Annotated in this window: 43 protein-coding genes, 1 tRNA gene and 1 pseudogene (2 of these 45 running past the window's edge); 20 read left to right on the forward strand and 25 right to left on the reverse strand. The window is 48.1% G+C overall.

The window, feature by feature from the left end; genetic code table 11:
• The 6 genes from G451_RS0109220 to deoC all read left to right on the forward strand — a co-directional run.
• Positions 1–572 carry the 3' portion of a galactitol-1-phosphate 5-dehydrogenase gene (locus tag G451_RS0109220; RefSeq protein ID WP_027184036.1) on the forward strand. It extends 484 nt beyond the left edge of the window, so 572 of the gene's 1,056 nt are visible here — the last part of the coding sequence; its start codon lies off the left edge, out of view; it ends in the stop codon at positions 570–572.
• 15 nt (positions 573–587) lie between these two features.
• On the forward strand, positions 588–2,096 hold the full coding sequence (locus G451_RS0109225) for an FGGY-family carbohydrate kinase (RefSeq protein WP_051261318.1): 1,509 nt from the start codon (positions 588–590) through the stop codon (positions 2,094–2,096).
• 67 nt (positions 2,097–2,163) lie between these two features.
• On the forward strand, positions 2,164–3,606 hold the full coding sequence (locus tag G451_RS0109230; protein WP_169727851.1) for a sugar ABC transporter ATP-binding protein: 1,443 nt from the start codon (positions 2,164–2,166) through the stop codon (positions 3,604–3,606).
• Positions 3,593–4,552, forward strand: coding sequence for an ABC transporter permease (locus G451_RS0109235; RefSeq protein WP_027184039.1), 960 nt, complete (start codon positions 3,593–3,595; stop codon positions 4,550–4,552). The genes G451_RS0109230 and G451_RS0109235 overlap by 14 nt, the downstream gene beginning before the upstream one ends.
• A 49-nt stretch (positions 4,553–4,601) precedes the next feature.
• Complete coding sequence (locus G451_RS0109240) at positions 4,602–5,552, forward strand: substrate-binding domain-containing protein (protein ID WP_027184040.1); 951 nt, start codon at positions 4,602–4,604, stop codon at positions 5,550–5,552.
• Positions 5,553–5,627: 75 nt separating this feature from the next.
• Positions 5,628–6,293 carry a deoxyribose-phosphate aldolase gene (gene deoC, locus G451_RS0109245; RefSeq protein WP_027184041.1) on the forward strand — a complete coding sequence of 222 codons (666 nt, stop codon included), beginning with the start codon at positions 5,628–5,630 and terminating at the stop codon, positions 6,291–6,293.
• A gap of 60 nt (positions 6,294–6,353) precedes the next feature.
• Here the strand turns inward: deoC and G451_RS28490 are convergent, their stop codons facing one another.
• Both G451_RS28490 and G451_RS0109255 read right to left on the reverse strand, forming a co-directional pair.
• The gene (locus G451_RS28490) at positions 6,354–7,046 is read right to left on the reverse strand and encodes a class I SAM-dependent methyltransferase (protein WP_051261319.1); all 693 of its coding nucleotides are present in this window, start codon (positions 7,044–7,046) and stop codon (positions 6,354–6,356) included.
• Positions 7,047–7,288: 242 nt separating this feature from the next.
• A complete protein-coding gene (locus G451_RS0109255) occupies positions 7,289–8,413 on the reverse strand; it encodes a lytic murein transglycosylase (RefSeq protein WP_027184042.1) in 1,125 nt (374 codons plus the stop codon).
• Between the two features lie 242 nt (positions 8,414–8,655).
• Between G451_RS0109255 and G451_RS0109260 the strand changes: the two genes are divergently transcribed.
• Positions 8,656–10,248, forward strand: a complete 1,593-nt coding sequence (locus tag G451_RS0109260; protein ID WP_027184043.1) for a HEAT repeat domain-containing protein — start codon at positions 8,656–8,658, stop codon at positions 10,246–10,248.
• Positions 10,249–10,399: 151 nt separating this feature from the next.
• Entirely contained in the window at positions 10,400–11,158 is a 759-nt protein-coding gene (locus G451_RS0109265; protein WP_034641486.1) for a substrate-binding periplasmic protein, read from the forward strand.
• A 118-nt stretch (positions 11,159–11,276) separates the two neighbouring features.
• Here the strand turns inward: G451_RS0109265 and G451_RS0109270 are convergent, their stop codons facing one another.
• The 3 genes from G451_RS0109270 to recA all read right to left on the reverse strand — a co-directional run bounded on the left by G451_RS0109270 (position 11,277) and on the right by recA (position 15,940).
• On the reverse strand, positions 11,277–11,744 hold the full coding sequence (locus tag G451_RS0109270; RefSeq protein ID WP_027184045.1) for a chemotaxis protein CheX: 468 nt from the start codon (positions 11,742–11,744) through the stop codon (positions 11,277–11,279).
• 243 nt (positions 11,745–11,987) lie between these two features.
• A complete protein-coding gene (alaS, locus tag G451_RS0109280) occupies positions 11,988–14,633 on the reverse strand; it encodes an alanine--tRNA ligase (protein WP_027184046.1) in 2,646 nt (881 codons plus the stop codon).
• A gap of 227 nt (positions 14,634–14,860) precedes the next feature.
• Positions 14,861–15,940 carry a recombinase RecA gene (gene recA, locus G451_RS0109285; RefSeq protein ID WP_027184047.1) on the reverse strand — a complete coding sequence of 360 codons (1,080 nt, stop codon included), beginning with the start codon at positions 15,938–15,940 and terminating at the stop codon, positions 14,861–14,863.
• A gap of 125 nt (positions 15,941–16,065) precedes the next feature.
• Between recA and G451_RS0109290 the strand changes: the two genes are divergently transcribed.
• The gene (locus G451_RS0109290; RefSeq protein ID WP_027184048.1) at positions 16,066–17,127 is read left to right on the forward strand and encodes a DUF814 domain-containing protein; all 1,062 of its coding nucleotides are present in this window, start codon (positions 16,066–16,068) and stop codon (positions 17,125–17,127) included.
• 222 nt (positions 17,128–17,349) lie between these two features.
• Here the strand turns inward: G451_RS0109290 and G451_RS28495 are convergent.
• Positions 17,350–18,749: pseudogene (locus G451_RS28495) on the reverse strand (IS1380 family transposase).
• 140 nt (positions 18,750–18,889) lie between these two features.
• Between G451_RS28495 and G451_RS0109300 the strand changes: the two are divergent.
• Positions 18,890–19,930 (forward strand): agmatine deiminase family protein, encoded by a 1,041-nt coding sequence (locus G451_RS0109300; RefSeq protein ID WP_027184049.1) that lies wholly within the window; start codon positions 18,890–18,892, stop codon positions 19,928–19,930.
• Positions 19,931–19,983: 53 nt separating this feature from the next.
• Here the strand turns inward: G451_RS0109300 and G451_RS0109305 are convergent, their stop codons facing one another.
• From G451_RS0109305 to G451_RS0109345, 8 genes are all read right to left on the reverse strand, one after another.
• Positions 19,984–21,243, reverse strand: coding sequence for a hybrid sensor histidine kinase/response regulator (locus G451_RS0109305; protein WP_027184050.1), 1,260 nt, complete (start codon positions 21,241–21,243; stop codon positions 19,984–19,986).
• Between the two features lie 32 nt (positions 21,244–21,275).
• Entirely contained in the window at positions 21,276–21,680 is a 405-nt protein-coding gene (locus G451_RS0109310) for a response regulator (RefSeq protein ID WP_027184051.1), read from the reverse strand.
• Positions 21,681–21,691: 11 nt separating this feature from the next.
• The gene (locus G451_RS0109315; RefSeq protein ID WP_051261322.1) at positions 21,692–27,217 is read right to left on the reverse strand and encodes a trifunctional serine/threonine-protein kinase/ATP-binding protein/sensor histidine kinase; all 5,526 of its coding nucleotides are present in this window, start codon (positions 27,215–27,217) and stop codon (positions 21,692–21,694) included.
• Between the two features lie 11 nt (positions 27,218–27,228).
• Entirely contained in the window at positions 27,229–28,287 is a 1,059-nt protein-coding gene (locus G451_RS28500; RefSeq protein WP_051261323.1) for a diguanylate cyclase, read from the reverse strand.
• 69 nt (positions 28,288–28,356) lie between these two features.
• Positions 28,357–29,721, reverse strand: a complete 1,365-nt coding sequence (locus G451_RS0109325) for an FAD-dependent monooxygenase family protein (RefSeq protein WP_156921568.1) — start codon at positions 29,719–29,721, stop codon at positions 28,357–28,359.
• Positions 29,722–30,591: 870 nt separating this feature from the next.
• The gene (locus G451_RS0109335; RefSeq protein WP_027184054.1) at positions 30,592–32,229 is read right to left on the reverse strand and encodes a glycosyltransferase family protein; all 1,638 of its coding nucleotides are present in this window, start codon (positions 32,227–32,229) and stop codon (positions 30,592–30,594) included.
• A 30-nt stretch (positions 32,230–32,259) separates the two neighbouring features.
• Positions 32,260–33,135 carry a DUF2156 domain-containing protein gene (locus G451_RS0109340; RefSeq protein WP_027184055.1) on the reverse strand — a complete coding sequence of 292 codons (876 nt, stop codon included), beginning with the start codon at positions 33,133–33,135 and terminating at the stop codon, positions 32,260–32,262.
• On the reverse strand, positions 33,119–34,525 hold the full coding sequence (locus G451_RS0109345) for an MATE family efflux transporter (RefSeq protein ID WP_027184056.1): 1,407 nt from the start codon (positions 34,523–34,525) through the stop codon (positions 33,119–33,121). Before G451_RS0109345 ends, G451_RS0109340 begins: the two co-directional genes overlap by 17 nt.
• A 388-nt stretch (positions 34,526–34,913) precedes the next feature.
• On the opposite strand from G451_RS0109345, the gene G451_RS0109350 reads away from it, so the two are divergent.
• The 3 genes from G451_RS0109350 (at position 34,914) to G451_RS0109360 (ending at position 38,774) form a co-directional block, all read left to right on the forward strand.
• Positions 34,914–35,297 carry a winged helix-turn-helix domain-containing protein gene (locus G451_RS0109350; RefSeq protein ID WP_027184057.1) on the forward strand — a complete coding sequence of 128 codons (384 nt, stop codon included), beginning with the start codon at positions 34,914–34,916 and terminating at the stop codon, positions 35,295–35,297.
• Positions 35,278–36,924 carry an FmdE family protein gene (locus G451_RS0109355; protein ID WP_027184058.1) on the forward strand — a complete coding sequence of 549 codons (1,647 nt, stop codon included), beginning with the start codon at positions 35,278–35,280 and terminating at the stop codon, positions 36,922–36,924. Before G451_RS0109350 ends, G451_RS0109355 begins: the two co-directional genes overlap by 20 nt.
• A gap of 242 nt (positions 36,925–37,166) precedes the next feature.
• Positions 37,167–38,774, forward strand: a complete 1,608-nt coding sequence (locus G451_RS0109360; RefSeq protein ID WP_027184059.1) for a DNA repair protein RecN — start codon at positions 37,167–37,169, stop codon at positions 38,772–38,774.
• A 167-nt stretch (positions 38,775–38,941) separates the two neighbouring features.
• Here G451_RS0109360 and G451_RS0109365 read toward each other — a convergent pair whose 3' ends face one another.
• Together G451_RS0109365 and G451_RS0109370 are read right to left on the reverse strand one after the other, a co-directional pair.
• Positions 38,942–40,363: an SLC13 family permease gene (locus G451_RS0109365; RefSeq protein WP_027184060.1), complete on the reverse strand. Its 1,422-nt coding sequence runs from the start codon at positions 40,361–40,363 to the stop codon at positions 38,942–38,944.
• A gap of 4 nt (positions 40,364–40,367) precedes the next feature.
• Positions 40,368–40,724 carry a helix-turn-helix transcriptional regulator gene (locus G451_RS0109370; RefSeq protein WP_027184061.1) on the reverse strand — a complete coding sequence of 119 codons (357 nt, stop codon included), beginning with the start codon at positions 40,722–40,724 and terminating at the stop codon, positions 40,368–40,370.
• Positions 40,725–41,159: 435 nt separating this feature from the next.
• On the opposite strand from G451_RS0109370, the gene G451_RS0109375 reads away from it, so the two are divergent.
• Complete coding sequence (locus G451_RS0109375; protein ID WP_156921569.1) at positions 41,160–42,833, forward strand: right-handed parallel beta-helix repeat-containing protein; 1,674 nt, start codon at positions 41,160–41,162, stop codon at positions 42,831–42,833.
• Position 42,834: 1 nt separating this feature from the next.
• Here G451_RS0109375 and G451_RS28505 read toward each other — a convergent pair whose 3' ends face one another.
• Positions 42,835–44,121 (reverse strand): bifunctional folylpolyglutamate synthase/dihydrofolate synthase, encoded by a 1,287-nt coding sequence (locus G451_RS28505; RefSeq protein WP_051261324.1) that lies wholly within the window; start codon positions 44,119–44,121, stop codon positions 42,835–42,837.
• 145 nt (positions 44,122–44,266) lie between these two features.
• Between G451_RS28505 and G451_RS0109390 the strand changes: the two genes are divergently transcribed.
• Positions 44,267–44,343: transfer RNA gene (locus G451_RS0109390), tRNA-Arg, on the forward strand.
• A 203-nt stretch (positions 44,344–44,546) separates the two neighbouring features.
• Here G451_RS0109390 and G451_RS0109395 read toward each other — a convergent pair.
• The 5 genes from G451_RS0109395 to G451_RS0109420 form a co-directional block, all read right to left on the reverse strand.
• Complete coding sequence (locus tag G451_RS0109395) at positions 44,547–45,176, reverse strand: hypothetical protein (protein WP_027184063.1); 630 nt, start codon at positions 45,174–45,176, stop codon at positions 44,547–44,549.
• Between the two features lie 82 nt (positions 45,177–45,258).
• The gene (locus G451_RS28510; RefSeq protein ID WP_034641490.1) at positions 45,259–45,477 is read right to left on the reverse strand and encodes a BrnA antitoxin family protein; all 219 of its coding nucleotides are present in this window, start codon (positions 45,475–45,477) and stop codon (positions 45,259–45,261) included.
• A gap of 427 nt (positions 45,478–45,904) precedes the next feature.
• Positions 45,905–46,897 carry an ATP-binding cassette domain-containing protein gene (locus G451_RS0109410; RefSeq protein WP_027184065.1) on the reverse strand — a complete coding sequence of 331 codons (993 nt, stop codon included), beginning with the start codon at positions 46,895–46,897 and terminating at the stop codon, positions 45,905–45,907.
• Positions 46,898–46,899: 2 nt separating this feature from the next.
• Complete coding sequence (locus G451_RS0109415) at positions 46,900–47,589, reverse strand: GTP-binding protein (protein ID WP_027184066.1); 690 nt, start codon at positions 47,587–47,589, stop codon at positions 46,900–46,902.
• A complete protein-coding gene (locus tag G451_RS0109420; protein WP_027184067.1) occupies positions 47,586–48,833 on the reverse strand; it encodes an ABC transporter substrate-binding protein in 1,248 nt (415 codons plus the stop codon). Before G451_RS0109420 ends, G451_RS0109415 begins: the two co-directional genes overlap by 4 nt.
• 1,475 nt (positions 48,834–50,308) lie before the next feature.
• On the opposite strand from G451_RS0109420, the gene G451_RS28515 reads away from it, so the two are divergent.
• From G451_RS28515 to G451_RS28520, 5 genes are all read left to right on the forward strand, one after another.
• Complete coding sequence (locus G451_RS28515; protein WP_034641537.1) at positions 50,309–51,712, forward strand: coproporphyrinogen-III oxidase family protein; 1,404 nt, start codon at positions 50,309–50,311, stop codon at positions 51,710–51,712.
• Between the two features lie 122 nt (positions 51,713–51,834).
• On the forward strand, positions 51,835–52,563 hold the full coding sequence (locus G451_RS0109435; protein ID WP_027184069.1) for an HAD family hydrolase: 729 nt from the start codon (positions 51,835–51,837) through the stop codon (positions 52,561–52,563).
• Entirely contained in the window at positions 52,556–53,479 is a 924-nt protein-coding gene (rihC, locus tag G451_RS0109440) for a ribonucleoside hydrolase RihC (RefSeq protein ID WP_027184070.1), read from the forward strand. The genes G451_RS0109435 and rihC overlap by 8 nt, the downstream gene beginning before the upstream one ends.
• Positions 53,480–53,564: 85 nt before the next feature.
• A complete protein-coding gene (locus G451_RS0109445; RefSeq protein ID WP_034641494.1) occupies positions 53,565–54,494 on the forward strand; it encodes a cyclase family protein in 930 nt (309 codons plus the stop codon).
• 258 nt (positions 54,495–54,752) lie between these two features.
• Positions 54,753–55,736: a BMP family lipoprotein gene (locus G451_RS28520; RefSeq protein ID WP_051261325.1), complete on the forward strand. Its 984-nt coding sequence runs from the start codon at positions 54,753–54,755 to the stop codon at positions 55,734–55,736.
• Positions 55,737–55,872: 136 nt separating this feature from the next.
• Here G451_RS28520 and G451_RS0109455 read toward each other — a convergent pair whose 3' ends face one another.
• The 3 genes from G451_RS0109455 to G451_RS28525 all read right to left on the reverse strand — a co-directional run.
• A complete protein-coding gene (locus G451_RS0109455) occupies positions 55,873–56,064 on the reverse strand; it encodes a Flp family type IVb pilin (protein ID WP_027184072.1) in 192 nt (63 codons plus the stop codon).
• Between the two features lie 1,203 nt (positions 56,065–57,267).
• Complete coding sequence (locus tag G451_RS0109465; protein ID WP_027184073.1) at positions 57,268–57,474, reverse strand: hypothetical protein; 207 nt, start codon at positions 57,472–57,474, stop codon at positions 57,268–57,270.
• A 21-nt stretch (positions 57,475–57,495) separates the two neighbouring features.
• Positions 57,496–57,671 carry the final stretch of an acid phosphatase gene (locus tag G451_RS28525; protein ID WP_051261326.1) on the reverse strand. Its footprint extends 658 nt past the window's final position, so only the last 176 of its 834 coding nucleotides appear in the window; its start codon lies off the right edge, out of view; its stop codon occupies positions 57,496–57,498.

Below are 57,671 nucleotides of genomic sequence, written 5' to 3' on the forward strand. Positions count from 1 at the left end.
ACATTACGGAAGACTCCACCGTTGTCATTATGGGCTGCGGTCCCATTGGATTGTTCGCGGTGCAATTGGCACGTCATCTTGGCGCTAAGATTGTCATCGGCGTGGATGTCGATGACAAGAAATTGGATATTGCGAAAGTTGCCGGATGTTCTCACGTCATCAACAGCCGTAATGAAGACCCCATCGAGGCTATCAAAACAATCACCAATGGTGGTGCCGATGTATTGCTTGATGCCTCGGGGGTTGCCATTGCGCAACATCAAGCCATTCTCGCTGCAGCCAACCACGGCACCATCATCTTTCTCGGTATATCCCACGATAGTCTGGAACTGAGTGAAAAGGCGGTTGACCGTATCCTTCGTGGTGAATTGCTCATCAAGGGGAGCTGGAATTCGTTTTCCAACCCCTTCCCAGGACACGAATGGACCCAAAGTGTTGATTTGATGCAAAAGGGTGTTTTTTTTGATCCTTCGTTCATCAGCCACCGTTTACGCCTTGAAGAAGGACCGGAATTTTTTGCCAATTTGGCGAAAGAGCGGTTCTATTTCAATAAAATCATGTTTCTGCCTTGACCTGTGGAGAGCGCAATGCCTCAACGTATCTTTTTGAGCATCGACCTTGGTACGCAAAGTGCCCGTGTGGCCTGTTTCGATGAAGCAGGTCACCGCCTGGGTATGGCCGAGACCGGATATGAAACGCGTTTTCCTCGTTCGGGATGGGCAGAACAACATCCTGACGACTGGTGGCGGGCGATTTGCGCCTGTTCGCGTCAGGTTGTCGCTCAAATTCCGGCAGGTTCCGAAGTGGTGGCCGTCTGTGTCGGGGCAACGTCTTCGACGGTGTTGCCGATCGACGCCAATGGCGAACCGTTGGACGACGCGATTTTATGGATGGATACACGAGCGCGCAAAGAATGCGCGGTTGTCAATGAAACAGAACATTCGATTCTTCGTTATAGCGGCGGTGGCACCTCGGTGGAGTGGATGCTGCCGAAAACATTGTGGATGAAACGGAACACTCCCACGCTGTACGAGAGTGCCGATAAAATCGTCGAAGCATTGGATTGGATCAATTGGCGGTTATGCGGCCGGTTGGTTGCGTCCAAGTGCAACGCGACATGTAAATGGAGCTATGCCGACTCGGAAGGTGGATTCGCCGATGATTTGTTCCGTGACATCGGGTTTGCCGAGTATGAAGACAAATGGCCGAAAACGGTTTTGGCAATGGGAGAACCCATTGCACCGTTGACTGCGCAGGCATGTCTTGCCCTTGGTATCGAGGGACATCCAATGCTTGTACAGGGAGGCATCGACGCACATGTCGGCATGTTGGGACTTGGTGTTGTCATTCCAGGGTTGCTTGCTGTTATTATGGGTACGTCGTTTGTCCATCTTGGTTTGAGCGCCCAACCGCTTTTCATTCCCGGAATTTGGGGACCGTACCCCAATGCTGTTGTTCCCGGATATAGCCTGCTGGAAGGTGGGCAGACCTCGGCCGCTGCTATCACACGCTGGTTCCGCGATTGCTTTGCCAAAGATTTGGGCGACAACGCGTATACAATTCTGGCCAAAGAAGCGGCTGAAATTCCACCCGGAGCTGATGGGCTTGTTGCGCTTGATTTCTGGCAAGGGAGCCGTACCCCGTTTTGTGATCCGGATTTGACCGGCGCCATGTGGGGAATGGATCTGCATCATACCAGAGGTCACATGTATAGGGCTGTGCTTGAGTCAGTTGCCCACGGAACGCGTCAAATTCTGACTGCTTTCGCGAAGGGTGGACATACCGTGACGAGTATGACCGTGTGCGGTGGTGCAACGAAGAATCCTCTGTGGCTCCAAATTATCGCCGATGTCTGTCAGACGCCCATTGTACTGACTCAAGATCCGGACGCTGTCTTGCTCGGGGGAGCGGTGGCCGCGTCGGTTGGTCTTGAAGTACATGCGGATTTCCACGCTGCAGCGCAAGCTATGGTCCGCAAACGCAGTGTTATCAATCCGGACGCAGGCGCAGCCCGCATCTATGATGTGGCGCATGAACGCTATCTGGCCACGCATGAGGCGCTTGCGCCTCTTATGCACGCCATGAAGAAGGGGTGAGGGGATGTCGGGGGAATCATTTCTCGAGATGCGCGGCATTAGGAAGTCATTTCCAGGGGTTTTAGCCTTGGATGATGTTGATTTCGTGGTTGGTCGTGCAGAGGTGCATTGTTTGATCGGTGCCAATGGTGCCGGAAAATCAACCCTGATGAAAGTCCTTTCCGGAGTATATTCAGCCGACGCCGGAACGATTTCGCTCGATGGCACACCGCTCCGTATGACAAGCCCCAGAGATGGGCTCAATGCCGGAATTGCCGTGATTTATCAGGAACTGTCCTTGGTCGAGCACCTGACCGTCGCCGAAAACATTTTTATGGGGCAATACCCTTGCCGCATACCAGGTGTTGTGGATTGGGGGGCCATGTTTGAAAGAGCCCAGGCTTTGCTAGACGGGCTTGGTGTTCCCATTTCACCGCACCGCACTGTTGCCGGTCTCAGCATGGGGCACAAGCAAATTGTCGAACTTTGTAAAGCTATGGCTGCCAATGCTCGTGTGGTTGTGATGGACGAACCGTCGGCCACATTGTCTGAAGAAGAATTCAAGGCACTGGTTCGGGTCGTTTTTGACCTGAAAGCCCAAGGAGTGACCATCATTTATATCTCGCACCGACTCGAAGAGCTGTTTCTTGTTGGTGATAGCGTGACGGTATTGCGTGACGGGAAAAAAGCGCATGATGGCCCGATTCAGGATTTAGATGTGAAGGGGTTGGTTCGTCTCATGATCGGCCATGATGTGCGCTCAGGCCAAGCTTGCGCGTTGCCGCAGCCCGAAAAGACCGACAAGGTCACGGCTCGCTGTCTCTCCAATGCCGTGTTGAAAGGCGTCGATTTTTCCGTGAAACATGGAGAGATTCTTGGTCTGTATGGTTTGGTTGGCTCTGGGCGCTCGGAAATTCTGCACTCACTCTTTGGCTCAATGCGTCATGCAGGGAAGATTGAAATTGATGGGAGACCCGCTGATTTGGCTTCCCCTGTCGACGGCATGCGACTTGGTGTCGGGCTTATTCCGGAGCAGCGCAAAACACAGGGACTTATTGTCGGGTTGCCCGTATGGGAAAATGCCTCTATGGCGGCGAATCCCGATCTTTCCGTTCACGGAATTTTATTTTTTCGAAAAATATTTGCTCTTGTTCGGGATTACGCCAAGCGTCTTCGCATTAAAACACCCGATATTACAACCGAAGTTCGGAATTTATCCGGCGGCAACCAGCAAAAGGTGGTTATCGCCAAGTGGTTAATGAAGCAATCGAAAATTCTATTGTTTGATGAACCGACCCAGGGCATCGATGTCGGTGCCAAGGAAGAAGTGTACGACATCATACGCGGTTTTGCCGGTGTACATGGTACAGCCACCATTGTTGCCTCTTCGGAACTCGAAGAGTTGGAGTGCATGTGCCATAGGATTCTCGTTTTGTACGAAGGCCGTATTGTCGCCGAATTCGCGCCGCCCTTTCCGACCAAACACATTTTGCACACCGCCATAACCGGAGAAGGTCATGAAAGCCGTTAATGCCCATCACGCCGTCTCATGGAAAGAACTTTTTCGGAAATACAACCTGCTACTGTTCATCGGTTTTTTTGCGTGTATTGCTGCGACAATTTCACCGAAGTTCTTTACCTTTCAGAATTTTTCCAACCTGTTACAGCAATCTTCCGTCACCGGTATCGTCAGTGTGGGGATGACGTTGGTCATTCTCGTCGGCGGGATCGATCTTGGCGTGGGGTCGGTTCTGGCCTTATCCGGCATGATCGTCTCCGTTTTGCTGGCTTCGGGATACGGCCTGGTCGTGTCCATTGGTGCAAGTTTGCTCGCCGGCGCGCTGATGGGATGCTTCAATGGGCTTGTCAGTGCAAAAGGAGGCGTTCCTTCATTTATCACTACCCTGGCGACGATGGTTGCCGCACGAGGCTTGGCCTTGCTGACGACTGACGGAAAACCCGTCTTTAACTTGCCTGAATCGTTTCAGTGGCTTGGATCGGGTTTTGTTGGTCCGTTACCGGCCAGTGGATTGTTGTGGATCCTTATTACAGTCATCAGTGCCCTTGTTCTTAAATACACGACGTTTGGACGGGGGCTGTATGCCGTAGGCGGCAACGATGAAGCGGCCCGCCTTTCCGGGATTCGTGTCACTCGGAGTACCGTCTATGTTTTCATGTTGTCTGGAGTGCTGTCTGCGCTTGGAGGCATTGTCTTGGCCTCTTGGCTGACCGTTGGGCAACCGACGGCCGGCAAAGGAATGGAACTCGACGCGATTGCTGCCGTCGTTTTAGGTGGTGCATCCCTGTCTGGGGGCAGTGGAGGTGTCATCGGTGCGTTCGGTGGGGTCTGGTTGTTGGCCATTATTACCAACATCTTCAACCTGGCTGGTTTGTCATCGTATTATCAGATGATTCTGCAAGGCGGCATTATCGTTGCGGCGTTGATGCTGAACCAGTTCTTTCGGTCGCGTGATTAGGCGTTAACCCACGAACATTGTTCTACAACACTTTGAGGGAGGATGTACCATGAAGAAGGTTTTGGGGACCCTTTTGACAACAGTTCTCGTGCTTGGAATGTTGACCACCGCATTTGCCGACGAAAAGATCATCGGATTTTCGCAAGTGACGTTGGACTCGCCCTTTTATGTCGCGTTGATGGAGGCGGCTCAGAAAGAGGCTGAAGCCAAAGGCGCCAAGCTGATTTATGTCGATGCCCAAGGCGATATCGCCAAGCAAAACAAGGATGTTCAGGATTTGCTGACCAAAGGGATCGATGTGCTGCTGCTGAATGCCGTCAACCCTGGCGGAGTCGCTCCTGCTATGCGTGCTGCGGCGAATGCTGATGTACCCGTTATTGCCATCGACCGTCCTGCCAATGGTAAACTGGCGACATTCGTCGGTCGTGACAATAAAAAAATGGGTTATGAAGCAGGCAAGCTCGCCGTCGAACTGCTTGGTGGCAAGGGAAAAGCCAAAGGCAAAATTATTGAAATCCAGGGTGCTGCTGGTGGCAAAGTCATGATGGATCGTCGCGACGGTTTCCATCAGGCTGTGGATCAGGAACCCGGCATCGTGGTGGTGCAAAGCCCATATTGTGAATATGTCCGCGCCAAGGCAGTCAAAGCCTTTCAGGACATGTATGAAGCCAATCAGGACGTCGTGCTTGTATATGCACACAACGATGACATGGCGCTTGGTGCTGCACAGGTGCTCAAACAGAACGGTAAGCTTCAAGACGTCAAAATCATCGGTATTGACGGGCTGATGCAGGCAGTCAAAGCCATTCAAAACGGCACCTACTCCGGTACCGTGCTCAACGATCCGGCACTGCTCGGAACGTTGGCCGTCGACGTGGCCCTCGGTGTGCTGGACGGTAAAGAATATCCTGAATTTGTCGATGCCGGTACAGCGTTGATCGTTCCCGATAATGCGGCCAAATACATTGATGATTCTAAGGTTTTTGCTGAAACAAAATAATTCGTAACCATAAGCCCCGGCCTCGTCTCACGATTTTGTGTCACGAGGCCGGGTTTTTTCTTCGGGAGAAAAAGGATGAACAAACAGGAACTCGCCAAATACATTGATCACACGGTGTTGAAACCCGATGCACGCATCGAAGCCGTGCGTCGGATTTGCGCCGAAGCCAAACAATTCGGTTTCGCATCGGTTTGCGTTAACCCGACGCATGTACCGTTTTGTGTGAAAGAGCTTGAAGGCACGGGAGTGGACGTGTGCACGGTTATCGGTTTTCCCTTAGGGGCGAATCAGTCAGCGACCAAAGCCTACGAAGCGGCATTGGCCGTTGCCGAAGGCGCAACCGAAGTGGATATGGTTATTAATGTCGGCGCATTGAAAGATGGTCAGGTTGACGTCGTACGTGACGACATTAATGCTGTCGTTGATGCGGCAATAAAAGCCAATGCCAAAGCCATTGTCAAAGTCATCATTGAAACGAGTCTCTTAACGGATGAAGAAAAGAAAGTGGCATGCCAGGCGGCTAAAGAGGCTGGTGCGCACTTTGTGAAAACAAGTACCGGGTTCGGCGGCGGTGGTGCCACGGTTGAAGATATAGCGCTCATGCGTGCGGTTGTCGGGCCGGATATGGGCGTGAAGGCGTCGGGAGGCATTAAAAATTACGATCAGACGATAGCTCTTATTGAAGCCGGTGCCTCGCGTATCGGTGCCAGCGCTGGCGTGGCCATTGTGGAACAGGCATAGTCCTGGATGGAGCAGGGCATAGGGACGTCGGCGCGCTGAATCCGGCGTCCCTGGTCTCAATTATTTGTGGGTAACGAGCCGAACGGCAATTTGTTGGTGATATTTGCAATATCCCAGGTATTCTACAGAAAATTGGCTGGTTTCGATAAATTCGCAAAATGCTTTGTGCTCGCCATCTTTCCAACCAGGATAATTGAAGTATTCATCGAAAACAATGACGCTGCCGTCAACGAGACGATCCCGAAAAACCTCGAAGATTGTTCGCGTTGATGAATACAGATCGCAGTCCACATGGAGGAACGCGGCGGGGCCGGGATTTTTTTGCAAAAAGTCGTATAACGTATCGTCAAAATATCCTTTGATTAAAACGGCATTTTTCGCCACAGCTGGCAACGCATCGCGTTTGAAGGCGCCTTTGGGAAAGCCGTCTCGCCAGTGTTCCGGAAGGCCTTCAAATGAGTCGAATCCATACACCGTATGGTGTGGGATACGTTTGGCTATATGGTTGATGGTTGCTCCTGACGCAACGCCGAATTCACAAAAATTTGATGTTGGGTGAAGATGAAGAACTGGCAATGCGGCATCAATTCCAATATCAAGCAGTGTCCATTTATCAGACACAGCTTTTGATGCGTTCATATTTTTTACGACAAACTTTGCCGTTTCTTCGAGCGACTGACGACGTAAAAAACGTTCAATATTCTTGCTGTCTCGTGTGAGTGCATCTTCAATAGCGTTATCGAGAAGGGACATCACGAATCGTCGTATTGTATTTAGCCGCATAAATCGCATCTCTTTCGATGTTTGTTGTTTATATTGTGGTGTATATGTCATAAATATTCTGTTTTGTAAAGTGTTTGTTTGTTATGCTGTGTTGTTATAGGTCGATTTATATATGGTGTATGTATAAAAACGGAAGCCGACAGCAAGTCTTCAGCTTCCGTTTTCTTCTTATGGTCAAAAAAGACCATATCAGATAATAGTGTTTGATATGTTTACGGCGTTTTCTTTACGTGTTCAGCTACAGCGAGTATCGTGTTTACATACGTATTACTGTGGTTATAGCGGTAAAGTGTTTTGCGTTGTTGTGCATCGGTCATGTTGTCTTTCCAACCATGCTTTTTCAGGTAGTTGCCAATACTGAACACTGCATCTTCGAGCGTGAACAGGTTGGTGCATCCGTCTCCATCCGCATCGATGCCGAATTTCGGCACATTGGACGGCATGAATTGGCAAATGCCGATGGCACCGTATACAGATCCAGGAATGCTCAAAGGATCGACTTTATTATGCTCGGCGTAGTGTAAAAGCGCCTTCAGCTCTTTGTAGGCCCATTTGGCTTTTTGTTGAGAGACTTTTCGCGCCCAGGCTGTCTGGCTGGCATTGGGACGTTCTTCGGCAAGCAGCGGAGCAACCAATGCGTAATTTTCAGCGAGTGCCATGCTGGCGAGGTTTTGAAGAGCAAGTTGGTCCCCCAAAAACTTGCCCACCCGTGTTTCGACTGTCATGAGGCCAACGGTGACATGCTCGGGAACTCCATACACAGAGCGCATACGCGACAACAGCGGGAGATTGGCTTTGTAGAATGCGCGAGCTTCGGCAAGGCGTGTAGGAGTGAGGATGATTTCATAAACATTGGCTGCTTTAGGAAGGATCGGTAAGGGCATGCCGGCCGGTCGTTTGATTGGGTGGGTTTGTAAAGCGGAAAGGAGTGCTTTGTCGGCTTTTCCGGATTGCGGAAGACCCGCAGCCTTTTGGTAGCCCATGATCGCGCTTTTCGTGTTGCGTCCGTAGAACCCATCAACTGTTTTCGTATAGTACCCTAATGCTTTGAGTTTTACTTGAATTGTCCGGACAAGGCGTGATCCGTATTTTCGGATATACAATGTGCGCATTTTTGAACCCATTGCATCGGGATCATACGTCAGATGAGAATCATAAAAGATGGATTTGAGTTCTGTCTGCGGAAATCCATCAGCCGCAAGTCGTTGAACCAAAGGAGTCCACGATGGAGCCGTGGTGTTGGCGGTTATCCCGATATTGGGGACGAGAACGAAAAGAGTACACAAGGATACAATACCGAAAAGGGTCCGGGGGATAGCTTTGGCTTTCAGTGCCATGAATTCTCTCCTAAGTTATCATGGGGGTAGGAGGAGGATAAATCTCTCGTTGTCGTTGTCAATGCTTGGCTGAATTCTCCTGTTTTGACAGCATGAGCGTCTTGGGAGAATGCGTCAACGTCGTATTTCTCGTCTCGTACTGGGAGTACACACTTTGCCATTCACTTCATGTTCATGTAGGAAGAGCACATGTCATCAAAGGGACCTCATTGTGCTTTCATATACTGATGGAAGGAGCGGGCATGGATACCTTGAAAGGCTTCCGTGATAAAGATTTTCTCGAACAAGTCACGGTACTGAGCGTTATTGAAAAAGAAAAAACGTTTGATGCGGTACCGGAGCTCTTTGCGCTTCATGCCAATCCGCTTGGCGACGCTTCGGTCGATTTGATGGTGACCAATGCGCTCAAAGCGTTGCTCTTAGCGAATAGCGACATGACAATGGAAGGGCTCGTTCACGAACATCCAGCAGTTCGCGAACTGAGCTTGCATGTGCTGATGCAGAATCCGTCATCTCAAGCTACTGAAATACTTATGGATGCTGCAAAGGCGGAGAAGAACCTTGAGATGCGGTTCGAAATTCTTTCCGCGCTCTCCAAATTGGAAGACCCGGCAACATTACCGGTCTTTCGGGAATGCCTGACCATGGACGATCCATGGTTTCTGGGACTTGGTCTTGGTGTTGTGGCGGATATGGCTGATGTTGAATCGCTGCCGGTTGTGACGGAGATGGTCATACGCGCTGAAGACGATGATCGCTATGAAGTGTGTGAATTGTCGACCTATGAAGCCATACGAGTGATACAGGCTATTGCTACCCCGGAAGCAGTGACATTTCTTGCCAGTAAAATTCACCATAGAAACCCGACTGCACGACGCCTCATTCATGAGGCCCTTATTGCAATCGGATCTGCCGCCACCGAGACGATCTCTGCATTGTTCGAACATGATGATGTGGATGAGCGGATTCTTGCGGCCAATATTTTGGGAGAAATTCGCGATAAACATGGTGCAGATGTTATGATCGAAGCCCTTGACGACAATCGGGCAGAGCACCCCAATATCCGTTTCGCTATTTATGAAGCCTTGGGAAAAATTCCCTACATCAAGGGTCTGGTCCATCTTGTTGATGGTCTGGGCGAAGAAGATGAGATGATCCTCATCGCCGTTGTGACGAGCCTCGATGGGAGCCTCAATCCCGGTATCGTCAATCGGATTCGAGAGTTTGCGACGAAGCCTGGTCATGGGGAGCGCGTGTGCTCTGCTATTGCATCGGCTGGTAGTTTAAATATCTTTGGAGCCTTGTATAAGGCTGGAGGCTTGGAAAAACAGCTTTTTGCCAAAGTGCAAGCCTTGGGCGACCCTGAGCTGAAGAAAGCATTTCGCGAACGACTTCTGACTCTTGATGCACCACATGCACAAGAACATGCAGCCCAATTAATGGACAGCGATACCGAAAAAGCCACGGGACGCATTCTTACCGTGGACGACTCCAAGGCGATGTTGCTGTTCTATCGTGGTGCGATTCCTGCGCTCGGTTTTGAAGTCATGACAGCGGATAACGGACTGAGAGCACACGAGGTGCTCAAAAGCGATACCGACTTCCGACTTCTCGTTGTCGATATGAATATGCCGGAAATGGATGGTATTGAACTGACACGCAAAGTCCGTGAAATTGATGAGATGAAACAGGTGCCAATCATTATGGCAACAACCGAATCTGAAGGCTCTCAGATTGATCTCGCAAAGAAAGCCGGAGTGAGCGCATTTATCAGTAAGCCATTCAAGCCTGAGACATTGCATGGAAAAATACGGGAACTCTTAGGAACTGTCTAAAAGAAACGACAACAAAATACTCGCAACGCCGTGTTGCAGAAGACGTTTTGTTTGTGAAATCGACAGAGAAATGTCGACAGACCGTCATGACCGTTCTATTACAAAGGGACCATTTTAGGTTCCTTTGTTCTTTTAAGAAGGAGTTGTCATTATGGTACTGCGTATTGTCATTTCTGTTGTCCTGTCTGTTTTTTGTATTTTTTCCGAGAAAGGGAACGCAGAAACCATTGCTTTGACTTCACTTGATTGGCCTCCCTATAGCAGCGCTCATTTAGTTGGGCATGGAGCCACGGTCGAGATTGTTCGTCAAGCCTTCAACGCCGTGGGGCTGGATGTGGAGGTTCATTTTTTCCCGTGGAAGCGCGCGATAAGTACAGCCCAGCATGACGCTCATTTTGTTGGCTATTTTCCGGAATACTATGCTGCCCACCTGTCTTCCTGCCTTTTTTCCGCAAGTATAGGAGAAAGCCCTCTGGGATTTGCGGAGCGCATTGACCATCCCGTATCATGGAAATCCCTTGAAGGACTCAAGCCGTATTCGATTGGAGTTGTTAAAGGATATGTTAATACGGCTGCATTTGATTCCCTCGTCATGAATGAGCAACTACAAGTTGATCTTGCTGGAAATGACGAAATCAATATTGCAAAGTTAGCTGCCGGACGCATTGACCTTGCGGTCATCGACAAAAATGTTTTTCAGTATTTAATGGCAACGTCGCCGAAATTGGCTGAATACAGAGGACGACTTCGTTTCAACAATACCCTTCTTGAGAACAAACATTTATATATTTGTTTTCGACCAGGGAAATCGAGTCAACGACTTGTTGATAAATTCAATACAGGACTCGCCACTGTAAATGTTCACGAAGTACAAAATAGTTATGTCGAGAAGGCGTTAGGCAAAGAATAACACTCTAGATATGTTGGCTCTTCATAAAAAAATGTACGCTGAAACAGTCACTGTTTCAGCGTACATTTTTTATTGAAAGATTTTGGATGCTGTCACAGGAGGGAGCGTCGTTCCTCGCTTATTCGAAACAAAATTCAAGGGTAAAACTTCCATGAGGGCTTTCAAAAGGGATAGCAATAATAGCACCACTGGTAACATGAGAAATGGAGTGGTTATCCCCAAAAATAATTGTAGGAGTCGATCCTTGAAGTGTGAGCCCTTTTTCACTAAGCCCAGCTCGAGCTTGGCCACTGATCATGTTTGTAATTTCGCCAACAGCATCTTTTGCATCGCTGATAATGTCGGTCACATCATCCCCGAGCATATTCTTGACGATAGCTACAGCACATTTTTTGGGAAAGCTAATAGAAATGCTGCCATTCTTTTGTCCGGTAAGGCCAACAACAGCGGAAACGTCACCGTGCGCTGTTTTATCACTCTTAATGAAAGGCTTGCCCGGCTTGGGATCAATGCCTGCCATCATGGACAGAACGGTCTGGGTGGCTTTGATAAACGGTTTGGCGACTTCAACATCACTAGCGTTCATGGCGAGATCCTTTCAGGTTGCTCGGGAAAGTAGGGATGCACAAACGATACTGCTCTATCGTGTGCGCTTTATAATTTTGCAAAACGCTTCGCCTTTGTAAAGATTTCTTTGCGAATTGACAAAAAAGAGGAAGAACTCATCTTTGCCGTTGTATATATAAGCGACAAAAGGAACTTCTTTCAAGACCCTACTGAAAGAAATATGGAGAGGATACACACATTGTCTCCTCTCCACCATTTAATATTATGTGTTTGAGACGAGCTCGCGCAATGTGGCAAATGCTTCGTCAATGCCTTCCGGAAAAGAGCCACCAGCCTGTGCCAGATCAGGACGTCCGCCTCCACCGCCTTTGACTTTTGCTGCAACAGGTTTGATGAGCTTCGGAGCGGTGAAGCGATCATGCAAGTCTTTGCTGACATAGAGCAATAGCATAATTTTGCCATCTTCCTGTGGAGCAGCCAGGCAGGCGATGCCTGACGGCAGCTTGGAGCGGATATCATCCATGGTTTCGCGCAGCACTTTGGCTCCGGCTGACGCATCCAGACTTGCGGCAAGAACTTTGATTCCGGCAATGTCTTCTACCGAGTCCATCAGGCTACGGCCGGCACCTGAAGCGAGTTTCGCCGAGAGTGCTTCTTTTTCTCGAGTGAGCGACTTGATTTGACCAAGCAGCCCGGAGACGCGTTCAACAAGTTCACCTGGGCGTGCTTTCAGCACACCAAGCGTACCGTTCATTTCTTCTCGCAACGATTGTGCCTGAGAGAGCGCATTGAAACCGGTTGCCGCTTCAATACGGCGTACACCCGCAGCAACACCTGTCTCGGACAGCACGAGGAAGAGGCCGGTCTGTCCGGTCGAGGTGAGATGGGTTCCACCGCACAACTCAACTGAGACGCCGGGAACTTCGACGACCGTGACTTCATTTCCGTATTTCTCTCCGAAAAGAGCCATGGCGCCGAGGGTTTTGGCCTCGTCAAAGCTCATAATGTCGCGTTTGACGACGTTATCGGCGAAAATAGCCTGGTTCACGAGGTATTCAATGTTGCGCAATTCGTCGTCAGTCAACGGGGCAATATGGGTGAAGTCAAAACGCAGGCGGTCTGGACCAACCAGGGAGCCGGCCTGTTTGACGTGATCGCCAAGCGTCTCCCGTAAGGCAGCGTGAAGCAGGTGGGTTGCCGTATGGTTGCGTGCTGTAGCCAGACGAATTTTTTCATCGGCGGTCAGCGTCGCTTCCTGATCCAAGCTGATTGTGCCCTTCGAGACGGTGACCTTGTGCGCGGTCAGGCTCGTTCCGGGTTTGATTGTATCGAGAACTTCGGCCTCACCGGTTGGCGTCGTGGCTGTTCCCTTGTCTCCGAGCTGGCCACCGGATTCTCCGTAGAACGGCGTGACGGCAAACACGGCAAATCCGGATTCACCTTCTTGCAGTGTGTCGACAGAGAGCCCTTGCTCATTGATCAGAGCAGTTACACGGCTTTGTGCTTGCAAACAGTCATATCCAACGAATTGCGAAACAAGGCCGGATTCAAGCAGAGGAGCAAACAGTGCAGCCGGGTCGTTTTCGCCGGAGCCTTTCCAGGCTTTTTTAGCACGTGCTTTCTGTTCATTCATGCATTCGGTATACCGTGCTTCGTCAACAGTAATTCCTCGTTTGCCTGCGACATCATTGACGATGTCGAGTGGAAATCCATATGTGTCATACAGTTTAAAGGCAGCATCACCAGAAATTACCGTTTCGTTGCGTTCTTCGAGAGCGGCGATTTCTTCGGATAAAATATCAAGGCCCTTATCCAGGGTCACGGAGAAGCGTTCTTCTTCTTCACGCACCACGCGTGTTAGAAAATCCTGCCCCTTGACTATTTCGGGGTAGGCGTCGCCCATCTCCGCAATGACATCCAGCACAGTCTTACACAAGAAGGGTTCTTTGAAGCCGATAAGGCGGCCAAACCGGTAGGCCCGGCGAATGAGACGGCGTAAGACATAGCCACGGCCTTCGTTGGACGGCAAAATAGCGTCGGCAATCATGAAGGTAATAGCCCGGCTGTGGTCGGCGATAACACGCAATGCCGTATCGGTTTCGTCTTCATCCCCGTACTGCACTCCGGCCAATTGCGCGGTATTTTTGATTAGGACTTGGAAAAGATCGGTATCGAAGTTGGAATGTACCCCTTGGCATACCGCGGCAATACGTTCCAGCCCCATACCGGTGTCAATGGAGGGACGAGGCAAGTCAATACGGGTCTCGGCGTCGACCTGATCGTATTGCATGAACACGAGGTTCCATACTTCGAGGTATCGATCGCAATCACACTTACCAATACCGCATTCCGGTCCACAACCAACTTCTTCGCCCTGGTCGAAATGGATTTCCGAGCAGGGGCCGCACGGACCGGTATCACCCATCGACCAGAAGTTATCTTTCTCACCAAGCCAGTAGATGCGGTCTTTGGGGACGCCTGCAACGCGTTCCCATAACTCGGCAGCTTCGGTGTCGTCTTTGTACACCGTGATGTAGAGACGATCTTTAGGTAATCCGACTTCTTTGGTCAAGAAATCCCAGGCCAAGCGAATGGCATCCTCTTTGAAGTAATCGCCAAAGGAAAAGTTGCCCAGCATTTCAAAAAAAGTATGGTGACGAGCCGTTCTCCCCACGTTTTCCAGGTCGTTATGTTTGCCACCGACACGAAGGCATTTTTGCGCTGTGGTCGCACGGCTGTACGGGCGCTTCTCCTGGCCCAGGAAGACTTTTTTGAATTGGACCATGCCAGCATTTGTAAAAAGCAGGCTGGGGTCGTCTTTGGGCACAAGAGAGGAACTTGAGACCACTTCATGGTCGTTTTGGGCAAAAAATTTCAGAAAACGTTGCCGTATTTCACTCGCTTTCACATGGTTCTCCTTGAAACTGCGGACCGGGTCTAAGGTGTAAAACTCCTCACGTCCACGGACGTGATAAAAAAATGAAGATGTCGCGTCTTGATGTCATGAGAAAATCGTTTTTGTACCATTTGCGGAACGTAAGTCTTTTTCGTTCGTGAGCATGGCCCCGTATTTTCTAAGGGGAATGGGTCGGTACATAACGTGATGACACACGCGGATATGGGTGGAGATGGAAATTATTCGGACGCGTTTTCTCCGGATTCGGCTTTATCTTGGGCTGGAGCTTCACTTTCGGCTTCGGGCTCACGCAGGCCGAGGTGCTCCAATAATTTTTGTTCGATCTGGTCTCTGATATCGGTATTATCCTGGAGAAAGAGCCGGACATTGTCGCGGCCTTGTCCGAGGCGTTCGGAGCCGAATGCGTACCAGGCGCCGGATTTTTCCACCACACCGGCTTCAGCTCCCATATCGAGCAATTCACCTTCTTTTGAAATGCCTGTACCGTAAAGAATGTCGACAATGGCTTCACGAAATGGCGGAGCAACTTTGTTTTTTACTACTTTGATCCGACATTTGCTGCCGTAGGTTTCATCCTTGTCTTTGAGCGTCTGAATGCGACGGATATCCATTCGGACCGAGGCATAGAATTTCAACGCATTGCCGCCGGAGGTCGTCTCCGGGCTGCCATATCCGGCCATGCCGATCTTCATACGAATTTGGTTGATGAACAGCACGGCCGTATTGGATTTGTGGATGGTTCCCGTCAGTTTTCGCAAGGCATGCGACATGAGTCGCGCTTGTCCTCCTACCTGGGTTTCCCCCATTTCGCCTTCGAGTTCGGCCTGGGGAATAAGCGCGGCAACCGAGTCGATAACAACGACGTCGACAGCTCCAGATCGAACAAGCAAATCAGCAATATCCAGAGCTTGTTCCCCATAGTCCGGTTGCGAAATTAAGAGTTCGTCGGTGCGGACACCGAGCCGACGGGCATAACCAACATCTAACGCATGTTCCGCGTCGATGAAGGCGGCAGTGCCACCGTTACGTTGCGCCTCGGCGATGATATGCAGGGCGAGGGTTGTCTTCCCGGATGATTCCGGTCCATAGACTTCACACACACGTCCTTTGGGAATGCCGCCGATGCCTAACGCAAGGTTCAGGCCGATGGATCCTGTTGAAATGGCAGGGATTGTTACTTGGGTGTCGTCGCTCAGTCGCATGACTGATCCCTGGCCATATTTGCGTTCAATGGTCGTCAGGGCGGTACTCAACGCATCGTGCCGCAGATCTGCGGGATTCGGGGCTCGTTTGGCCATGAAGGGCTCCTGCAATTCATATTCTCGAGGAAAAAAGCCAGTTGTGCATACCAGATGCCGGGAGGAGGGGCAATACGTGTGTATGATGCTTGCCTAACCGGCTTTGAGCGCTTATGGGTCCACCCATGAAACACTATGATGCACTCGCCCTGTTTTCCGGGGGACTTGACAGTATTCTGGCAGCAAAGACCGTGGTTGATCAAGGCCTGAAGGTGCTATGTCTGCATTTTGTCAGCCCGTTTTTCGGGCATCCCGACCTTCTTGCGCACTGGAAGGATGTTTATGATTTGGACATCATTCCGGTCGATGTCAGCGAAGAGTTTACGGCCATGTTGGCTTCGGGACCGGATCACGGTGTTGGTAAAGTTCTCAATCCCTGTATTGACTGTAAAATTCTCATGCTTGGCAAAGCCAAAACACTGTTGTCCGAGTATGGAGCCGAATTTCTTATTACCGGCGAAGTCAAAGGGCAGCGCCCCATGTCGCAACGCATGGACGCGCTCAATATCATCAGTCGCGATGCTGGTGTACGCGGAGTTTTGCTTCGTCCCCTCAGCGCCAAGAAATTTGATCCTACACCGATGGAATTGGCCGGTGTTGTCGACCGGGAACGGCTGCATAATATCGGAGGGCGTGGACGCAAAGATCAACTTGCCTTGGCAAATGCGTATGACCTCAAAGAAATACCTACTCCGGCGGGGGGCTGTCTGCTGACGGAAGCCGAGTCGGCAAAACGTTATTTTCCGATTTTGAAATATTTCCCTCAACGTGACCCCAATGATTTTCGTTTGGCCAACATTGGCCGGCAATATTGGGCAGGTCGTCACTGGTTGGCGATCGGTCGAAATCAAGCTGATAATACCGCTTTAGAGCAAGTTCTTGAATCAAGGGATCTTGTCTTCAAAACGAAGGGGTTTCCCGGTCCTTTGGCCGTAGGGAGACAACCTGCGGATGGTCCTTGGAGTGAAACGACCGTTCGGGATGCCGCGGCGTTTGTAGCGTCATTTTCGCCCAAGGCTGTGCGGAGCGGACAGCCTATTGAGGTCTATGTGCGGGTGGGGCACGCCAATCACGTGGTAACGATTACCCCGAGTCGAGAAACCCCCCTTGGCTGGGCTGACCCGGATTGGGAAACGGCAAAAGCAGAAAAGTCGGCCTTTTTTGCAGAAGCTGAAGGCGACGATTGATCGTTTTCGGTTCGATTTTTTCTCTTTCCTAAATCGAGCGAAGAGGGCCCATTGAAGGCTTCCTTGGCATAAGTCGGGAAAAAGTTGACTTCAAAGATGGCGCGAATGGGAACAATTTGATTGCTGAACGTGAAAATGCTGCTCGTTTCGGTCGCAAAACCGGATTTTTCAGAAAGTTGGACGCACCTCTCCCGTCGCTGGACATGGAGCGGGACGTTCAGATCAGGTCCAGACGAATTTTGGAGCGCTCAGGCAACGCCCCCACAGTTCTTTGAAACGCAATGAAGCCATGGCTATCGCCGTGACCTTGAGTACGGTTTTGCCAGCATGGGACACCACTTTGGCGGCTACGTCCACCAGGCGGCGGCGCAGCGTCGTTGGGAAAGCCTTGACCGGAACCACTGGCTCACTCACACCTTCCTTGAACGCTTCAAACAGGAAGAAGCCGAGGAGCATGGTGTAGTAGAAGGCGGCGTTGGGCACGAAGCGTTGGAACGGTAACTCCTCGAAGCCGAAATCCTTGAATGCCCTGTGCACCAATTCGTCCGCGCCGCGCTGGTGGTAGGAGTGGATGATGGCATCGGTTTCGGTCATGAATTCACAGCCAGTCTCCCGCAGCTGCTGATCGACGACACCGCCATGCCGAGGTTGGTATAAACGATGGTGCTGGGTCGCGATCCGGGGAGCAAGAACTGCTTCTCCTCCAGCAGAGGCCTCCAAAAGATGGCCCTGTAGGATTTTTTCCAGGACTTACGGCGGTCGCTGAGCTCGAAGCACTGCCAGACATCCTCGTCGGTTTTGCCGAAGTGATGCTGAAAGACGGTCTCTGGGAGTGCCCCGATCCTGTCCTTGATGTCGCCGTAGAATTTGCCCGCGCAAATGAAGCCAATATTCAGGCGCTCCATTTCGGCGAAGAGGTCCTGATCGAAGAATCCTGAGTCCATGCGAATGACGATAGGGACGGTCTCGCTGTAACGGGTACGGATCATGCGCACCACGTGGCGGATTATGTTCGGGGCCGAGTCGCCGTTAAGCGAATGCTTGTCGCCGCCGCGGAATACGGCGTCTATGATGTACCGCCCCCAGGTCATTTGGAGCGGCTGGAAGCCTAGGACTTTCTTGTATGTGGGTTTGACACCGTCTCGTTTCGGGGCTTGGTCGTTGTCCATGACCATGATGTCGATATTCAGTTCGATCACTTCAGGGTTGGCAATATTGAGTCGCCAGAGAAACAGATGCTGCAACAGACGACGGAAAACGTAGGTCCTTTGTGCAGAAAAGGCTTGGTAGAGCCGCTTGACGGTATGCGACGAGGCCATGCCATTGATGTCTGTTTCGATGGCGGCTGCGTAGCCGGGGTCTTTGGCCAGGACACCGAAGTGAGCCAGGTGTTGACTGGTGCCGTCGAAGAGGAAGCAGAGCACCTGCTTGAAAAGCTCATCGATGGGCGTGCCCTTGGGGTTTCTACGCATGGAGCCGAAAAGGCGGTTGATGTGGGGGAAAAGGCCAATGCCACGAAGGTAGCGAGCAAAGAGGTTGAGTCCGGCCCGACTTGTCAGACAGTCGTTCGTGGCTTGGACATCGTCGATGAATTTTGCTTTGGTTCTCTTTGAGTTGGACATCCAGCCCTCCACCTGATGGGTGAAATGATTATGACGTAGCGGATGAATGTGATCGTAAAAAAAACAATGGGATATGCCAGCTTTGATGTTGTGTCAGGTTGGAGAATCGCTCAGGTTAAGTCTTTGTAAGGATGCATGGTATGACTGCTGGAGTACGTCTTCCCGCAGAATGGGAGCGCCATGAAGCAACGTGGCTTGCGTGGCCTCACCATTCTGACGATTGGCCCGGAAAATTTCGAGCCATTGGGTTTGTTATGGCTGAAATCGTGCGGAATCTTGCCCGCTCGGAAAGGGTTCGGTTGCTTGTACGCGATGAGAAGCAACAGGTCACGGTTCGTCGGGCTTTAGCAGACGTTGAAGCCGATCTCAGTCAGGTGGAATACATGACAACTCCGACTGACCGGGCTTGGACAAGAGACTACATGCCGTTCTTCGTGAAAACGGCTGACGGGGGCACATTGGCCTTAAAATTCGGATTTACCGGGTGGGCCAAATACGACAATTTTGCACAGGATGAGGTGGCCGGCTTTCACGCTCCATCTGCTATTGGTGTCCCTGTGGAGCAGGTTACATGGCGAGGGCGCTCTGTTGTTCTTGAAGGCGGTGGAGTGGATTGTAATGGATGTGGTGATGCTCTTGTTACCGAAGAATTTTTACTGCATCCCACAATCCAGGTGCGAAATCCCGGCATGAATCGCGGCGACTACGAAGCCATGTTTGCCGATATTTTGGGGGTATCCAACGTCATCTGGTTGGGGCGTGGCATTGTCGGTGACGACACGCACGGCCATATTGATGATCTTTGTCGATTTGTTTCTCGTGATACGGTCGTCTTGTGTAGCGAGTCGCGAGAGGATGACGCCAACTACACGGCCTTGCAGGAAAACCGGGAGCGCCTTGAGGGCGCTCGATTGGCTGACGGGACGCGTGTAAGTGTTATTGCACTGCCTATGCCGCGGCCGGTCGTTTTCCGCAAAACACGCTTACCTGCAAGCTATGCCAATTTTCTTATCGGTAATTCTGTTGTGCTTGTCCCGACATTCAATGATCCGGCCGATCGTCAGGCATTGGGAATACTCGCTGAATTGTTTCCTTCCCGTGATATTATTGGCATTCATGCCACCGACCTTGTCTGGGGATTCGGGACCATCCATTGCTTGTCACATGAACAGGTGGCGTAAAGCCGCCACCCCTTGTTTCGGCTTTGGTTAAGCTACTCTGCAACCGTGCGGGATTACATCTGAATATTTGACGGGACAGTGATAAGAAAATGTGCCCCCTGCGGCGGCCTATCCTTGCAGACAACCGAACCTTTAAGGCGGTGGGTGACGATATTGTATACGATATGCATCCCGAGACCGCTTCGGCCGGATTGGCGGTTGGTCGTAAAAAACGGATCAAATATCTGGGGGATAATATCTGGCGGAATACCTTTCCCCGTGTCGGCATAATCGATGGTTATTGTCCCATTGTCTTGCGGCATGACTGAAATTGTTATTGTTCCTGGATCTCTGCCATTGTTGAACCCATGCAGGATGGAGTTCATGATCAGGTTGGTAAAAATTTGCGAGAAATCGCCCGGATAGCTATTAATCATGAGAGATTCTGGGCAATCCACGGTGATTTTGATGCGGGTTTGTTTAATTTCAGGCTGTAAACTGAGGAGGATGGCTTTGAGATACTCATTAAATTTGAACTCGCGGAGCGCTTCACTGGACTGATCGACGGCAACCAGCTTGAAACTACTCACAAGATTGGCTGCGGCCTCCAAGTTGCGTAAGATGATTTGGATCCCTTCGACCGCGTTGTCCAGAAATTGTTCATACTCTTCTCGCGAGAGTTGCGCATTGCGGTACTGGCGGACAATGTCCTGCAATTGGTTTTCCAAATGGGAAGCTGCTGTGACTCCGACTCCAACCGGGGTATTGATTTCATGGGCAATGCCAGCAACTAATCCCCCCAGCACAGCCATCTTTTCTGCAGCGACAAGTTGCTCCTGACTGCTTTTGAGGTCCATGAGCGTCTGTTCAAGTTCTCGTGTCCGTCTGCGTACCGTCTCCTCAAGGACAACATGATGCTCCTTGATTTGCATTTCCTGTTCATAGCTTTTGACCGCTTCTGTAATGGTGAGGAGCAGGTCGCTTTTCTCCCAGGGTTTTGAGATATATCTATACAGTTTGGCGTTGTTTATTGCGTTGGTGATGCCTTCCAGGTTGGCTTGCCCGGTGAGCATAATTTGTTTCGACTCGGGATGTTGTTGGAAAATTGTTGCCAGAATTTCATCGCCTTTGAGGCCTGGCATGAGATAGTCTGTAATAATAAGAGCCAATTGATCCTGGGTTGCGACAAGGTCTGCAATGACTTCCAGGGCCTCTCCGCCACTTTCAGCAAATTCCAGGTCGTAATCATCACTAAAATGTTCTTCCAATTCACTGCGTAAGCTTTCAAGAACGATTTTTTCATCATCGACACATAAAATAACTTTTCGATTCATGGTCGTGTATCCATAAGGGAAGAGGGTCAAGCTCAGAGGTTGCCAAGTTCACGCAATCCCGTTTTAATGGATTCTATGAGTTCGGAAGCATCCCAGGGTTTGTTTATGAGTTTATAGAGGTTTGCATAGCTTTTCGTTTTTTCGATGGCTTCATTGTCGGCTTGGCCGGTTAGCATGAGCGTAAGAACGTGAGGGAATCTTTTGTATGCTTTAATTAAAAAGTCGTCACCTTTCATTTCAGGCATAAGCCAGTCGGATATGATGACAAGCGTTTTATAGCCTTCGTCACTCAACTCGTCCAAAAGTTCCAACGCTTCCGGTCCGCCTTCGGACAATTCTATGTGGAACTGGGAACCAAATTCATGAACAAGTTGGCTTTCCAGAGATTTGAGTACCACCTGTTCATCATCAACGCACAAAATGACATGATTACTCATGGGATACTCCTTTACTGGGTAGCTATTTGAGTAGTGGTGGGAATGAAGACGGAAAATGATGCACCTTCGCCAGGGAGGCTTGACACTTCAATCTTGCCTTTATGTTTATCAATAATCTTTTTGACAATATCAAGACCAAGGCCACTGCCTTCACCAGATTTTTTGGTCGTGAAAAATGGTGTAAAAATCTTGTCACGAATTTCTTCCGGAATTCCCGGTCCGTTGTCTTTGATGACAACTTTTTGATAACCGTTCTCCTGTGCTAATTGTATGGTTAAAGTCCCGTTGTACTCCATTGCCTGCAATGCATTGTGGATCAAGTTTGTCCAGACCTGATTCAATTCATCGGGGTAGCAATAGATGTCTTCTGCCTCGCTGTATTCCGTCACCAGAGTAATGTTTCGTTTAATCTGGTTGTGATAAATCGTCAAAATGGTTTCCAAACCGTCCTTCAACGCGGATTTCACCATCGTATCGCTTTGGTCGAAACGTGCGAAGTTCTTCAATGCAAAAATGACCTTGCTCGCTTTTTCAACAGCTAAAGCGATATTGGATGCATTGGAATTCAAGTCACACAATCTGTAAGCTGCTTCGAAAATCAGGTCGGAATGCTCGTTGTGAAGTAACGAGGCAAAGGGAGATGGATCATCGAGAATATTCAGCTTAATAAAAATATTGGCTAATTTTCTCGTGTTGGTCATATCAAGGGCGCGGAGCTGCTCTTCGAGTTTTTTGCGAATTTGTCGTTCTTCTCGTGTCGTGAGAACGACCTGGCTACTGAAAGCCTGCGTCAGCAAGCCCATGAATTCTTCCTGCTGGTCGTGATCAAGTAATTGAAATAATCGTGGCAGCTGCACCAGCGTATCACGGAGTGACGTTTCGATATTACCCACGGAAGATTTTATGGCGCCAAGCGGCGTATTCACTTCATGACCTATGCCAGCGATGAGTTGTCCGAGAGCAGCCATTTTCGCCGACTCAATGATTTGCTGCTGACTGCGCTTGAGATCGGCCAGTGCCCCCTGTAATTCTGCGGTCCGTTCATCGACCTTCTTTTCCATCATGTTGTAAAACAAAGCATTTTCGATGGATATTGCCACCTGTGACGCTAAAACATTGAGGAGTTCCAAGCGTTCTGGTGTGAACACTCCTTCGATCAGGTCATTTTCCAGGTATAATATCCCAATGAGTTGCCCATAGTTGAGAATGGGCATGGCAAGCAGGGATTTGGGTTTCCGATCTTTGAAATCTTCGTCACTGGTGAAGACGTTTTCGTAGGCCGCATCACCGAAAACAACCGACTCTTCTGTGCGTGTCACATAGCGGATGATGGAGTGTGGCAATGAATCCGCGTCTTCCAGCGCAATACCTTGGAGCGCTTTGACTTCGTTGGTTTGGGCATTGCCTTCGGCTTGAACGAGCAGGCTGCCATCCTGTTTCAGGAGTAAGACACCTCGCCGTGCTCCAGCGCTTTCAATCAAGATGTTCATCAATTTTTCAAGCAATTTTCCAAGAACAATTTCACTGGAAATCGCTTGCGAGGCTTTCACGACAGTAGCGACATCAAGTTGTGCTACCAGCGAGACAGATGAGCTGGAAATACGTTCGGTTAATCGTCGTTCAACACGCGGAACCTGGAGCAGTTTGGGATAGTGTTGTTCCAGGTGGTTGACTTTGGCCTTCGCTCCCCACTGGTCGTACAAAAACACGGTTTCCTGCATGTATCCGCTGGCAACGCGATCATTGTTGAGGCTCAAAAAGTACTTGGCGCAACATTCACAACACAGGCTTTCATAAAAGAGAGAGCCGATGCGCTGAGCTTCATCTTTTGCCTGGGTATAAGCGGTAATCGCGTCATTATGGCGACCGGCGATTCGTGATTCTTCCGCCTTGAGGAGCAAAAGCATCACATTAAAATTTTCAGGACCACATTTTGCCCATTTGCGGATTTTTCGTTTTCCTGAAGCAAGAATACGTTTGTAACGGCGTTTTTCCTGTGGAGAAAAGCTGTCCATAGCCGCCATAATCGCCAGGCACGTGAAGAGGGTATACACTGTCAGGTTGTACGTTGGGTCAGCAATTACCTCGGCCGTGATCTTCGGGCCGGTGGCGACTTCAACAGCAGCCCGATAGTTTTCATAGTAGTAATTGAGGATAAGCCGTGTTGTGGCGTGATAGAATGTTCCACACGTGGAGGATACAATGGAGTCAAAATAGGCTTCAGCCGTGCTTTCCTCATGACCGTTGTAATCAAGACAATCTGCTTGTTTTATTTCTCCAGATAAATTTTTGAAGAGAGCCAAGTGGATCGCGTGAATATGATACGGTTCGATTTGAATCACTTTCTTGGCAAATCGAACTTCGCGTTCAGTAAACTTTATGACGTCAGTTATTGATTTCGACAGCGCCACTTCCTGCCAGAATCCGAACATGTAGATATAGGATGCCCAAAAATTTTCGCCTGTATTAATAAGTTTTTGTAGACCATGTTTTCGTGGTTCCAATGTGTCGGCCAGTGGTTGCTTCCAGAACATGGTAAAACTCGTCACCACGAAGTAACTCCGCGCCTCCATGGGCGGATTGTCGACGTTGGTGTTGAGGTATTCCATGGCAAGTTTCCCGTATTTGTAAGCAGAGCCTGGAACACCGAGTTTTGACCACAGCAGGCCGTATGTTGAGTATACGAACGATGAGATAGAGCTGTTTCCGTGCTTCATGGTCAATTTGAACATGCGCAGGATAACAAAGGGTAATAAGAGAAGACCCTGCAGATATGTGGGGGCAACAAGTTCTTTGAGTAGGCTTAAAATGCTTAACACATCGGCATCGCGTATTTGCGGCAGACTGAGAAGATAATCGGAGTTCTTCCCGAGTTCTGTCAATTTGGCGGATACCAATTCGACAAGAAGTCGCGTGCGTCCGCATTGGCGCGGAAGATGTTCATTATAGAGCGCAAGAGAATCTATGGCGATATCAATCGCTTTGTCCATTTTGCCATCGCCACCATAATAGAGAATGAGAATGTTATTAATCTCAACCTGTTCTTCTTTGCTGGCACACCGCTCAAGGACCACATCCGCATTGGATACACCGGCTTCGATTTGTCCGGTGAGAAAAAGGCATTCTGTAATGCCTTTATGGATGGCGAACATGAGATCATGGTCTGTATCCCAGGCGCTCTTGTCCACAAGGCCTGCTGCCATCGTAAAATAGTCTAATGCGGGAGAATACGCGGTCGATTCTTTGGCGCGTTGCCCTGCACGTACATTGAGGGAGGCCAGGACGCGTCGTTCGTTTGCTTCGGTGACTAGAGCAGTACTCTTGTTGTAGTGCTCCAGAATGGTAAAACACAGCGTGTTGAGGTCGGCTTCGTGGGCCGATTTGAGGAGCAACCGTGCAATGGTGAGATGAGTCGATTGTTTTTGATTCTCTTCAATCAGTGAATAGGCAGCTTGCTGCACACGGTCATGGAGAAATCTATCAACAGCTTCGAAATGATCCCCCCTGATCATGGCGAGTCTCTCATCAAGTGTTTTGAGCTGCTGGTGCCCAATGCCTTGAGGTAAGAGGAGACCCTCTTCAACGGCGGGCCAAAGGTGTTTGGCGATAGACTCTGTCGGCTCCTCGGCAATGATCGATAATGTGTTCAAGTCAAAGCTGTTGCCAATGCAAGCTCCCAGCCGGAGAAGTTTCTGTGTCGCTTCGGGCAATGTTTTCAGTTTTTTGACCATGAACTCGACAACATTGTCCGTTATTTCCCGCGATCGAATTTGATCGACATCCCACGTCCAGCAGTGATTGGGAATATCAAAAACAAGCAAGTTTTCCTGGTGTAAGTTTTTCAGGAACTGGATGACAAAAAAGGGATTCCCCCCGGTCTTTTCCATGACAAGCCGAGAGAGGGGAACTACAGACGATACATCAGCATGAACTGTGTCGGCAATCAACTCGTCAAGATGAGGGAGGTCCAAGGCTTTGAGCATGAGTGTATGGATGCGAACACCTGCTTTGCGAATATCCTCCAAGGTGATGATGAATGGGTGCGTATGATCGACTTCATTGTCGCGATAGGCTCCCATGAGGAGAAGGTATTCATTCCCTTCGGAAAGCATCAACGTCCTGATGAGATTGAGTGTCGCAATATCGGCCCACTGCAGGTCGTCGAGAAAAATGACGAGCGGACACCCCTTTCGGGTGAATACCCGAAGAAATTGCAAAAAAACCGTATTGAAGCGGTTTTGGTTTTCTTCGGTGCCCAGGTTGGGAACCGGGGGTTGTGGTCCCATTATTTTTTCTACAGCCGGGATGACATCAATAATGACTTGACCGTTCGGTCCTAAGGCAGCAAGAAGCTTCTCTTTCCATGCCGTCAGTTCTTCCTGAGAACTCATGAGGAGTTGTTTGAGCAACCCCTGAAATGCTCCCCGAATGGCAGAGTAGGGAATGTGTCTTTGAAACTGATCGAATTTCCCTGAGATAAAAAAACCGTATTTCTCGACGAGCGGTTTATGGACCTCATTAACCAGTGCGGACTTCCCAATGCCGGAATAACCGGCAACCATGAACATTTCGGCGCCGCCGGTGACAATACGGGAAAAGCAATCTGCAAGGATATGTGTTTCTTCTTCGCGGCCGTATAATTTTTGCGGAATCTGAAATTTTCTGGAGTAATCACAGATGCCGACGGCGAAATTTTGGATATCTCCAGTTTGGGCGAGCTGCTTACGACATTTTTCTAAGTCCCACAGAAGGCCGGCAATGCTACTATAGCGATCTTCGGCCTTTTTGGACATGAGCTTGGAAATAATATTTTCAATAACGTGAGGGACGTCACGACGCAGGCTACGAATTGATGGGGGCGTTTTGGCGATATGACAGTGCACCCAGCCAATGGCATCATTGGCATGAAACGGGTGTGTTCCTGCCAAGATTTCATAGAGCGAAACGCCAAGAGAATAGTAGTCGGTTCGATAATCTATTCCTCTATTCATTCTGCCTGTCTGTTCTGGAGACATATAGGGGAAAGATCCCTCCAATAAACCAGGGCTGACGGCTTCCTGTTCTTGGTGTTCAAGAAACGACGCAAGATGAAAATCGATGAGTTGGAGTTCTCCCGTTGTTTCATTGACCAGGAGGTTGCTGGGATTAAGGTCCTTATGGATGATGCCGCACTCATGCACCTTTCCAAGGATTGTTGTCATCCCAACGGCAAAATCAAGGAATTGCCGTAGGCTTATAGGCTCTCTTTTACTTATCGTGGAAAGCGTCGTACCATCGAAAAAATCCAGAATCAGTGCGAATCCGTCTTGATGGCTTTCCAGGGAATAGGCGCTACTTACGCCCTCCTGGTTGAGATGCGTCAAGACATCATATTCATGTTTGAGTCGGATGAGGTCGGCATGGAGGGGGTACGGTGAGTTTGCCACTTTTATCGCGACTGTTTTCCCGTCGCTGAGGCGGATTCCCCGATAGACCAAGGTCCGGTCATTTTCAAACAATTTTTCGCAAGTATCGAATCCGACGATAGTGTGAGTCATGGTGTCAGTCTCTATTTGCACGCAATAGTGTTTCTGCCGTTTCTTTTGGCTTCGTACAGTGCCTCATCCACTCGTTTGTTGAGCGTTTCCATTTCGTCTTCAATCGAAAATTGTGTCACACCAAAGCTGCACGTCATGTTGCCGATACGTTCAAAACACGTGGTTTCGATTCGTTGCCGTAATTTTTCCGAGACCTGCAGCGTTTCTTCCAATGTTGTTTCCGGGAACAAAATAACAAATTCTTCACCACCCCATCGGGCAAGCACATCGCATTCTCGAATGCTGTGAGACACGATTTCGACGAATTCTCGCAATGCGCAATCTCCGGCAGCATGTCCAAAATTATCATTGATGTTTTTAAAGAAGTCGATATCAAGCATGGCTATAGACATGGGACGTTTGTATCGTCTGGAGCGTTTGATTTCCGTTTCCAGCAAGGTATTGAATTTCATTCTGTTGTACGTACCGGTCAACGCGTCTGTTGTCGCATGCCGCTCCAATTCACGATTGAGTCGTTCCAACTCCCGATTTTTTTCTTCCAGTTCTGCGGTGCGTACACGCACCTCTTGTTCGAGAATGGCCCGAAATGAATCAATGGTGATGATGTCGGCGTAGGCACGTAACGCCATGGTCATGGCTGTTTTGAATTTTCGGCTCGTCAGCTCGGTTTTTTCTTTATAGTCGTTGATGTCATATTTGACGATAATCTCTTCTTCCGGTGCCAGTCCTGGCTGACCAGTTCGAAGGATGATGCGTATGAGGTTATTGCGCAGGCCTTCGCGGATAAACTCGGCGACATTCAACCCTGAGTCATCTCGTTCCATCACGATATCCAGCAATATCAACGAAGCATCCGGATGTTCCCGGAGAAGCTGCTTGGTTTCATCACCAGAATATGCGCTCAGAAATTCGAGCTTTCGGCCTTTGTATTCAAAATCTCTCAAGACGTATTTGGTGACAACATGAACTTCTTCTTCGTCATCAGCAATAATCACCTTGATTTTGTCTTTCGATTGAAGATCCTGAGCCGGATTTGGTTCATCAGGTTCTTTGAAAATGAGTTCACTCATGTATCAATCCTTTCGTGCGTCATATGCCTTGTCGAAAGAATAGGGGACCGACGGCGCAATAGGCACGGTTTATTGGAAATCGTAACCGTTGCTCAAAGGTATATCGGTACTGCTGCCATGATGACGGTGAAAAACTTTTTGCATTTCTTCAAGGAACGTATCCTCGGCAAAAAATCGCGCCTCTTCAAGGAGAAGGCAATAATCTTCCTTGGTCAAAATGTGAACGAGTTCTGTAAGATCAAATTCTTTGAACATGGCTTTTGCCATAACATGAACTTCTTCTCGCGTAATGCAAAGTGTGAAGACTTTCTCACAGAGAATTTTGGGGATGTCCTCGAAAAGGTTGATAAATCGGTTGAGTTGAGAGGCTGTGGCATTGGAGAGGAAATGCGTGACAATCGCATCAAGGAGAACTTCAAAGTTTTCATGAGTTTCGTAATGCGGAACGGAGAGAAGACTGCTTTTATCAAGAGTGTTGTTTGTAAGCAGGGTATGCATTTGTTGAGAGAAATGTCTATAATTTCGTAAGATGAATGTCATCCCCCATCCGCACGGCGTGGTCCAGCAACCCGCATCGCCAATAAAGACGACATGATCTTCCGCAATTTGTTGTGAAGAAACCGTGCCAGACGGATACCAGCCATGTTTTAATTCTTGAATCTCAAGGTCATGGAAATTCGGTGTTGTTGGTTCTTCACGAATGACCTTCATGTATTCTTTTTCCATGAATTCAAGTGGCATGCGTTCTTTTCGCAGATAAAAGACAAAAGAGAACGATGTCGATTCATCGAGAATTTCATATTCAAAAACAGGGCGCCCATTCGCCATGGAGGCATCGGGGTCGATCGTGGAATCTTCAAATGTTTGCCACAGCATATAGTCACCGACTTTCATACCGTTCAAACCGTTTGGATGCTTTCCAACACTTCCGTAGACCGACCACCAGTAGTCATTCGATCGGTCGATGTGATATTTTTGTAGAATCGGTGAATTTTGGCCCGAGGCATCAATGAGTAATCGAGTTTTCAAGATACCTGCCGTGGTCTCGACACTGACGATCCCATCAGTGACATTATGATCTGAATAGGAGCAGGTATTGATAATATCGCCACCGTTACTTTTAATGACCTCAATCCAATGAGCCAAGAGGGCATGTTCGTCGACATAAGGATATCGGTCGAACAGTTCGGCTCTCCAATTCAAGTTTGCCCCACCGTATGTTTGTGTCATGAATGTTGTCACGCCGTTATACGTGTAGGGCATGACATCTTCATTGACGACGTCTAGCGGAACAAACCAACTTTTCGTTGTTTTTCCTGCGTACTCCTTGTCAATGACTATAATGTCGTGGTCGGCTGACAGCTCGGAGCCAACCGCAAGCCCAGCGGGGCCGCCTCCGATAATGATCGTGTCATAAATTTTGTTCGCGTCCATTTGGATTCTCCCATGGCCGAAGTGGCGGTCCAACGTTAAAAACATGTCTCCTTGGCAAGGATGGAGTCTTTGCCGGGAGAGAGTACAGCTTGGGGTGTATAAAGGTATGGATTGTAAAACGCACCATGGTGCGAAGATATATCGCGTTATCTGGGAGGAGGCGTGAAGCGCCTTTTATAAGTGAAATGTATCGACCAACTGATTTGTTCCAACGACATGCACGCGTCATCAGTGGTGCGAGAGGCAGGGCAGAATACTGCCCAATTCTCAAAAAGAGCAATAGGATAGACCTGTTGCCTCGCCGTATAAAAAGTGGGAAGGCGGGCATAATACTACATTGAGTTGAACAAAATCACGTGGGGTATGATTTCGGACATACGCTTACTATCGCGAACTCAGATTTCGCGTTACGGCAAATATGTGCTGCTCGAAGTTGATTCTCGGACGGATCTTTCGTGAAGTATAACCAAATCAATGGAATTGTGCAATGCCACTGCGATGATAACAATTCTAGAACGCGTTATAACGTAGCTTTGAAAGGTTGAAAAACGGGACGTACAGTGTTGATATACGGAGAAAGACGACGGCGACATGGTGATCTTTGTCCGTTTTGAATACATTGGGAGATATTTCGCTGGTGGGTTTCATTACACCGACGAGACGTGAGGTGACTTAAAGGAAAGCGATTTCGCCGCTTTTTGAAAGAGATGGCGAGGCGGTATCAAAACTCTTGATGGATTTGATTTCAACGCGGCGTATATACATGAAAAGGCCCTCCAGTACTCAAGGCTATGTGCTTGCTAACTTTTCAGGAGAGTGTATATGGGGTGTTCGTGGTTCGCTCTCGACTATGTCGAGTATCTTTCATTTTTAGGAAAATCGGTCAAACATCGCTTTGCATCCCGCCATTTCCCGGCTTTGGGCACTTCGTTTAAAGATGTCGATTTTTCCAAGTCGTTGCGCTGTAGCGCGAGCCAATTCAAATTCTTCCAGAGCATCACGGATTCGAAATGCACGGGCATTGAGTCCTGCGAGCTTCAGGCTCAATCGCCAATCGTCGCGAAAATGAAGTGAAATGTTGGAGAGCAGACCAATTCGTTGGAGTTCTAAACCGGAATATCGGCTTAATATCGACTCGAAACGTCTGACCAAGCGATGATTATTGATGTCGAGTGAAACGGCTTCGGCGAGCAGGTCCACTGTTGTCAGCGGGAGATGTTCTTCGTCGTTGAACGGAAAGCCAAGATTGGCGATTTTGTCATGCTTGATGCAAACATCTGCGAATCGGACAAGTAGATCAGTCGGACCATTTACAGGTGTCAGTGGTTGATTCTCGGCACGGCATTGGCGAAACCAGAAGGCTTTGGCCATTTCCCACATATTGCATCGTAGACCGATTACTGCTCCTGTAAGATTGAAGTCGAGGCTGGTGTGATGGCTATTCTGCGTGAGAGCGAAGAGAGCGGCTTTTTTCGCCTCCTCTTTCGCCTGCATGAACCAAAAGACGCGAAGGGTCAAAGCTGCGGCTTCTGGATAGTGAATGTGACGGGCAAGTCCTTGGACAACGCTGGCTGGACGTATTGCGATCAGATGGGCCAGAAAAAGATGTGCCAATGTGAGTTGAAGTTGAAAATCGGCATCCTGTCCGGTCAGTGCTGTCTGCGACGTTTTACCGACAAGATCGAGCAGGGCTTGTGCCCGGTGGACGGCCATATGCCTGTTCCGGACAGCTTCGTAGGCACGGCGTGCTTTCTCAACATATTCGTCTGGATGCGCGATCGCGTGGGCGAGCTTGTCTTCCAGGTCGAAAACATCTTCAAACGTTTCGATTTCACGACCGGGTTCGAGAAGGTCTTCCAATCCGGGAGTACGATCTTGATTAAAGACCAAACACCCGGCTGCTGTTGCCTGGAAAAGACGCATATTGATTTCCGAAGAAATGCCTTCATTTGGAGCAAACCGTGTGTCTCCATAGAGCGCAAGCATGTCGGCGTAGGGGATTTCTGTTTCAATGCGGGCGTGAAATCGTTTTTGTAAAAAATCGGCGAATCGTTTTCGTACGGGCCGATACTGCGTGATACGTCCAACGAACGTGACTGTGTTGTGGCGCTTGTGAAAAGGCTGCCAGGGACGATCTTGCCCCCACCAGGTCACCCAGTCGGTATGAGGGTGACCATCTTGCCGGAGTGCCTCGGCCCAGTTTTTTTGGGTGGAAGCAACGACATCAAAAAGTTTGGCATAATGTCTGTGCCAATAGAAATTGAGATGGGGATCGAGAGCCCAAAAGAGTTTCGGGCATTGCAACGCATCCAGGTCTTTGAGAATGACCCGCGGTGCAAGGATTTCCTGTTGAATGAGCAAATCTGGGGTGAACTTTCTCCGTTCGCACTCTTCGGCAATAGATATGACGCCGGGTTTGGGGTGGAGTACAAGAATATGCTCACCGCCCCCGGCGAAGTAGCCGTCTAGACCGGGGGAGACGACGCAGACGCGGGGGACGACAGGCATAACTGAACTCCACCGAGCAGCCTCGGCTGCTTATTTTACAAGAATATTGTATTTCTTAAGGAATCCGACCGGGTTATACGACATTTTGGCTTTACGCAAGCCTTCGTCGCCGATGTCTTGCTCTCGATTGACGATGTCGTACTGTGATGCGGTGTGTTCAAGAAATTGTTGGTTGATGGCTTGGTATACACCTTTGAAGTTGGTGTGTCCTTTTTCAAAGTGGATGACCACGGTACCTGGTTCGAGTTCTTCGGCGACAGTGTAGGCGATGACTTTCCCATCCACTTTAATTGTTCCACCGAAGAGTTCAGGCTGTCTATCAAACGTTTTTAAAACACGAGATATGGCTTTGTTCTCTGCAATAAGCGTTTTATTACATTCATCTTCACGCCAGAGACACCAGTCTGACTGCATTTCAAGAACTTCCTCAATGCAATCCGGTGATATTACATGGTATTCAAAATCGTAGTGCTTGCTGAATTGTTTAAGGAGATTCTTTTTTTTATGGAATCGATTTCCTTTTAATTCAATGAGCTCTTGAACGGAGTAGAGGTAGTCGAAATGGTCGCGCAACTCTTTGACTTCAATCTTGTCTCCAAGTTGTGCAGAGAGGCTGTTGGCTAGCGTTTCCGGGATACGGATGAATTCCATGCCCGCAGCTATACACGGGCATCCGGTCCAATCGACGGCATCCCAATTGCCGACGGGAGCCCAATAGACAACATGGGGAATCGTTTGGCGAATGAGAACATAATCGGGGGTGAATGCCCATTCGAGACCGTATGATTCGGCCCATCCATAAATATTTCCGAAGCTATAATCCGAGGCTTTTTGTGGCATTTTCGACAATGCGGCCAGGTACTCTTCCCTTCGGGCGAGACTTGGCGCTTCAAACTCCATGTGCATGTGATCGCTCCTTGCTGATGATGGGTTTGGTTTTACGCCCCAGGCTGAATCGTTGCCAGTTTTTGAACGTGAAAACGTACAGAAGGCTAAACGCCTGGACGATTTGCGAGACGAGCATAGATGCCCAAACACCGGCTGCATCGTGTAAGACAAGATGCCCAAGTACATAGGCTGTGGGCAAACGAACCAACCAGATGGCCAATGAAAATGCGACCAGGTTATAGAGCGTTGCCCCGGCCCCATTGAGCGAACCGGCCAGGATCATGGTGCAGACCGTAAACGGAATAGACAAGAGGTTATACTTTAAATAGCTGACAGCCTCGGCGAGTACGCGAGGATCAACGGCAAAGATTGATGCCGCATTTTGAGCAAATGGCCAGATACAGGCTGAGAGGACAGTCAGAAAGCCAACACCTATAGCGGCAATACGAAAACCGAAGCGTTTCGCTTCTTCAGGATTTCCTGCACCCAAATAATGCCCCACAAGGATGGATGCCGTCAAATTGAGTGCAAAGGCAGGGAGAAAAAGCAGTGATTCGATCCGAATACCTGCCGACATGCCAGCCAATGCATCAACACTTCCCTCCGGCAATGATGCCGTGATGGCGAACAGGACAAGGTATCCGGTTTGCCAGGAAACCTGCATTAACCCTGATGGCCAGGCGACTTTGAACAGGTAACCGATGCCGCGTCGCATCCAGCGAACAGGAGGGATTGTTTCTCGCAGGAGGAGACCTTTATACTTGAGAATGCACAAATTGAACATGAGACCTGCAGTTACCGAGCCGAAGGTTGTCCATGCCAATCCTTTATACCCAAGCTCCGGCAATCCCCATAACCCGAATCCCAATCCAAAATCACCAATGGCGTTCAGTATTGTCATGATGCTCATGGAAACGAGCGGGATCTTGACTTCTTTCCGAGCGCGAAACACGGCATTCGTGATGATGAACAGGTATTGGATAGGGAGCAGGAGCAAGAACACGCTGAGAATATACGATGTGATGTCCTCAAGACCGGTCGGGACTTGGAGAAGACCGAGGAAGAGGTCTTTAAAAATTTGGCCGACAATCAGAATAACTCCACCAAGAAGTACCCCGAGAAGAAGGCTCATTCCGATATACCGCTGAGCACGGAGTTCTTTCCCCGCGCCAATAGACTGACTTACTGCAGCCACGGTACCGTTGGAGGTTGCGATGGCAAGGACGAGAAAGAAGAAGAGCGCATGGGAAATCATCCCAAACGCAGCTTGCTCTTCTCGACCGAGGCGAGCGGCAACAAAAACATCGGCTGCTCCGACAAAAAAGTGGAACAGCATCATAAGAATTTGAGGCCAGGCCAAGTGCCAGATAGCACGATATGGTGAGTCAAGGTCAATAGAAGCAGTCATGATTTTTGATTCGTTCTCGTCACGAATAGGCTTGTCGCCGTGACAAAAGATGGTTATGCTAAAGTTAACATAGGTAATGGAGACGCTTCTGAACGAGTATTCTAATGCCGTTACAGAAGAACCTGAAGCCTGTGTCCTATTGTTGCCGTCTCGTCCAGAGTCACGCGCACGAAACGGTGGAGAAGTACGAGGCAGAAAATTTTTGAATGGATTCGGACCAATACAGCCGGTTTCGCTGACCAGAGGTGAGCCAAACGTTGGAGTGATGTTTGGAGCGAAACACGAATGCAACGATGTAAGTCCGAGAGACAAAACCGTCAAGACGGTGTTGACGAAAACGTATTCGGTCCGAATGCGATGACTCGTTAACCCGGAAAAGGATGACACAATGGATGAGCTGTCGACTACGATGCGGTTGCATCTTTGGTTTGAAACAGACGACGGCATGATTTTGGGACTTGGCCGGGCCAGATTATTGGCCTTGGTGGCTGAGACCGGATCTTTGAATAAAGCGGCAAAAGCCATGGGGATGTCCTATCGGGCAGCCTGGGGCCGCATAAAAAAAACTGAAGCAGTCCTGGGAGAACCTCTTTTGGAGAAAGAAGGAGGGCGCAAAGGCTTCACGCTAAACGAGAAAGGGAAGAGACTTGTCCAAACCTTCCAGACGTTGCACGCCGACATTGAGCAATATGCGCTGGAACAGGCTCGGACTCGTCTTCAATGGGACATTCAGCCTTTTAAGGATGCCACATATGACGACCCCGACAATTGAGGCTTGCATTGGACAGTATTCTGCAGATCAATACATTGATCTTATAACTCGATTCCACAGTTATCCAGCGCCAGGACTTATTGTCGGTGGATTTATGGTGGAATTGGCCAAACGCCATATGCCCGAAGGGGTGCTCTACGACGCTGTTGCAGAGACCTCCTCATGCCTGCCCGATGCCATACAGCTTCTCACCCCATGTACGGCAGGCAACAACTGGCTGAAAATTGTCGACTTGGGTCGATATGCCATGACGTTGTTCAATAAGCATACGGGCGAAGGTGTTCGTGTGCATCTCGATCAGGCCAAGCTTGGTGGCTATGACGAGTATAGAGTCTGGTATTTCAAGGAAAAGCACAAGAAAGATCAGAACTCGAGCAAGCTGCGCAGACAAATATTTGAAGCAGGAGAGTCGGTGCTGACCGTAACTCCGGTTCGTGTTCTTGATCGGTATGTTGGCAAGGTCAGTAAAGGGGGTATTGGCGTCTGTCCCATCTGTAACGAAGCCTACCCCGTTCGGCACGGCCCTGTGTGTTTGGGCTGTTCCGGCCAGGCTCCGACGTTTTCTACCGAACCGTCGAAGGCATCATCTCTCGCGGCAAAGATTGTTCCTGTGGAAGAAGCCGTGGGGAAGACCACTGTCCACGACATGACACGTATCGCTCCAGGGACATTCAAGGGAGTTGAGTTCAAGCGAGGTCATACAATTTCTGTTGGTGACGTTTGTCGTCTCCAACATATGGGTCGTATGCATGTGTATGTTGCCGATGAAGAAGCTGCGGCTGGTGATGCCGTCCATGAGGACGAAGCTGCCGGTCGTTTTGCGACTTCCTTGTGTGCCGAGGGTTCGCTCGTTGCTGATGGTCCGGTTCATGAAGGAAAAATTACGTTAGCAGCAGCACATGATGGTTTGCTTTTGGTCAATGACGAGGCTTTGAAAGCATTCAATTTATGTCCTGATGTGGCTCTTTCCGTCAGACGTTCGGCCAGTCTCGTCAAAAAGGGTGATCGTGTCGCCGGAGTTCGAGCTCTTCCGCTTTTTATCGATCGGCCTCGTTTCCTCGCCGCTCATAGTGTCTTAAAACGCGGCACGGTGATTTCGGTGGCTCCACTGCGTCCCGCAAAAGTCGGCATTCTCATTACCGGCACCGAAGTTTTTCAGGGTCTCATTGAGGACCGGTTCGAACCGATTTTGACGAAAAAGGTGCAGGCTCTTGGTAGTCAGGTTATTGCGTCTCGTATTGTCCCTGACGATAAAGACGCGATCAAGGCGGCCCTGGCCGATTTTCTTGGTGCAGGCTGCGATCTTATCATGACGACAGCAGGATTGTCGGTTGACCCCGATGATGTCACCCGGCAGGCGATTATTGAGGCTGGCGCACAGGATATTCGCTTTGGGGTTCCATTGTTGCCTGGGAATATGGCGCTTGTAGCCAAAATCGGAGCGGCCGACTTGCTTGGTGTTCCCGCATGTGCGTTGTTCTACAAAACCACGAGTATTGACCGTCTTCTTCCTCGCATTCTGGCCGGAGTTTCACCAACGCGTCAGGAGTTGGCGTCGTTTGCCAATGGAGGATTCTGTCTCAACTGTGAAACGTGTTCCTTTCCGCACTGCCCCTTTGGTGGGTAGGGCATCGTAAATTTTCGGGGGAGACAATGTTGTCTTCCCCAGAGAAATATATTTCTGATTATTTCACGTCTCTCTGTGGACACCGGACCCACTAAAAATTTGAGCAGTGTCTCATGTGCTGTCGGCCCATTGGCTTTCTCTGTTCAAATTCCCTTCTTTGCCCTCCTCTTGCCAGCCGAAATTGTTGTGGTATGGTGCGTCCGGCCCTGCGGGGTACGCTTGTTTCGGGAAAAAATGGCCGTATGCTTGAATATTTACGTATTCGGAATCTCGCACTGATTGCTGACGCCGAACTGGAGTTCGACGCCGGCCTCAATGTGTTATCCGGGGAGACCGGAGCAGGAAAGAGTTTTTTGCTTAAGGCTATAGGCTTTGCCGTTGGGGAAAAAATGAGTGCCGACATGGTGCGTCCTGACGAGGAAAAGGCGGTTGTTGAGGCGCTTTTTTCCGTCGGAGAAGACGAATATATCATTCGGCGCGAGTTGGCTGCAGGCAGTGGACGAAGTCGGCTTTTCCTCAATGACAGCTTGGTTTCCCTAGATGTTGTCAAACAACTCCGGCCCAATCTTCTGATTCATGCGAGTCAACACGGACAACAAAAACTCCTGCAACCTGCCTACCAGGCTGAGTTGCTTGATGCCTTTCTGGATGATCTCGACCTTCCTGCACAAAAAAATGCTCATCTTGAGACCTTACGTCGCATTGGAGCAACGTTAGCCGATTTGCACAAACAATGTGCCACATTGGAAGACCGAAAGGAGATCCTGGAATTTCAACGCCAGCAGATAGAAAAGGTCAATCCCAAGCCCGGTGAAGAAGATGAACTGCTGGCACGACGCGATGCGCTTCGTAATATGGATCGAGCTCGGGAGTGCTTGGACCGCTTGCTTGGTCGATTGTTGGTGGAAGATGGGTTGATAGATGGGCTTGCCGATTCGGAAAAGGATCTGCATGCCTTGGCCGATACTTGGCCTGAATTGTCTGAAGACGCCACGGCAGTGGAGTCGGCGCGTCATCATTTGAGTGATCTTGCCGCTCGTTTACGTAACCTGACGCCGGATGCTGCTGAAGACAACATTGAAGCCGTCGAGAAACGTCTGTGGGATCTCGCGCAACTCAAGCGCAAACTCAAACGACCACTTGATGAAATTGTGGCGCTCGCCAAAGAAGTTGGCGACAACCTTACCTTTCTCGATGTTTGTGGGTTGGATATTAAGCGGTTGGAACGTGAAGAAAGCCAAGCTGCCGAAACATTAGGCGCGTTACTTCTTTGTCTCAACGCAGCCCGGCGCAGTGCGTCGGAACGGTTGGCGCAAACATTGTCTCAGGATCTGGTTGAACTCGGATTCTCTGATGGTCTTGCTATCGATTTCGAGTTTACTCCCAAAGTGCTGTATACGCCGGCCCACGGTGAACCGCTGATTGAAGATCGAGCGAGATTGCTTTTTGCCCCAAACCCAGGACAGCCGGCCATGCCTTTGGATAAGATTGCTTCGGGGGGGGAATTATCGCGATTTCTCTTGGCCGTTATTGGGCGTATGGCCGAACATGAGCAGCCGGCACTGATTTTTGACGAAGTTGATGCTGGCATTGGCGGGATTACGCTTGGCAAAGTCGGGCGTCAGATTCAGCGCTTGGCCGATCGGCAACAAGTTATACTCATCTCCCATTGGCCGCAGTTGGCTGCTTTGGGGAATCGCCATTTTCTTGTTGAGAAAAGCGTGGCGGACGGTCGCACGACAACATCCTGCCGCCTTTTAAACGGGAAATCCGTCACTTTAGAGCTCGCTCGTATGGCTGGAGGGGGGGACCAAGGACAAGCCCTGGCTGCCAAGCTTAAGACGAAATAATATCGCGAACAGAAGTGTTGTTTTGATTTTTTTCTCTCCACAGTGAATTGAATTTTTCGACTGCTGGTCTCTTGTTTCATTCTATCAAATCAAAAAGGAAAGAAGGAGGACAACCTCCTTCTTTCCACATATTCTCATGCGAACAATTGGTTGTTTCGCAGATGATTCTACGACGAAAACATCCCTAAATACATCCACCAGAGATAGTCCAAAGGCCACAAGACAAGAAGCGTGATTGCGGCCATGAGGAGGCATGTCCGGGTGACGTCTCGTGTTGAGGTATATCCGGACTGGATTGCTACAATAAGTGGTGGAGCCTGGTAAGGGAGGATCACCGTTGAAAATGCAACAACTTGGGTCATGGCGATGGTGAGGGGAGACCAATCTGTGGCATGCACCAGAGAAGGGACAAGAGGCGTCATGATAGGTGGAATACCGGGCATAGTGACGACGAATCCCATGAGCGAAGACAGACCGGCCAAGATACCGAAATTTATTTCAGGAGTCTGGGGATCAAGGGGAAGAAGGTGTACGACATGGTGAGCAACCCAAGCTCCGAGTCCGCTTTGATCTGCAAGAACTCCCATGCTGACAATGGCCGCAACATACAAAATCGGTTCAACTTTCAACGCCGTAGATGGATTTTTTCCCAACAATCCGCTTCCCGGATACAAGCACCAGACAGCAATTGGCATACCGACCCAAGCTGCTGATATACCATGCCATGCGTCCGTGGCCCATAACGTGACGGCGATACCCAAAACAATAGATAAGTGTATCTCTTGTGGAGTTATGTGTTGGGAAAATGTTGGTGTTGTATATGTTGTGGGTGATGGTTCGTCGTGAAATAAGCGTATGAGGAGAAGTGCCAGTATGGTCAATTTCAATAAACCAAGGACGGGAAAGTGTAACAGCAGATATGTCCCGAATGTTGGTGTGAGACCGAGAACGGTTTCCAGCGTCCCGACGAAGACATTGTTGGGAATATTGGATGGGAGAATGGTAAATGTCGGTAAAAATGTCCCAAACACACCGGCGAGAATAATGCCTCGGTGCCCCTTGCTGTTTTCGGCATACCCCAAATGGTCGGCCAACGCACGCAAGATAGGCAATAACAAAAGGACACGTCCCATTGAGGAGGGCATGGCAAACGCCAGTGCTATACTGAAGGAGGCAACCAGTAGAATGGCACGGGCAAAAGAGCGGCCTATGCGTGGAGCAAGACCGGATGCCAATCGATCGCCGAGCCCGGTATACTGTATGGACGCGCCAATGACCAAACCAGATAAAATGAGCCACGTTGCGGATGAGGTAAATCCGGCAAAAATATCAGCAGCCGGAGCGACGTGCGCAACCATGCAAAGAGAAAAGAAAACGAGTCCGGTCAGCCACCCCGGTATCCAGCTTGTTGCCCATAAGACGATGGATAAGACAATGATGATAGCCGGATTGAGCAGTGTATCGTTCTTCGACCCGTGGGCGAGCAAAAACGTAGTCGTAAGAAGAATAGCGACAAGTGCAGCTCTATGTTGTGGCGTCATAGACATGATTGCTGTTGAGGAAGAGGCGGACGGTGTCGATGAGGGCACGGATTTACTCCTTTGATGAACTGGCGGTGATATTGTCCGTGAGATCAAGAAAACGTGTCAGGAGACGTACACGGTACGTGATATCCTCTCGCCAAAAGTTGAGTTGCTCCCAGCCAGCTTCTGTGATGTGATATATTTTTTTTGCTGGGCCTCTGCTTTCGGTGTCCCAGGTTCCTTTTATTTCGCCATCCTTTTCAAGCTCTGCCAGTGTTCGATAAACGGCCCCGGAATCTACAGCGTTGACCGGTAAAAGCTCTTGCATACGCACCAGGAGAGCGGCTCCATGTCCTGGGCCGTGCGCTACTGCGAGCAGTAAGAAAGCGGGAAGATGACGATATCCTTTTCTTTTCTTAGGTGACATAGTGTTTCCTTGTGGACTGTTTTAAACATCTTACTGTATTTTACAGTAAGATGTAAATAGCAGTATTTGGGAAGAGCGTTTTCGCTCGTCGCTGAATATTTCATAGAATTTGTCAATGGTTTGTATGAAATACGTAGTGAAACGTATGGTGATGAAGAAAATGCAGTAAATGCAGTAGAATACTCAGAATGTGAAATTTTAAATATTTGATGTTGAGATATTAATCCATAATATAAAGGATGTTACGAGATAACTCTTGAAAGAGTTATGGGATATGCTGTGTGCTGAAAATGTGTAGTAGGTTTAAAGTATATAGAGTTGATGGTATGTGAACATTTTTTGCAAAGTAACTATTGAATAGTGACGTGAGATGGTATGGAGTAAATATGCCGGTATTTCATATCATGGAGGCTATTCGTTATGGAGGGCAAGGTCATGAAATCAAGGAAAATGTTGCTATTTTTGATTTTTGTGTTGATGGCGATAACTGCCAAAGCGAATTTTGTCTTTTCAGCGACGTTTACAGTAGAAGACATCGACCAATTTCAACCCGCATTGAATTCGGCGTCCAATAATGGAGCAGATGACACGATTGAGGTTTCTACCGGGGTGTATTCCCTTGCTGCTGGACTTTCCTACGTCTCCACTGAAAATCAATCTTTGACGATTCGTGGAGCAGGCATGGATACAACGATCCTCGATGGTGGTGGAACTTTTCAGGTGCTTACACTCATGACGAGTCAGGATAACGCCTCCATCCGGCTTGAGAATTTGACAATCCGCAATGGGCAGACTGCCGGAAATGGCGGAGCGCTTCTGGTAGCAACCAATGCCGCAGATATTACTGTTGTGAGCTGCCGCATTATGAATAGTACGGCAACCGGTGGAGAAAGTGTTGGAGGAGGAGCCAATCTTAACAGCGAAAGCGGTACCGTTACGGTGCAGTCATCTTTCGTGAGCGGTAATACCTCTCGTGGCAATGTGGGAGGATTATTCGTCGGAACAACGAGTGGAGAGGGAGCGCTTGTAAACTCCACTTTTTCGGGAAACAGTGTCACAAATACTGGTTCGAGCGATGCCTTCGGTGATGCTGGTGGGGCAATGTTTTATTCTCAGGCAACCAGCAGCGCGACAATTAGCGGCAATACGTTTTCTGGCAACATGGCATCCGGTGGAGATAACCCCGATGGTGGCGGACTCATGACATATCAGCTCGGGGGAGATTCGGAACTGAATCTGGATTCGAATAGTTTTTCAGACAATACCGCCGGGCTCGGTGGTGGCGGCGTAATCGTGCGGTGCAACGTCTCGTGCAGAGCTTCCGTAACGCGCAACAGTTTTTTGAGGAATACGGCGACGATCGGAAGTGGAGGTGGGGCGCATCTCTATATAAATGATGGAACGCTCGCCTACTCAACGAATGTGCATACGGGCAACAGAGCAGGGGAAGACGGAGCAGGCGCATGGATAGATATGATTGCCGGAACGGCAACGCTTTCCGACAATGTGTTTACTGAAAACAATGCCGATAACAACGGTGGTGGATTGAGTGCTGTCGCTGATGATGCGAGCATTACAGTGAAGAAAAGTATTTTCGACAGCAACACAAGCGGCAATGTTGGAGCGGGATTATCGTTTGCCACCGTCAATGGGACCGGGATCATTCAAAGCAATACCCTGTACGGAAACATCGCCTCCGGTGAAGCTGGCGGGATTTATGTCTATATCGACGCAGGGACCGGGCAAGCGACATTGACCAGCAATATTCTGTGGAATGATGCCCCAGATGAGTTCGCGTATTCTTCCGGTGGGGGGGGCGTTTCTGTTGTTCTGCAATACTCGGATATCATGAACGGCACAGGAGAGGCATGGTTCGGAACGGGCTGCATTGCTGCCGATCCGTTATTTGTTGATGCTGCAGGCGGAAATTTCAATTTGACTTGGGCGCATGAACCCACGAATGATGCAACAAAGTCACCGTGTATCGACACCGGAGATCCGACTTTACCAGTTGATGCAGACGGAACTCGGGCAGATATGGGGGCATTAGCATTTGTCCAGCAGAAGGCCGGGGTGATACCGGCCATTGCTCTTCTGCTGTTGTTATAAATTACAACGAATCGGGCTGCCAGCCTGCATGTTGGAGAATCGCTCCGACAAGGTAGAGTGAACCGCAAACAAGGACGAGTGATTGCGTCGTGTCTTGTGCAGCTTGGAGGGCACTCACCGGATCGGGGTAGGCTTGTGCGCGTGGTCCGATGAAATGCGCAAGTTCTTCTGGGTCATAGGAGCGTTCATTGCCGGGTAGACCTGGAACGAAAATGGGGCCGTCACTGAGTTTGCGGACGAACTCGGCACATGCGGTGATATCTTTGTCTTTCAGGGCGGTATAAATGATTGCTTCGGGCCGTAATCCGCGATTTTGAAGCTCTTGGTGGAGTACCTGCAATGCAGGTGGATTGTGGGCTCCATCCAAGAGCAATTGCGGATTAGTACCAAGGAATTGCATACGTCCGGGAAGGAATGCATGAGAAAGAGCCCGACGGACGGCATCGGGTTGAGGTGTAACCCCAATACTCTCGCAAGATAAAAAGAAGGTTGCCAGAGCCAGGCCGGCGTTACCGGTCTGGAATGCACCGGGCAAACGATATGGTGTCGTCGTGAGAATTTCATTCACGGGAAAGCCTTGGGCTTCCCACTGGTCGAGAATCGTTTGTGCAAAAACAATGTCGGCATCATTGCCATAGGCTGTCTGGCTCAGAGTAACAGAAACAGAATTTTCCTGCATACCGGTAACAAGCGTCATACCGGCAGATATGGCACCAGCTTTATCCGAAGCAATGGCCTCAAGGGTATCTCCGAGGACCGCGGTGTGATCCAGACCTATGGGGGTGACAGCAAGAATATGGCGAGGCAGGGCGGTCGTTGCGTCGTGCGTTCCACCAAGCCCGGCTTCATAAATCTGGACACTGACGTTGCTCTTTCGAAAAAGCCAGGCTGCCATAACCGTCAGAAGTTCAAAGTATGTTAACCGGTCGGCTTCTCGGGATGACGAAGCCGCCAATACGGCATTGACAGCGTCGATCCAAACATTTTTATCCAGAACCTTGCCGTTTATGGCGATGCGTTCGCGAACATCGACAAAATGCGGGGAGGTGTACAATCCCGTTGTTTGACCATGTTCGAAAAATAATCGTTCCAGAAACGTCACCGTAGAACCTTTCCCATTGGTCCCGACAACCTGAACAGTTAAAGGAGCATTCTCGTGCAAACCGAGTTGCGATAATGCCGACGCAATACGCTCAAGACCTAAATCCATATGGAATAACCCAAGGCGGTCAAGGTACTCCGTAAAATCGGAGAAATGAACAAACGGAATAGCAGGGGGAATTTGCATAGCAGACACATGTCCTCCAAAACGGAAATGCGCCGTTTGTGTCGGCTTGAAGACGATCTGTCAAGTTTGAAACCATTTTTTCTCCAAACGTCCAAGACAAATCTTGACGCCAAGCCCCATCTTCTTATATGTAAACCAACTTCGCGCGCCAGTAGCTCAGTCGGATAGAGCATCGGCCTTCTAAGCCGACGGTCGTGGGTTCGAATCCTCCCTGGCGCGCCAGATATTTCAAAAGCCACTTTCGAAAGAAGGTGGCTTTTTTGCGTTCTGGCTTCTTCTCCCACGGCCTTTTCCAACCTTTTTGCGTCGTCTCTAATAGCGCCATGGCTTCCTCCTGGCGGGTGGACCGGGCTGTGTTTCCGGTCCTTCACACCAGAAATCAATCATTTGGGGCGGGGGGACGATTGGAACTGCCAGGTTTTGTTTTATGGCAACATTATCGGGATAATGATTTTTTCCGCTTGGGCCGGGCATCCCTTTGAGTCTGTAGGGGTTCCTGTGGGCGTGTCGGCGCATTGGTCCCATGCGTCGGGGACGCCATCATTGTCGGTGTCGTCGCAGTCACAAGTGGTGGTTGGTGTTGGGGGCGGTTCGGGGGCGTTGGTGATGAAGTCGTCGGGGTAGGTGTACGAAAAAGGCTCCCCATCTCCTACAAAAACAACGGTGAACTTTGAACTTGATCTTATTAGTTCACTCCAAATAAGGACCGTTTCTTGATTGCTAACCTCAAATAGGAGAGAGACAATATTCATATTTTCATCATAGAGTTGGATTGAAGAATCATATTCACTGCCAGCCGAAACGGTCCAAGAAAGATACGGGCATATTTCTTCTGTTTCTGTTTTTTGTACGCAGGTTGGATTCACATGCAGGTAGAAGTTGCCTTCTTCGTCCTTCCATAATTTGACGTACATTTCTTCTGTGCCAAATGGTGTGTTGTAATAAAATGTTTGGACCGCCTTCGCGTTCTCCGGCGGCTCAGGAAACGCCGCCCAGGCTCTCCCCGCCGCCAAGATATAACACATAACCACTGCCAGAACGCTTATCCTCTTCATGAATCCCTCCGGTTTTTATTCTGCTTGTCGCACAGAATGTATGCCGAAGAAATCAGGAAAATCTTGAGTTTTGATAATCCGGCTAGGCTTCGTTCTGTTTCTGGCTTTCGACAAAGGCTTTCAAAACAGCGTTGATGGCGGTCTGATAGCCTTTCTTTTTCTTTGTCCGAAACCACTGTAAAACGTCATGGTCGAGCCGGATTGTGACGCGCTCCCAATCGATTTGAGATGGGAGGTCGCGCAGTTCCTCTTCGGTATAGCGAACAATGGTTTGTCCGTTTTCTTTATATTTTGTCGGCATATTGGCATCCTGATATCATCGTGCGGGTTGGGACGTTACGCGAAGCTTGAGCGCCTTTGCGACTTTTACAATTGTCGAGAGGGTTGGGTTGGCTTCTCCGGACGGCTCTTTTTTGAGTCCTGCAGATTACCTGGGAGCCGGAAAAACTGCGCCATAGCATCGAATTCACGCGCTTGTCGCAGGAGGTAACGTCTTGGATGAAGCACGCTTTAATCGAGGTCGACAGTGGTGACGGTATGGGCTGACGTGCGAGCGTTAAACAGAGGCCTGCTGTTGTGGGGAAAAGACGGTCACGGTCCAGTTCTGTGGATGCGTTATGACCTTACGTTTTCTACCGCCAGCAAATTTTTTGTTGCTGGATTATTCTATTTTTCTGCGAGCATTGCCCTCGTTGATTTTTCTCCTGAAGAACAGACTCGAAATCCTTTCAACAAATAACCTCTCCTCGGCGAAGGCGTGTGCGGAGCTGCATTGCGGCATCGTCGAGTTTTTTGAGTTCGACGAGCTTTTTTTTCTCTTCACTGGTTGTGAGGATGACCTTATCGATTCCTCCGTTTCGAATGATAATTCTCTGGTCTGTACTGAGAGCAAGAAAAGGGTCGTGGGTCGCGATGAGAACGATTTTATTGTTATCAACAAAAAGATCGAGCGCTTTGCTTTTATCCACTCCGGCATTTTCTATTTCATCAATGAGAATAATGGGGGCCTGACTGAGCAGTGCGGTATCGGCAATCATGAGCGCTCGGCTTTGCCCGCCTGAGAGCTGTGTGATCGGAGTTGTTTTACTAAAAGGCTCTCCTGCTAATTCATTGGCCTTTTCAAAGATGGTTTCAACCAGCTCTCCAATATTCTCGACCAGTCTGCTTTCGGCATGCATGATGAGGAAATCTTGGACGGAGAGGTCCATAACAAAATTCATGTTTTGTGAGAGCTGTGCAATGAGCCGGCCTTCATTGGAGAAACGTGTGTCATAGGACGGTACTCGCTCATCGACCAGAATTTTTCTTTTTGTCGGGGTGTCTGCTTGAGCCAGGCATTCGATATCTTCCAAAAGTCTGCTTTTCCCTGAACCTGTTGGCCCGACAATGGCAGTAAGCTTTCCCTGGTTGAGTACCACTTCATGGGATTCAGGCTCACCCATTTTATTCAAACCGGGTAAAATTCGAATAGACTGGATTTGGTTGCCGACTGTTTCTTCAAGAGATTTCATTTCCTGAATAAAAAGAAAAAAATCTTCTGAGAAACGGGAGGGGCTCGAACCTATTTCAGAAAAAAATTCTTCACCTAAGGAAACACAGAGTGCATCAAGGGAACTTTCTTGCCATTTCGAACAATCAATTTCGTGGGAAGTAAAAAAATCCTCAGCCCAGGGAAACCGTTCAAGAAGTTCTTTTATCGTCAGTCCAGAAAATCTGTTCATTGTTATCCATTAAATTCCATGAGTCTTGAAATGCCGATTTGTTTATCCTCACCGATTGCTCTCTCGCCAAGGCAGTATGAACATAGTGCGCCGGGCATGGTGAAACGGAGACTCGCTCCTTTAAGAGAATCGATTGCCCCTGTCTCAGAAAAAGCTTCTTTGAGATAAAAGCTCCCTTGTCCTGTGACACCATTGAACTGAATAAGCCGTGCTCGCGGATTGACCTGACGGATTCTGAACGCAAAAACTTCGCGCTCTGCTTGGGAAACAATATCACCCTTGGTAATTACGACAATATCGGCCGACTTGAGCATGGGCCCAATCTTTTTGGGAGTATTGACGCCGCTCAAATTATCGACAACGCAAACCGCAAGAATGTTTTTGATATGGGGAGAGCAGCGGTTGCAGAGCCCTGCGCTTTCCGTGATGAGATAATCGAATTGTTCATTCTGAGCCCATGTGACAGCAGCCTCGATATTACTCACATAAAAGTGGTCAGGACAGAGATTGCCGGAAAGTCCGACTTTAACAGGAATCCCCTTTGTGTGGTAAACAAGCTGGTCTTGTGCAGAGAGACAATCAAACTTTACAACTCCACATTTCAAATCATTTCGTTGAAGCTCCTCTATGGTTTTTACAATGACACTGGTCTTCCCCGATGAAGGAGGCCCAGAGACCGTTATAAATCTCATACAAATCCCCCGGTTTTATGGAACTCTTTCATGAATATTTCTTCTATGCGCTTTTTCAGCTCACCAATGTCGTTCTGCTTCAAGAACTCCCAGCCAATCCAATACAGTTTTTCAATATGGGACGTCGTGTTGCGTACATCCGGATGTACCGAGGGGAAATATGCATCTGCGCACAACTGACCGAATTCGACGCTGCACAGGAAGTCTGTAATGTCCCGAACTCTCTCTTGAGCGCTTTTTTTGACGAGCATCTGCACAGGGCTGACAATTGCTCCTTCTTTGGGAATACGGATAGAGATACGGCCTTTATCTTTGATCTTTCGAGCAAAAAAGTATGGCATTATATAGAGTGGAGCAACATCACGCTTGCCACTGTCGATCATCTTGACCATCTCTGAGGGGTGGACACCTGTTCGTACCGAGCAAGCAAGATCTACAATACCCTCCATTCCAAAGAGAGCATAAAATGGAAGTAAAACACCATTGCAGAAGAATTCAGCCTGTCCCCGCATGACGACACTGTTTTGAAACTCAGGTTTTAAAATGTCTTTCCATGACTCAATACCAGGTTTTCCCTCAAGCAACTCATCAATGGAAACCAGAACCAGAAGGTTTGCCGAAAGCATGGTGAATTGATGTTCGGGATCCTCGTAACTGATTTTTTCAAAATCATCGTGAAGTGTGTCGGGATACAGGCTTACAAATCCTTTTTTTTCAAGAAAGCCTTGCTGAAAAGGTTTGTGATAAAAGCTGTTAATATCAGAGCTGATGATGACATCTGGAAGCTCATCAAACGACTCGATGGAGTCGATGTATTGATAGTATGAAAGCTCGTGATTTACATTGCCTTCAAGCAAGTACTTTAATGAATCGCTATGATTTTCATTATATTCTGAAGCAAAAACATCGAATGCTCTCGAAAAAGGCATTTTTAAACCACACGGCAACAGTGCGAGCAATGTTAAATTTTTCTGATACTCCGGATTTTCTGACAACGTAAAGTCACTACCCGTTTCATGCTTTTCTATGGTTTGGTTGAGGAGATCTATGAACACCTTTTTATTGATCTTCATCATCGACAAAGGGGTTTTCAACTTTAAAAGTGGTCCCAATTTTTCAAGGATTTCGGGTCGTTCAAATTTGCCGAGACCATGTTCTTTGAATAAATTGATAAGATAAGGATATGTCGTCAAGATTTCATAAACACTCATGTTCTCGTGTATTTTCGTGGATACATTGTCCATATCTTACTCCTGGAATTCGATTCAAATGGTTTAGCGTCTAGGGGGCACAGTGGTGCAAAGCTCGGCACTGTCTACACAATCATCAATATGAAAGCGCACGGTTTTGGGATCGTAGACTTGGTCTACGTGGCAGTCAAAATATTCTGAAGGAAAATCTTGTCGCGTTTTGAACAAAGCGATCTTCATAACTCTCGTCATCAAAGGACCAGAATCAGAAACTGAATGGTATAAGCATGTTGGTCCAACAATTTCAGAATTCCAGGGCGTACACTTGTTGCGCAAAGTCTCGTTTCAGAGATGCTTTTTGGTATATATATCCGCATGTATTAATATTCAACCGTGTTGCCACCCATCTCTTCCGAAGTTCCAGGATGCTGGGAGATTGAGAGGGCTTGAGTCTCAATCTGCGCAGAAATATCACCTCTTCAATTCCATTTTGTGCTTTCTGAGAATACGTTCAGTTGTTGTTTCGGCATCGCATTCCATCTCGTGTTATGCAATTGATTTTTCTATCGTTGTCGTCTTCGATATCTATCTGAGATTGTTCCCATTTTTCTCCTTTGCATTTATCTTTCATAAAAAAGAGATCTGAGAATTGGGGAAGCCTGTACATCGGGAGAGTGTTTTGGAGGGATGTATCATGTTTTATTGTTATTTCGTGTTTGCATGATAAATAATTGTTTTTTTATTGTGTCTGTATTTTTAAAGATTAATTTAGTTATTTCTTTATGTTACGCCTGGTTGATTTGTGATGTTCTAGAGGTATTCTGATTTTGTGGGTATTTCAAAGGCATATTGTGCTTGACTCATAGAAAGAAAAACATAAAAAGACCTATTAAAAATAGGTTGTATGGAGATTGAGTGCGTCTGCACTATGTTTTTTTGTGCGGTTAAAAAAGAGCATCGTAAGGAAGGTCGAAAAAGTGGACATATGGACAGGTACTTTCCTGTTTGGGGTTCGAAGTTGTTTAGATTCTTTTGAACGCAGCACTTCATGTGATGTTTATTGATAATCCGCACTGATTTGGCATTGATTACTCATTAAAATCAAAAAAAATAATTATATATTGCAATTCTACTGTTGAATATTGTTTTTTTGATGAAAATATTTTTTATAATAGTTTTATTATGATGGTATAATTGCGTTGTGCATGGTTGAAATGCTGATTTATTGTTATAGTAGTAAAATTGTTGTGAGAATTATTTAAAAAATGCAATATGTGTATGCGTTTTGTATTGTATTTCTATGGAAATTGCGGGCAATACTTGAGTAGAGTGGCAATTCCAAAAAGGAGGTATAGCTTCTTATAAGCAAGTGAGAAGACCTAATAACGCAACAATTCGTCAATGAGGGACATTGATTCGCCAAAAGAGGCGCTGATCTATTTGTCTGTTTGCTAGATAAGCGATCTTATTCATCACTGTGGCAAATCGTTATCAATGATGTTTTGCAATCGTATAGCAAGGAGTGCAACATGAGCGGTAATGAGTACATCGAAATATTGGGAGATAGCATTAGCAAGGGTGAGATTCCTCCGTATTTATATTGTTATCCTCCCAGGTCTTCTTATCGAGAGTTGAAATCACCTTTGACCTGGGACGAAATATGGGAGGAGGATAAAAAGAATTCTTTGACCGATGAACTGAATCTCTACATTCATGTGCCGTTTTGTCGGTATAAATGTGGATACTGCAACCTTTACACCGTGGTCTCTCGTGATCAAGATTTGTACGACGCATATATCGATGCTGTGGTGAAGCAACTCTTTCGATACGAGAAAGTGCTCCAGAGCAGGACGCTGCGTACGGTGTATTTTGGAGGTGGAACGCCAACGTTATTGTCCAGGCAAAACTTTCTTTCTCTTTTTACAGCCTTATCGACAATATATCCCAATTGGAGAAATAGTTCGTATGAGGTTTGCCTTGAAGCAACACCAGATTCTATTGCTGACGATCCGGACTTTTTAAATTTTCTTATCGACAACGGTGTGACCAGGGTCAATATGGGGGTGCAGTCGCTTGATTCCTCGGAATTGAAACAAGCTGGCCGTGGGAATGCCAATGTAGAAACTATTGTAAAGGCCTTTGAGATTGTCAATAAAAGTCCATTACCCAATCTCTCCGTTGATCTCATTAATGGATTTGCAGGGCAAACGGATGAATTATGGAAATCTAGCGTTGATGCATTGATTTCCTTTGCCCCCCAGACCATCAGTACCTATTTTTTAACCGTTCGCCCCGATGCACTGTTTGCTCAAACCGGCGCATATTCGTATCACAGAGACCCAGCGCTTTATAATCGTTATGACTATGCACGAAAAACAATTCTCAGTGCAGGATATATTCCAGAGACGAATATTCGTTATAAACAACAGGGGCGTGGTGGGTATATTCAGAAATGCCTCCAGTTTCACGGTGTTCCATATTTGGGCATTGGTGCAGGAGCAAGGACCTACACCAACACTGTCGATTATTTACTGAATACAGACACCCAGCCATCGTTGGATAAAGTCAAAAAATATATTTCTGATATTGACAACGGCATTGAGACAGTCTCCGTTGGATTTGAATATAACGATGAGGAACGGATTCGTAAGCGACTTGTTTTAGATTTGTTTGATTTAGATTTACAGCAGCTTGAACCATACAATTGGGAGTCCCACAAGGACCTCTTTACACCGATTCTTGATGCGGCAGAACATCATGGTCTCTTGCAACGCGTGGGTGCTACCCGTTTGCAACTTACTCCTAAAGGATACAAATATAGAGATAACCTCTCCTGGCTGTTTTGTTCTCCCAAAGTGGTTGATGCAGATCATGAATTTTATCAAGGCCTTCACGCATCGTGTGTTGAGAAATCAAAGGCAAAAGATAATTAGTCTGCCTTAACGTGTTGGGCGATACGGTTGAAGACGTGGCCAACGTGAGAGTAGATACTTTGTCCAGCAGGGATGGTGACTATGTGGCATGGTTATAATGCCTACAAACGAAGGACACGTGTATGAAGAGAGAACTCAGAGCGGCCTTTTTCGATATGGGGGAAACGTTGTATACATACAAAGCGATTCCACTCAATTGGAAAGACCACTACCCGGAAGCCTGGACGAGAGCACTCGCGCAGATTGGGGTAGAGCCGTCAATGGATCGGTTGGATTTACTCGAAGAGTATATGGAGCAGTTTAATACACGAAAGGTTGCCCGCGAAGTTGAATATGATGCCGAACACATATTCACTGGAGCCATTGATGTTATTGGAGTCGATATCACATTGCATCAGAGGGCATCCCGTGCTTTTTTCGATTATTTCAGGCAGACCCTTACACCTTATAGAGAAACCGTCCAGGTTCTCAATAACTTTCGAGAAAACGGGGTGTATATTGGAGCCTTGACCGATGTTGCTTATGGTATGCCGGAGCATTTCATTGCGGACGACCTGGAACAAGTCGATCTTCTTGAACTGATGGATAGCTGGAAAACCTCTGTTCAAGTCGGCGTGAGGAAGCCCAATCCAAAGGGATTGCTGATGTTATGTCTTGAGGCTGATTGTGAACCGGCAGAAGCAGTCTATGTCGGCAATGAACCCAAAGATATTGAATGCGCCAATGCTGCAGGACTTATCTCCGTCCTCATTCATCGTTCTGATAGCAGCGTGCCGGAGTGGGGACAAGATTATACTATTACATCATTGAGCGAGTGCGAAGACATCTTCGAAGGAACGCTTTGTGGATAAGAGCATACCTGTCATTATTGACACGGACCCAGGAATTGATGATGCGGTGGCTTTGGCTGCCGCATTCCTGTTAGATGAAATAGATATTAAATTGATTTCTACTGTAGCGGGCAATGTATCCGTGGACAAGACGACAAAGAATGCATTGAATCTTGTTGAGTATTATGGACAGGATATACCCGTTTCCCAAGGGGCCTCAGGGCCCCTTCTCAAGCCCTTCGAAGATGCCAGCTCGATCCACGGCAGCTCGGGCATAGGCGGTTTGGATATTCCAACATCAAGCCGGCAGCCATTAGCAAAGCATTCAGTAGAGGCAATTTACGACGTTGTTGTAAATAGCCCAACTCCGGTAATTCTCGTGACGTTAGGGCCGTTGACCAATATTGCCCTTCTTTTGGTTATGTATCCCGAATGCAAAAAAAACATCAAAAAAATTATATTTATGGGGGGGAGTTGCAAACGTGGCAACAAGACTCCGCATGCTGAATTTAATTTTTATGTCGATCCACATGCGGCCAAAAAAGTCCTTCATTGTGGTCTTCCTCTTGTTATGTGTGGTCTTGATGTTACACGAAATGCAATCGTGACACGAGATACTCTTGCTATGCTTGGTTCGGACAATAAAAATAGCCAGATGATGTGTGAAATGTTTCAGCAATACACATGTAAATATACTGATGGATGGTTGATGCATGACTTGACTACGATTTGTTTTTTACTCCAGCCAGATATGTTCACGACTATAGATGCATTCGTTACCGTGGAAACGGAATCTCAGTATCTGGAAGGCGCTACAGTTGTCGATTTGGATGGAAAGTTTAATCAACAACCCAATGTTGAAGTTTGTATCGGTTTGGATACGCCACGTTTTGAGAACTGGTTCATCGATCTTTTTTCCCGTCCTCTTCAAGGCTGAATAGAAACGAGGTCATAGAGCTGTTCAAGAAACAGCCATCATGCATGGGTGCGTCTTGGTTGGATGACCTGGAGGGAGAGTCAAAATGGAATTGCTTTATAAATTGTTTGAAAAGGTGAGAAATTGGGGAAAGTGGGGCGATTCTGATGAATTGGGAACGCTGAATTATATTCAAAAGAGTGATGTTCTCAACGCTTCACGATTAGTGTTGACAGGTGATATTTTTCCTTTGGCCATTGAACTGGCTTCAAATGGACCGCAAAAAGGGAATTATGGAAGAATAAATCCGCAACTGTATATGCTCAACACCGGCCGAGATTCAACGTCATATTTTCCTCACGGATTCGGCTATGCTGATGATTTGATAACCATGCCTTTGCAAGCAGGAACACACTGGGATGCCCTTGGACATATTTTTGATAGAGGGAAAATGTGGAATGGGTATGGGGCAAAGGAGATATCATCAAACGGTGCGCAAAAGAATAGTATTTCCGCAATACACGGAAAGGTCGCTGGTCGGGGGGTGCTCCTGGACATTGCACGTTTTAAAGAATGCGAGGCTCTTGAGATTGGTTACGCCATAACCATTGAAGATATTGAAGCGTGTATCGAATTTCAGGGAGAAACATCACATGTTGGGAGGGGAGATATCGTCTTGATAAGGACTGGTACTCTTGAGCAAGCTCGCGATAATAATTGGTCTGGATTTGTAGAAGATGATGCGCCCGGGTTATCGCTTTGGATGTGTGAGTGGCTGCATAATCGAAACGTTGCAGCTATTGCTATTGATACGTGGGGATTGGAAGTCAAACCTCATGAAATTGAGGGAGCTTTTCAACCTCTTCACCAAGCCTTAATCCCCAACATGGGTATGCTCGTTGGGGAGATTTTTGACCTCAGTGAGCTTGCTGCAAATTGTCATCGTGATAAACGCTATGAATTCTTTTTTGTTGCTCCGCCACTGCCTATTCGAGGAGCAGTGGGTTCACCCATCAATCCGTATGCGATCAAATAATATACATACAGGCCTCTTGCTTGAGCGCAAAGCGTTGAACATGCAGCAAGACAGAACGGTAAGACTGATGCTTTTCTTATGATGGTTTCTTCTGGTTGGCAGAGGCATGTTTATCAAGTTCTGTTTGTACTTTGTGAAGTCAATTCTGTGGATTCGTTTCGGCATTTCCACGATGTGACATTATTAAAAACACATCAGGGCATTATTCCTCTTGAGGGAATGCCTGAGAGATTACATCTCGTTTAAACGGAAGGTATCATGATGAAGCGGGTATGTGTATCGCAGCGTCTTTCACGGAGGTCTGCTCTCGATTGCACGGCTTCTCCTCTTGTCGGTTGCGTCACTGGCGCCTCCGGGCGGGATGATTTATCCTATAATGACATGGCATTCAGCGGAATTTTGAAAGCGCAGCAGGAATACAATTTCAGGCTTCTTGTCCTTGAGCCTAATAGCTCCGGAGAGAGCACGGAAGAAGACTTCCTTAACATCGTCGAGCAATCCGATATTATTATTCTCCTCGGTGCCCAGCACGCTGGGCTTGCTGAAGAAACGGCTCATACCCATCCGGATAAAAAATTTGTTTTTTTTGAAGTCCCTGTTGAAGACGTTTCCAATATTTCGGTCGTCATGTTTCAGCAGCACGAAGGCTCCTTCTTAGCTGGAGCGCTGGCTGGCTATGTGACAAAGACCGACATTGTGGGGTTTATCGGCGGAACGACCATTTCTCCAGTCCCTGCTTTTGAGCAGGGATATTGCGAAGGTGCTCTATATACGAATCCGAATGTGAAGACGCGTGTTGAATATCTTTCGCTTGCGAGGGATTTTTCCGGCTTTGCTGAGCCTCAAAAAGGGTATGAGCTGGCGATGACGTTGTATGGCCAAGGCGCTGATATAATCTTTGCGGTTGCGGGATTGACCGGTAATGGCGTTATCGAAGCCGCTCGCCAATCGGGACATCATGCCATTGGTGTGGACTCTGACCAGGATTCCTTGGCCAAGGGAGTCGTGTTAACCAGCATGATCAAACGATTGGATGTTGCCTCGTACAATGCACTCAAAGCAATATTGAAAGGGGATTTTGCACCGGGCGTAACATACTACGGCCTTAAAAATGGCGGTGTGAGCCTCAGCGAGATGAAATATACACGCGATACCATTTCTATTGAAGTCTTGAAAAAGATTGAGGAGATCAAAGAAAAGATCATCAATGGAGAAATCATCGTGACGGATATGTTGTCCTAGATTCCTGTCGTGTCTGTCAACGAGATAGAGTATGTTGATTTTCTAGGCCGATGAGTGTGGATCTGAATACTCAATGACGATTCAATACGTTATAATGACCGCTCTGGAAGTATTTATCTGGAGGCTTTGTTTGGATTCATTGCAAAGGTTGCTCAATGCCTGCTTTAGACAAGCTGGAGATGATAGTATTGAACACACCTTCGATTTTTGGCGAAGCAAGAGAAGCAAAGCCTACCACAACGGAAATCGCTAAAGCGGTGAGTAGCGTGTACTCAACCGTTGTGGCTCCATTTTCTTCCAAGAAAAATGCCTTGATATTTGTAATCATAATGGGTCTTGTGTTTTATTGAGGTGTTTTTCGATGAGTTTATCTATGATTAGCATGTTGGTGTTTGTTTGGGTATCAGGAAAAAGCTGAATTTTGAATAAAATTTGATAAAGTTCTGATCTTGGGGAGCTTTGGGTCGGGGCGTTTGAAATGAACCAGATAGGAGACATTTTAAACGCCACTGAATAATTTGCGAATTCTTCGAGGGGATGGGTCACGGTGATTTTGCATCGAGTGGGCTGTGAGAAATTACGGATGACAGCACGACAAAAAGAGCTCGAAAAAGAGAACCGGTAGTGGATAAATTTCAGGTTTTTCCTGATTTATATTTGCTTTGAATATGGATAAATGCATGCTGATCGAATAATTGGATATTTCAAGGGGTGTTTATATGTTCGACGGGTAAAAAATATAGGTATTTGTTGTTAGTGATGTTAGATGTCTTGCAGGGTCTTATTTTCTGTATGGTGTTTGTATAATATAGGAACCGCTTGTGTAAAAACGTGCGATTTGTATCTTGTCTTTATTGATAATCCAATAATAATGCTGGAGTGAAGAATGTTCTCTTGTATAAAAAGTAGGGTTCAAAGAGTATTCTGTTCTGTCAAAGATCGTCATGAGACCAAGTGTGTTATGATTGAACTTCCCCGTGATCCACGTATACGAAGACGCTATATTGCCTGCCCATGTGGGCGTTCAAGTTCTTTAGAGAGATTACATGAAGATTGCCTTGATGAGTCGGAGATGATTTTGCAGTCCGTCGGATTATGTTTTGCAGAGAAGAGTGATGATGAAGCTTTCCTCGTTAAGTGGGTGGACAAATAAGGAACCACATAAACTTTGTTGCTGCTTTAGCTATTGATGGTGTGCCTATATGTTTGGGAGATGCTGCCATTTTAGGGTGGAATTTTATATTTATAAATATTCTGTTAAGCAGCATCAATGTTGAGTATACAGTATATCCACGTATATGTGGATTTACCGTGATGACTTGGCTGGTTTTCACTTTCTTTTCAGATATCTTTCTCAATAAGCCAAATTTTGTATGTTGGTTTTGTCTTTTCTCTGCTTGTTATTTTTCCCATTGCTATGAATATATTGCATGGCGCGCTCGGATTATTTCTCTCTCAATACGCTTCATGTGTGGTAAAATATCTGTATTTTTTTCCTCCTACGGTTCCTTTGAAATGTTGTACGCGGAGGTTAAGAAATAGGAAGAGGAAGTTGCATAACAACACGCTCTTCGGGATATCTGTTTAAGGCGTAGGCAAGGGCGAGATTCTGCATGTCTTCCCGACCAATTGATGAAGAAACAGGGATATTGCGAAACTCGACAAAAGAATTCGTGCGAATGCGGATTCGTAAGTAGGGACCATTGTGTCCGTGTTTGAGGTATGCGCGAATATCCATCTTGAGCGTTGAGAGAATTTGTTATTGGAGAATAAGGTTGTTTGTTAGCGCGTCATACTCCTGTTTGCAGCCTTTTTGAGTCGCCATGCCATGATTGCTGATTGTGCTGAGTTCATGCTTTGCTGCGTGTACATCGTTTTGGAAATCCACATTGGCGTGCAGGCGAGCGACGATGGCAGATCCGACCATTCTTCCCG

Source organism: Desulfovibrio inopinatus DSM 10711, from assembly GCF_000429305.1.
Taxonomy (GTDB): Bacteria; Desulfobacterota; Desulfovibrionia; order Desulfovibrionales; family Desulfovibrionaceae; genus Alteridesulfovibrio; species Alteridesulfovibrio inopinatus.

Excerpts from the sequence above, each read along its gene's own strand:
- G451_RS0109225 (WP_051261318.1), top strand. The coding sequence starts at position 588 with ATGCCTCAACGTATCTTTTTGAGCATCGACCTTGGTACGCAAAGTGCC.
- G451_RS0109235 (WP_027184039.1), top strand. The coding sequence starts at position 3,593 with ATGAAAGCCGTTAATGCCCATCACGCCGTCTCATGGAAAGAACTTTTT.
- G451_RS0109240 (WP_027184040.1), top strand. The coding sequence starts at position 4,602 with ATGAAGAAGGTTTTGGGGACCCTTTTGACAACAGTTCTCGTGCTTGGA.
- deoC (WP_027184041.1), top strand. The coding sequence starts at position 5,628 with ATGAACAAACAGGAACTCGCCAAATACATTGATCACACGGTGTTGAAA.
- G451_RS28490 (WP_051261319.1), bottom strand. The coding sequence starts at position 7,046 with ATGTCCCTTCTCGATAACGCTATTGAAGATGCACTCACACGAGACAGC.
- G451_RS0109255 (WP_027184042.1), bottom strand. The coding sequence starts at position 8,413 with ATGGCACTGAAAGCCAAAGCTATCCCCCGGACCCTTTTCGGTATTGTA.
- G451_RS0109260 (WP_027184043.1), top strand. The coding sequence starts at position 8,656 with ATGGATACCTTGAAAGGCTTCCGTGATAAAGATTTTCTCGAACAAGTC.
- G451_RS0109265 (WP_034641486.1), top strand. The coding sequence starts at position 10,400 with ATGGTACTGCGTATTGTCATTTCTGTTGTCCTGTCTGTTTTTTGTATT.
- G451_RS0109270 (WP_027184045.1), bottom strand. The coding sequence starts at position 11,744 with ATGAACGCTAGTGATGTTGAAGTCGCCAAACCGTTTATCAAAGCCACC.
- recA (WP_027184047.1), bottom strand. The coding sequence starts at position 15,940 with ATGGCCAAACGAGCCCCGAATCCCGCAGATCTGCGGCACGATGCGTTG.
- G451_RS0109290 (WP_027184048.1), top strand. The coding sequence starts at position 16,066 with ATGAAACACTATGATGCACTCGCCCTGTTTTCCGGGGGACTTGACAGT.
- G451_RS0109300 (WP_027184049.1), top strand. The coding sequence starts at position 18,890 with ATGACTGCTGGAGTACGTCTTCCCGCAGAATGGGAGCGCCATGAAGCA.
- G451_RS0109305 (WP_027184050.1), bottom strand. The coding sequence starts at position 21,243 with ATGAATCGAAAAGTTATTTTATGTGTCGATGATGAAAAAATCGTTCTT.
- G451_RS0109310 (WP_027184051.1), bottom strand. The coding sequence starts at position 21,680 with ATGAGTAATCATGTCATTTTGTGCGTTGATGATGAACAGGTGGTACTC.
- G451_RS0109315 (WP_051261322.1), bottom strand. The coding sequence starts at position 27,217 with ATGACTCACACTATCGTCGGATTCGATACTTGCGAAAAATTGTTTGAA.
- G451_RS28500 (WP_051261323.1), bottom strand. The coding sequence starts at position 28,287 with ATGAGTGAACTCATTTTCAAAGAACCTGATGAACCAAATCCGGCTCAG.
- G451_RS0109325 (WP_156921568.1), bottom strand. The coding sequence starts at position 29,721 with ATGGACGCGAACAAAATTTATGACACGATCATTATCGGAGGCGGCCCC.
- G451_RS0109335 (WP_027184054.1), bottom strand. The coding sequence starts at position 32,229 with ATGCCTGTCGTCCCCCGCGTCTGCGTCGTCTCCCCCGGTCTAGACGGC.
- G451_RS0109340 (WP_027184055.1), bottom strand. The coding sequence starts at position 33,135 with ATGCACATGGAGTTTGAAGCGCCAAGTCTCGCCCGAAGGGAAGAGTAC.
- G451_RS0109345 (WP_027184056.1), bottom strand. The coding sequence starts at position 34,525 with ATGACTGCTTCTATTGACCTTGACTCACCATATCGTGCTATCTGGCAC.
- G451_RS0109350 (WP_027184057.1), top strand. The coding sequence starts at position 34,914 with ATGGATGAGCTGTCGACTACGATGCGGTTGCATCTTTGGTTTGAAACA.
- G451_RS0109355 (WP_027184058.1), top strand. The coding sequence starts at position 35,278 with ATGACGACCCCGACAATTGAGGCTTGCATTGGACAGTATTCTGCAGAT.
- G451_RS0109360 (WP_027184059.1), top strand. The coding sequence starts at position 37,167 with ATGCTTGAATATTTACGTATTCGGAATCTCGCACTGATTGCTGACGCC.
- G451_RS0109370 (WP_027184061.1), bottom strand. The coding sequence starts at position 40,724 with ATGTCACCTAAGAAAAGAAAAGGATATCGTCATCTTCCCGCTTTCTTA.
- G451_RS0109375 (WP_156921569.1), top strand. The coding sequence starts at position 41,160 with ATGAAATCAAGGAAAATGTTGCTATTTTTGATTTTTGTGTTGATGGCG.
- G451_RS28505 (WP_051261324.1), bottom strand. The coding sequence starts at position 44,121 with ATGCAAATTCCCCCTGCTATTCCGTTTGTTCATTTCTCCGATTTTACG.
- G451_RS0109395 (WP_027184063.1), bottom strand. The coding sequence starts at position 45,176 with ATGAAGAGGATAAGCGTTCTGGCAGTGGTTATGTGTTATATCTTGGCG.
- G451_RS28510 (WP_034641490.1), bottom strand. The coding sequence starts at position 45,477 with ATGCCGACAAAATATAAAGAAAACGGACAAACCATTGTTCGCTATACC.
- G451_RS0109410 (WP_027184065.1), bottom strand. The coding sequence starts at position 46,897 with ATGAACAGATTTTCTGGACTGACGATAAAAGAACTTCTTGAACGGTTT.
- G451_RS0109415 (WP_027184066.1), bottom strand. The coding sequence starts at position 47,589 with ATGAGATTTATAACGGTCTCTGGGCCTCCTTCATCGGGGAAGACCAGT.
- G451_RS0109420 (WP_027184067.1), bottom strand. The coding sequence starts at position 48,833 with ATGGACAATGTATCCACGAAAATACACGAGAACATGAGTGTTTATGAA.
- G451_RS28515 (WP_034641537.1), top strand. The coding sequence starts at position 50,309 with ATGAGCGGTAATGAGTACATCGAAATATTGGGAGATAGCATTAGCAAG.
- G451_RS0109435 (WP_027184069.1), top strand. The coding sequence starts at position 51,835 with ATGAAGAGAGAACTCAGAGCGGCCTTTTTCGATATGGGGGAAACGTTG.
- G451_RS0109445 (WP_034641494.1), top strand. The coding sequence starts at position 53,565 with ATGGAATTGCTTTATAAATTGTTTGAAAAGGTGAGAAATTGGGGAAAG.
- G451_RS28520 (WP_051261325.1), top strand. The coding sequence starts at position 54,753 with ATGATGAAGCGGGTATGTGTATCGCAGCGTCTTTCACGGAGGTCTGCT.
- G451_RS0109455 (WP_027184072.1), bottom strand. The coding sequence starts at position 56,064 with ATGATTACAAATATCAAGGCATTTTTCTTGGAAGAAAATGGAGCCACA.
- G451_RS0109465 (WP_027184073.1), bottom strand. The coding sequence starts at position 57,474 with ATGGATATTCGCGCATACCTCAAACACGGACACAATGGTCCCTACTTA.